The sequence below is a fragment of the Hyunsoonleella ulvae genome (genome assembly GCF_016827605.1).
In the GTDB taxonomy this organism is placed as follows: domain Bacteria; phylum Bacteroidota; class Bacteroidia; order Flavobacteriales; family Flavobacteriaceae; genus Jejuia; species Jejuia ulvae.
Map to the genome: position 1 here is coordinate 1 of NZ_JAEPJQ010000009.1, position 57,671 is coordinate 57,671.

Consider the following 57,671-nt stretch of genomic DNA (forward strand, 5'->3'; position numbering starts at 1 on the left):
AGAAGTTAAGCCCATTAGCGCCGATGGTACTACACTTGTGGAAGAGTAGGTCGCCGCCTTTTTTGAAAGCACTTATCATGGTTATGGTAGGTGCTTTTTTTTGCTCGAACTTTACTTTAAAGTTTTCAATATTATTATCTTCAAGTTTTTAAAACGTAAAGTAGTTCATGATAGAGAATAGGGAGCTAGAATTGGCGTGGGAATTTGTAAACAACACCAACCGTTCTATTTTTTTAACGGGTAAGGCTGGCACTGGTAAAACCACGTTTTTGCATCGATTAAAGATGCATAGTTTAAAGCGTTTAGTGGTAGTAGCCCCTACGGGTGTGGCTGCTATTAATGCTAAGGGAGTAACAATACATTCGTTTTTTCAGATGCCTTTCGGTCCTATTTTACCTGATACTAACTTGAGTGCGGGAAAGGGCTTTAATAGAAAATTTAGCAAAACTAAAATCAATATTATCAAGAGCATGGATCTTTTGATAATTGATGAGATTAGTATGGTGCGTGCCGATTTACTGGATGGGATTGATCGCACGTTGCGCCGTTTTAGAAACCGTAATAAGGTGTTTGGCGGGGTACAGGTATTAATGATTGGTGATTTACAACAACTATCTCCTGTAATTAAAGAAAATGAGTGGGAGTTGTTAAAGCATGTATATCCCAACGGGTTCTTTTTTAGTAGTTTAGCTTTTAAGCAATGCCATGCCATTACTATTGAATTGAAGCACATTTATAGGCAAGAAAATCCTAAGTTTATTGACATATTAAATGCCATTAGGAACAATAGATTAACTGATGTTGCCGCTGCGGAATTAAATAAACGGTTTATACCCGATTTTACGCCAGAGCCTAATACGGGCTATATCAGTTTAACCACACATAACAACAAAGCTGAGGCTACAAATAATAATGAACTCGCAAAATTAACTACTAAACCGCATACCTACACCGCCGAAGTGGATGGCAAATTCCCTGAATACGCGTATCCCAATGCTGTAAAGTTAGAGCTAAAAGTAGGGGCACAGGTTATGTTTGTTAAGAATGATAGTGATCCTGCAAAACGTTATTTTAATGGTAAAATTGGCAAGGTAATTTTATTAGATAGAGACGAGGTGGTGGTACATTGCCCTGAAGATGATTTTAATATTAATGTTACGCCAGAAACTTGGGATAATATTAATTATTCGGTAGATGCAGATACCAAAGCTATTACCGAAGAGAAGATTGGTAGTTATACCCAAATGCCATTACGTTTGGCCTGGAGTATTACCATACATAAAAGTCAAGGTTTAACTTTTGAAAAGGCGATTATTGATGCTGCTGGAGCTTTTGCACATGGGCAAACGTATGTGGCTCTGAGCAGGTGTAAATCGTTAGAAGGCTTGGTGTTAAAGAGTAAAATACATTCTAACCAGATTATTAGTGATGAGAATGTAAGATCGTTTAATGCGCATGCTGAACAACATGCACCTGATGAACAGGTATTGGCAGATTCGCAAAAGCAGTTTCAGTTAGATGTAATTGCTGAAATTTTTGAATTTTACGGGTTTCTATATCCATTGAATCGTATTTTGGATGTGTACTATAAAAATAGGACGGTAATAGAAGGTAATGTAGAAGCTACGTTTCTACCTATTAAAGATTGTATTACTGGCTTTTTAAAAGTAGCTAATGGATTTAATGCACAGCTACAACAACTTGCTGAAACTGAAGCTGTGGTGGAGGCTAGTACTTTAATTCAAGAACGTTTTAAAAAGGCGATTGGGTATTTTAAAACCGAAACCGAAGTTAAAATTTTAGAGCCTCTAAAAAGGTTTGCTTTTACAACGGATAATCAAGCCATAGGTAGTGATATTACTAAACAATTAGATGCTTTTGAGGATTTGCTCACAGTAAAACTATTCTATTTTAAAGGTTTGGTAGTGGGGTTTAGTACTGAGCGATTTTTGGAGTTACGGGCTAAGTCTGTATTTTCTGGAAAAGAGAAACCTAAAAAAACACGAAAAGCTATTGTTGAAGGCACTAGTAATGTCGTATTGTTTGAAAAACTACGTTTGCTTAGAAATGATATTGCTAATGATTTAGGATTGGTACATTTTCAAATTTTTACACAGAAGGCATTGTACGCGATGTGCGAAACGTTACCTACCAATAAAAAAGCCTTATTACAAGTAAATGGTATGGGGAAAACTCGTGTTGAAAAATACGGTAATGATATTTTAAAGGTAATTCGCGCGTATTGTGATGAAAATGATATTGAAACTTCTGTGGATACTGATATTTTTGAACCTCCTAAACCCAAACGTAAAAAGGGAGATACAAAACGTGAATCCCTAGCCTTGTTTCAATCTGGGAAGTCAGTCGCCGAAATTGCTGATACTAGAGAGTTGAATACAAATACTATTATTGGGCATTTGGCAAGTTTTATGTCTTCAGGAGAAGTGAAGATTACAGATTTAATATCTGAACTACATTATCAAGAATTGAAAGTGTTAATACCTCAGACTACTTTTGAGAATTTATCAGATTTAAAACACCAGCTAGATGATAAATATAGTTATGGGGAGTTACGTTTGGTGGTTGATGCGTTGGGTAGTAGTTAGTCGTTAGTAGGTAGTCATTAGTTCTAGTTTTACCAATACCCCAAAATCCAAATTCCAAATTCCAAAACCTAACACCTAATACCTAACACCCAAAACCCAAACCCCAAACCCCAAACCCCAAGACCCAACATCCAACTCCTAATACCTAAAACCCTATTAATTTTATGTAAGGATTTGTAAGAGATTGGACTAAAACGACGTCTTGTTTGAAATTCAAAATATTTAGTTAAATTAGTGTCCATGAACTTAATTATCCAATCCACGCTTAAAACACTTCGCAAATCCCAAATTTTACTAGATAATTTATCCAACGCTCAGCTGAGTGATGCTTCGGTTTCCCCTTACTATTCTAGTATTGGATGTCACATCAGACATATTTTAGATTTTTATGATTGTATTTTTAATGCTGAAGAAGGTAAAGTTGATTTAACAGCTAGAAGTAGAAATAAAGCTGTAGAATGTGATTGTGGGTGTGCTGCAGATTACTTAACTCATATTATTGATAAATTAAATACTGCTACATTTAATATTGATGATGTTGTTTTAGTTACTGATGATTTAGGGTTAGGAAAAACAGAAATACCTTATACTTATGGTGCTTTGTTAGCACAGGCTAATAGCCATACCATTCATCACTATGCCATTATTAATTATATTTTTGATAGTTTAGGTATTGAGATTAATGATGATGAGTTTGGCTATAATCCAACGACACCTAAGGAGATTTCTACAGAATAATTTTATAGTGTCTAGATTGCGCTTTAGCTAAAAGCGTGCGTATACATTATTACTTCTTTTTAAACATACTATTCATAATAGTACGTATGCCTTTAAATAACATTACAACAGCTAAAGCAGAAATTGCACAACCTACTATAAGCAAAGGATAATGCAATTTATCATCGGGTTTGCTAAATGCAAAGCTTAATAATATTGGCCCCATAAATAAACTTAGCAAAGCAAAAACAAGAGTTTTTATACCTTTAAATAATACTTGTTTATCTGTTCTATTTTCTTCCATTGTTATACTGTTTTATGGCGTTGCGTACACTTTTATGTTGGTTTAGCAAATGTAAAGCTTCTTCCTCAGATACATGTATTTCTTTCATTATCATTTTTGTACCTCGATCAACGAGTTTATTATTGCTCAATTGCATATCTACCATTTTATTGCCTTTTACATGTCCTAGTTGAATCATAGTAGATGTGGTTATCATATTCAACACTAATTTTTGAGCAGTTCCAGCTTTCATTCTAGAGCTACCTGTAACAAATTCAGGACCAACAATCACTTCTATAGGATATTTAGCAGTTAATGATAAAGGACTATTATGGTTACATGTAATACATCCTGTAATGATGTTGTTTTCGTTACATTGCTCTAAAGCAGATATAACGTAGGGTGTAGTACCAGAAGCTGCTATCCCGACAACTACATCTTTAGAGCTTGTGTTATGCTCCTGTAAATCTTTCCAACCTTGCGTTGTAGAATCCTCAGCAAATTCTATAGCTTTTCTTATGGCTGAATCTCCACCAGCGATTAAACCAACAACTAATTCATGTGGTACGCCAAAAGTTGGAGGACATTCAGAGGCATCAACAATACCCAATCTGCCGCTTGTTCCAGCTCCCATATAAAATAAGCGCCCCCCATTTTTTAATTTTGAAACTATTTCGTGAACTAAAGTTTCAATTTGAGGTAATGCATTTTCAACTGCAAGTGGAACGGTCTTATCTTCTGCATTAATGTTTTTTAATAGTTCTGCTACACTCATCTTCTCCAGATGATCGTGGTTGGAATCTTGTTCTGTGGTTTTAATGAAACTCATACTTCAAAAGTATGAATAAATCAACGTTTAATCATAAAGAATATCTTCAACCTCTATTTTTTTGTCATTAATAAAATCATATAAAGTTAGTCGCCTAAGTATGTAATAATCCTGCCAAAACTTTTGAAGTGAGTTGAGATATTCTACAGATGCTTCGTCTTTTTCCTGAAGCGCAATATTTAAATCAGTAATTGTAATCTTACCAAGTATATATCTTTTTTTAGAAATATCATATCGTTTTTGTGCTACTTCTTTAGCTTTTTCAGCCGTCAATAAAAATTCTCTTTGGTTAGACCAGTTTAGTACATGCAAATAGATCTCTTGCTCAAATTCCTGTTGGTCTTGGTCAATATTAGTTTTGGTTAAATCTAAATCAGCTTGTGCCATTTTTATACGCGATTTGGAAACACCCCAATCAAATATTGGAATACCCAAAGAAACCGTTACATTTTGCTGTCTATTAAAGTTGTTAAATAGGTTATTAAAATCATTACCGTTGTTGGAAATTCCAAAATTGGCATTTACTCTTACATTTAACCTATTGTTCCCTTTTTGAAAAGCTACTTGTTTTTCAGCTTCTAATCGTTTTCTTCTAAATTCGATAACGGCTTTTCTGTTTTGTTGCGCTTCTTCCAGAGCTTTATCTATTTCAACATTAAAAAGAGGTAATTCTTCAGGAACCAATAACTCTATATTTTCATTATTTAAACCTAAATATCTAGATAAATTTTGAGAGGTTCTTTTTAATTCAATTTCATTTGTAGTAACATCGTTTCTGGAGTTTAAGAGTGTAAGTTCCATTTGCAACAAGTCATTCTCAGCAATTTTTCCTATTCTAAACCTACCTTTAGCAATTTGATAGAGCGTGTCTTGGTTTGATAGATTTGTCTCAGCAATTTCTAATTGTTTTTGTGCTCTTAGCAATTGAAAATAGCGTCTTGATGTACTTACCGAAATCTGCTCCATATTTTCGATAAATTCTCTTTTGGATTCTTCATAAACTAAAGGTTCAATTTTCTTATCCCATTTAAAAGGATTAAACAATAATGAATTTTGAAAGTAGTTTACAGTAAAAGGAATAACGGAATATCCTATATTATCATCGAGTCCAAACAATTCAACACGTTCTAAATTAGTGTTAATTGAAAGTGTCCCTCCTGTATAAGGTATACTTTGCGAGATGGACAATCCACCTTCAACACGAAGTTGATTTTGATTTACAAAAATATCCTGCCCAGCATCATTTGTAATTCTTTGTACTTGATTTCGATAATCTGGCAAAGTAGCTTGAAGCCTTAATTCTGGTAAAAACCTAGCTTTATAATTTCTAAATCGCCAATAATTACGCTGATTTTGATTAAGATTTATTTTGTAATCGGGAGATTTTTGTTGTGCTATATCTATAGCTTCGCTTAAAGTTATTTTTTTTGATTGTGAAAACAGAAGCAAAGGAAAAATAACAACAATTAAATTAAAATAGATTGTGTGTTTCAAAAGATGAGATTTATGATTGATGACTATTTTGATTTTTTATTCTGATCGCAATGCTTCAATAGGCCTTTTATTTGCCGCAGATTTAGCAGGAAATATTCCAAATACTAATCCAATTATTACTGCAATAACAAATGAGATTAATATTGAATTTATTGATAAAATGGTTTCTATGCCAGAGGCAATTTCTATAATATAAGCACCCAAAACTCCCACAATTATTCCAATAATACCTCCACCAACACTTATTAAAACAGATTCTGATAAAAATTGTAGAATAACATCTTCTTCTGTTGCACCAATAGCGCGCATGATACCAATTTCTTTAGTGCGTTCTAAAACAGATGCCAACATAATATTCATAATCCCAATACCACCTATTAATAAGGATATACCTGCTATAATACTAAGTACTATGTTGAATATTTGTTTAGTTTTCTGCTGTTGTTTTAATAGTTGAATAGGAATCGTGATTTCAAAATCCAATACGTCATTATGTCTTCTTTTGAGCATTCTGCTTATAACTTCAGCAGTAGCTTTCAATTCATTAGAGTTGGATACTTGTATAGTGAGTTTATCTATTTGGTGGTAATTACCCCTTGGTATTCTTTTTTTAGGTCCGTCTGGTTTCCTGCTGCTGGCTGAAAGATTATCTGTTATAATTTTTCGGTCTCGATAGCGGACTAAAAATGTTTTTATGGGAATATAAATGTCCTGATTTAGATCTCTTATTCCTAAATTTTCTTGTGCCTTATCAGAAATTAGTTTTTCTTCTATCACACCTACTACTTGTAACCAAACATCTTTTACTTTTATGTGTTTGCCCAAAGCACTTTGGCCAGTAAATAATTTTTTTTCTACTTTTCTTCCAATGATGCATACAGGTAAAGCATTGTTACCTTGGTATTCTGAAAAGAACTTTCCTTTCTCTATTGCTATATTGGCAACATCAAAAAAAGTAGACTTAACCCCAACAAGCTTTACAGAGTTTTGTTTCCCATTATTAATAACGTAGGTGTTCATTATTATTTCTGGGCTAACATTTTTAACGGTTGGGATAAGTTTGGCAATTTTATTGGCATCTATTATATCGAGCCCTTTAGAGAATTTTTTGGATTCGCTTTTTTCGCTATTTTCTTCCTCTGTGTTATCCTCAGGATCTTTTTCGTCTGGAATAGGAGTAATAACAATATTGTTAACACCAACTAGTTCTAATTGAGATAAAATTTCTTTTTCTGCACCATTTCCAATAGCTAGCATTGTAATAACCGCGGCAACACCAAAAATAATTCCAAGAGCCGTTAAAAAGGTTCTAAATTTATTGGTCTCAATTGCATGTATAGCCTCAGTGAAATTAGACTTTAGTTTTTCTAAAAGTATTTTGTCTATCATTACTATTGTAATAGAGTTATACTTTTATCTTCAGTATCTTGTGGTTTACTTAAAAAAACAGTTTCATTCTCTTTCAATCCGTTTTTAATAATTACCATATCGTTGTTGGACATGCCTAGCTCAATCTGTTTTTTTTCTATAGAGTATCCAGATTTCACATAGGCAAAACTGATTGAATCCTTACTGAAAACAGCTTCTAAAGGCATCATTAGTACATTGTCTTCCTCATGCGTAAGTATTTTATTTGATGTGGTCATTCCTGGCCTTATATTTTCGTTGGTTTCATTCAATTTAATTAGTACCTGAAATAATTTTACATCAGAACCTCTTTTGTTTTCTCCCACATTAGCAACATCAGTAACAATTCCTGAGAGTTCTATTTCTGGAAATGCATCTAAGCCAACAACAACGGGTAGCCCTTTTTTTATTTTTCTAATATCTACTTCATTACTATAGGTTTTAGACTCCATTTTGTTTAGATCTGGTAAGCTGGCTATAGCAGGTTCCCATGGAGATATCGTAGAGCCTACCTTCTTTTTATTGCCTCCCCAATCTTTAACATAGGTTACCATACCAGCCTCTTCGGAATAAATGGTAAATTCTTTTTGTAAGTTGGTTAGTTCTTCAATTTTCTTTTTAATTTTTGACACCTCGGTACCTACTTGTACCATTTTCGCAACAGCTTTTCTTTTTTTTATGGAGTAGTCTTCTTTTCTTTCTCTAAGGTCTCTCTTGTTTTTTTCTATTTTTATTTCTAGCTGCCTTATTGTAGCTGGTGGCTCATAGATAGATTGACTTAGTTCTAGCTCATTCTCTTCAATACTGAACAATAAATCTTTTATTTTGTTTCTCTCTTCTTTTAAAGTTAATGTAGTATCAAGCTGTTGTTGTGTATATTGAGATTGGGCTTTTTCTAGATTTAACATGGCATCGTTTATTTTGCCATTTACCTCTGAAGCATCGAGTTTACCTATGTATCCACCTTTTTTAACAACAGTACCTTCAGCAACCAAATCTTGAATTTTAATTTGGTAAATATTAAATCTTCTGGCATTCATAGGGCCATTGATTTTTTTAGAACTTGTGGATTGTGCTTCTCCAGAAATAATAACTTCATTGACAAATTTACCTTTCATAACCTTTGTAGTTACTGGTGAATTTTCATCGTTATCACTACCCAAAAGGGCGTAAGCAATAATTAGGGTAAGGATTATAGCTCCAACTATAATCAGTCTTTTTTTAGACATGTTTTGTTTGGTTTTTTGATGGATGATTGTTCAAATGTAACTATTAAAATAAATAAAAATCTTAAGGAGTAGTTAAATTCTTATAGGTACAATATAAGCAACGTAACATTTAACTTAAAATTATATTTTAAGCTACCTATTTGAATAGTTGTGTTTTATGAATAAAAAAAGCTCCTGAAAAAGGAGCTTTTTAAAAATTATGATTTTGTGATACTATTTATTTAATGATAGCATTAAATGTAGTACTAGGTCTCATTATAGCATCGGCAACATCAGTTGGTTCATAATAACCTCCTAAGTCTGTCGGTTCCCCTTGAATGTCTATTAATTCTTTTACAATAGTATCTTCATTATCAGATAGAGATTTAGCTATAGAGGCAAATTCTGCTTTTAGTTCAGCATCATTGTCTTGGTTTGCTAATTCCTGTGCCCAATACATGGCCAGGTAAAAATGACTTCCTCTATTATCTAATTCATTAACTTTTCTGGAAGGTCCTTTTTTGTTTTCCAAAAGTTGTTCTGTAGCATTATCTAAAGCTTCTCCTAGAATCTTCGCTTTTGCATTATCATTTACTTCAGCATAATGTTCCAGAGATACCGCTAAAGCTAAAAACTCACCTAAAGAATCCCAACGTAAGTGATTTTCTTCAAGTAATTGTTGTACATGTTTAGGAGCAGATCCACCAGCACCAGTTTCAAATAAACCACCACCATTCATCAATGGTACAATAGATAACATTTTAGCACTTGTACCAACTTCTAAAATTGGGAACAAATCTGTTAAATAATCACGTAATACGTTTCCAGAAACAGAAATGGTATCTTGTCCTGCTTTTAACCTTTCGCAGGTAAACAAAGTGGCATCAACAGGTGATAATATTCTTAAATCCAGACCATCTGTATTATGGTCTTTAAGATAAGTGTTTACTTTTTTAATCAGTTCAGCATCATGAGCTCTATTTTCATCCAACCAAAATACGGCTGGTGTTTGTGACGCTTTAGCTCTTGTAACAGCTAATTTAACCCAGTCTTGGATAGGTGCATCTTTAGTTTGGCACATTCTCCAGATGTCACCTTCCTCTACATCATGCTGTATTAATACATTTCCAGAAGCATCAATTACTTTAACAACTCCACTAGAAGCGATTTCAAAAGTTTTGTCATGACTTCCATATTCTTCGGCTTTTTGAGCCATTAAACCTACATTTGGCACGGTTCCCATTGTAGTAGGATCAAAAGCACCATTCTTTTTACAAAAATCTATGGTTGCAGCATATACACCAGCATAGCTACTATCAGGAATTACAGCTTTGGTTTCTTGTAATTCTCCATCAGCATTCCACATTTTCCCTGAAGTGCGAATCATTGCTGGCATAGAAGCATCTATGATAACATCACTCGGTACATGTAAATTGGTAATTCCTTTATCGGAATTTACCATGGCTATTCCTGGGCCTTTTTTGTAAGTTGCGGCAATGTCAGCTTCAATTTCTGCACGTTTATCTTCTGGTAATTCTTGAATGCGTTCTAGTAAATTTCCGAGACCAGAATTAACATTTACACTAAGTTCTTCTATAATAGCACCATGTTTTGCAAAAACCTCTTTAAAAAATACTTTTACGGCGTGTCCAAAAATAATTGGGTCGCTAACTTTCATCATAGTACCTTTCATATGTAATGAAAACAGGATACCTTTATTTCTAGCATCTTCAACCTGCTCTTCAAAAAAGCTAATTAGTGCTTTTTTGCGCATTAAAGTAGCGTCTATAATCTCTCCTTTTAGCAAAGGAAAACTATTTTTTAGTATAGTAGCATTACCATTACCATCCGTATGTTCTATAGTAATAGTTGTAGCATCATTAAGTGTTACTGATTTTTCGTTATTGGCAAAATCATTATCACTCATGGTTGCTACATGCGTTTTAGAATCACTTGTCCATTCTCCCATGGAATGCGGATTCTTTTTAGCGTAATTTTTTACTGCTTTTGGTGCACGTCTATCACTATTTCCTTCTCGTAAAACTGGATTTACCGCACTACCTTTAATTTTATCATAACGAGCTTTAATATCCTTTTCTGTATCGTTTTCAGGATCGTTAGGATAATCTGGAATATTGAAGCCTTTAGCCTGTAATTCTTTTATAGCCGCTTTAAGTTGCGGAATTGAAGCACTAATATTGGGTAGCTTTATAATATTAGTTTCGGGTTTTTTAGCCATATCACCAAGTATAGCCAAGTCATCGGAAACCTGCTGATCTTTGTTTAAAAAATCAGGAAAAACAGCTAAAATTCTCGCGGCTAAAGAAATATCCCGGGTTTCTATTTCGATACCAGAAGATTTTACAAATGCCTTAACAATAGGTAATAAAGAACGTGTTGCTAGGGCTGGAGCCTCATCAGTTTTAGTATAAATAATTTTAGACATGTGCGTCGTAGTTTTTTTGTAATTGTAAAACTAAAAACAGTAGAAAATAGACGATTCGTTTTTAGCGACTGCGAATATACAAAAATTGGGATTTATTAAGGAAGCATATTTAAATGAAAAGATTGCTGTTATTACACATTTAAGATTATTTTAATAAAATCTTTGTAGAATACGAATTTCTTAAGAATTATAGCTGGATAGTACTAAAAAAACAAAAGCCATATCATCATAGAATTTAATCTAAATTATGACATGGCTTTTTGAAATAACCTCACAAGATCTACATTCGGGTAATATTACCAGAAACAGTTTATGGGGTAAACCTTAAACTTTTCAATTCAAGCTTAGCTACTTCAATGAAACATTTGTTGTGATTTTCAAAATGTATTGACCTATCGCAAAATGTTTCAGAGGGTTGTTTTTCTCTTTTTGTATGGCTTTATAACTACACTGTGTGCATTTATACAAGCCAAACCTCACTTTTTCAAAACATTTTAAGTTTTTGCTTTAGCTTTTAGTAGTTTTTTATTCTAGCAATTTACATTGAGTTGAATATTGCACCACTTCACGGTTTTATCATTTTAAGTGAGAATACTTAAAAATTTAAAACCTCGAAAAACAACAATATGTAAAGAACGTTACTTTAACAGAATTAAGTAAAAGCTTTTGAGCTTATTACTTACCCTGTCACTAAATTAAGCAAAACTATTTTGGTTTCAAACTTTATAATTAATTATATATCAACTGGTTATAAACCATAGTTGTTAACTTTTGTTAATAAAAAAAGCCTTGGATTGTAATCCAAGGCTTTTACACTTATTCTTAAGGAAGTATTATCTTCTCTCTTCTTTAATTCTAGCTTTCTTACCAGTAAGCCCTCTAAAGTAGAAAATACGTGCGCGTCTTACTTTACCACGTTTGTTAATTTCAATTTTCTGTAAAGCAGGTAAGTTTACTGGGAAAATACGTTCTACACCAATAGAACCAGACATTTTTCTAATGGTAAATGTCTCAGAAGTTCCAGAACCTCTTCTTTGTATTACTACACCTCTAAAAAACTGGGTTCTTGTTTTGTTCCCCTCTTTAATTTCGTAGTAAACGGTTATTGTATCACCAGCACTAAACTCTGGTAAGTCTTTTTTTGTTACAAATTCGTCTTGAACAAATTTTACTAAAGATTCCATTTCTTTTTAATTAAAAATAGTTGATTCGAAACAACATTCACGATTCTCGCCAGAGGTTAACCCGAAATTGGCTGCAAATATAATTAATAATTAACAATGCACAATTAATAATTTATTTTTTATTTGGGTGTTACCCTAGCGGGTCGGGCTTTCACTACTCGCTCTCTTCGAGGAGCTCAAACATGCCGTTCAATCCCTAACACGGGGGTGTTTGCTGGCTTTGGTTTTAGCGCTTTATTGTTTTGCTTTTTTGGGAGGTTCGTTTGACCAGTTTGATATAACCGTCAGCTACGGGTTTATATGCGTTTATTTTCGGTTTAGTACTGGCGTTAGCAATTCCGAGTGGATTCGGACGTAGTCGAATCCGCCGTAATTGCTGTTATATTTTGTTGTGCAACGTATTTTTTCATTCCATTATTTTTTGGATAATCATACTATCAATTACAAAAGGTAAAAGCACTGTTCCTATTACCACAATTAGAGTCGGAATTATATCAACTCTCTTTTCGGGATATTGATTGATTTCAGATTCACGTTTAAAAATCCAATAATATGGAATTCGGATTATCTTATATAGTATTATGAAAATCAGCGTCATTTGAGAGCCAAAATAGACAAGTGATTTATTAGCATTTGCAAAATAATATTCATAAACAATCCCTAAAATCAAAATAGCTATTGAAATCAACAAATATTTCAGAAATACCTTTTTTCTTTTCAGCTTTTGTTGGTCAAAAATCAGAAGCCAAAGAAATGGAATAAAGAGGAGGAAATAAATTACTTTTTCAATGTTCATTTCTAATTATGATTCTGTTTTTCATATGTTGCACAACGTGGTCACGGATATTCGCCGTTACTTTAATGGCTTATATCCGCCGGTAAAAGAAGTTAGAAGAAATTTTTTGCAAAGTCAAGTAAAAGCGTACTTATAATTATTAATATTTAGCAGCCTTCCCTTTAGCTAGTGATTCCTTTATGAAATCTCTTAAATCATCATTGGCTTGTATTAAATCCTCGTGACGTAAATACATCATATGGCCGCTTCTATAGCCTCTAAAAGTAAAGCGGTCTTTTAGTTTTCCGCTAGGGTCTACTTGCCACATGGTATACTTTGCTGCAAAGTAAGTAGTAGCGCCATCATAATAGCCCGATTGTATCAGCACCTTTAAGTAAGGATTTTGTGCCATAGCTTGTCTTAATCCATCACGAACATTATCATTGCGTCTATCCCAGGGATGCACATCACCAAACATGTTGTATTTTACATCAGTCTTAAAGTTTAAATGCTCGCGTAAGTAATAATTAATAGCAGGGGTAAACGAATGATTCCAAGACATTAACTCAGGGCTGTAATCTGGACGGGAACCAGCTTCTGTTTTATCAAGTCCCAAATATCTGGAGTCTAGACGGCCAATAGTTTGTCCAGTTTTGTGCCTCAACAGGTCTTTCCAGAAAAAACTGGTAGGTACATCTAGGTTATTTTGTAGAATTGATGTTTTGCTCAATCCCGTATAATATGCCATTTTTTCTGCTACGTTTTGTTTTTCACTTTCATTAACAAAACCTCCTTTAGCCAATGTTGGCATCAAGGTGTTTATGGCAAAGTCTTCTGCTTCGGGTAAAATATCTAATAAGTCTTTTTGCTGTAGTGCATTAGGTAGTACTTTATGGTACCATGCCGCTGCGGTAAAATAGGGTAAATTAAGCGAAGAATATACTGGTTGATTTGTGTTGTATAGTTTATAATCGGCTGGACTTACCATAATTACACCATTTAAATACATCCATTGCTCATCTTGTAATGCTTTTGCGAGCCCCATTACACGGGTGCCACCATAACTTTCTCCTATAATATACTTTGGCGATTCCCATCGGCTTTTTCGTGTTACAAACGTATTAATCCATTCTGCTAGGTATTTAATATCAGCATTAATGCCAAAAAATATATCTCGTTTTGGTAGCTTGCCCTCCTTGTCTTCTACCATTCTGGAGTAGCCGGTATTTACTGGATTAACATAAACGATATCTGCCACATCTAAAATAGAATTAGGATTGTCTTGTACACCATAGGGCTGTACAGGAAACCCCTCATCATCAATCTTTAAAACTTTTGGGCTTGTATAACCAATATGCATCCATACTGAAGCAGAACCAGGCCCTCCATTAAAAGAGATGAGCAATGGTCGTTTATTAACCTCCTTAATATTTGTACGTTGATAATATGTATAAAAGAGTGTAGCAATTGCCATTCCCTTATCATTCCATACAGGTTGGGTTCCTGCAGTAGCCTTGTAGGTTATAGATTGTCCTTTTATGGTTGTGGAATGGTTGGTAACTACCATAGTGTCTACAGGAATCATTCTTTTTTGGGCAAGCCCCAAAAGAGAGCTACTTATTAAAAAAATACAAAGAAGTTTTTTCATAATACTATTTAAGTTTTGTTTAAAGGTAATGAAATCTATGGTTAAAAATTTTCAAAAACACCAAGTCCAAACAATGCAAAATCGTATTTCACAGGGTCTTTAGCATCCAATGTTCTTAGGTTTTTATCTAATTCAGCCAGTGCTTTTCCATCATTTTGTTTACGTTTTAATAAACCTAATTTTCTGGCAACATTTCCTGAATGTACATCCAGCGGACATGATAATTGACTAGGGGAGAGGCTATTCCAAATTCCAAAATCTACACCAGCATTATCTTGCCTTACCATCCATCGTAAAAACATATTAATACGTTTTGCTGCAGAGTTTTTTAAAGGATCGCTTACGTGTTTTTCAGTACGTTTTAAATGGTTTATTTCAAAAAATGTAGCCTTAAATTTTGAAATAGCGTTTTGCAAGGAATTTATTTCAGCATATTTAGAAAATAATGTTTCTAGTCCATCGTGGTTATGATAAATGTGGTGTAATGATTTTATGAATTGAATACAGTCGTCCCCGTTAAATGTTCGATGTACAAAAGGTTGGATTTTTTCTAGATCACTGTTTTCGTAGTTGCTTATAAAATTATGTGGCGCATTGTCTAGTAAATCCATTAAACGTTTTGCATTGTTAATGATGCTTTTGCGGTTGCCCCAGGCGATGGTAGCCGTTAAAAAACCGCTAATTTCTATATCTTCTTTTTTAGAAAACCGATGTGGTATTTGTATGGGGTCGCTTTCAATAAAAGAAACGTTATTGTATTGGTTGGTTTTAGTATCTAAAAAGTCTTTTAATTCTGCCTTAGGTAGTTTTTTCATATAAATTTCGTAGTTCAGCAAAAATACTTGTAATTAGCTAAATAAAATGCAGACTTAACGTTTAAATAACTAAAATGTATTGATGCTAAACAAAAAATATATTTTACCTATTATTGTGTTTTCACAATTTTGTTGCACGTCGCTGTGGTTTGCGGGTAATGCTATTATAAATGACCTAATATCTAATTTTAATTTAGAAGCTTCAGCATTAGCACATTTAACCTCTGCAGTTCAATTTGGATTTATTACAGGTACTTTTGTATTTGCTATTTTAACCATTGCTGATAGGTTCTCGCCATCAAAAGTATTTTTTGTTTGTGCTGTTATTGCTGCATCTTTAAATGTTTTAACCATATTAGAAACTAATACTTTACAACGTTTGTTTTTTATCCGGTTGGGTACAGGATTTTTCTTAGCAGGTATTTATCCTGTAGGTATGAAGATTGCTTCAGATTATTTTAAGGACGGTCTAGGTAAATCGTTAGGATTTTTAGTAGGGGCTTTGGTGTTAGGTACCGCATTTCCACACTTTTTGAATTTTTACAGCCAAAGTATATCGTGGAAGGTTATTGTGTACTTTACATCTGGTATTGCATTAATCGGTGGGTGTGCCATTGTGTTTTTTGTGGGTGATGGTCCCTACAAAACTAAGCTTGAAAAATTTGATATTAGTTTATTTTACAGTGTGTTTAAGATTAAAAATTTTAGAACTGCTGCTTTTGGGTATTTTGGGCACATGTGGGAGCTTTATGCTTTTTGGGCGTTTATACCCGTAATTTTACATGGGTATTTAAGACTTCATGACAATGTACAATTTAATGTGTCATTATACAGTTTTATTATTATTGCCTCAGGAGCTATAAGTTGTGTACTATCAGGGTATTTATCTCAAAGGTTTACACCTAAAAAAGTGGCAACTTTAGCTTTGTCTCTTTCTTTTTTATGCTGTTTGTTGTCGCCTTTGTTTTTCGTTTTAAATACTAAAATCCTCTTTTTTGGTTTCCTTATACTCTGGGGTATGGCTGTTATAGCCGATTCTCCATTGTTTTCAACTTTAGTGGCTCAGAATGTGCCGAGTAAGGCTAAAGGTACAGCTTTAACTATTGTAAATTCCATAGGTTTTGCTATTACAATACTTAGTATTCAGTTATTGAACATACTTCAAAATCATATAGCATCTAAATATCTTTTTTTAGTTTTGGCTATTGGTCCAGCACTAGGGTTACTGGGTTTATATAGATCGTATGTTAGGTTATAATGGTAAGAAATAAACCAGTTTTTTTACAAAACCTGCAGTACATCGATAAAATACCTTCTAAAATACATTTTATTCTTTTAAAATTCAATATTTAAAATTTCAAAGCGTTATTTTGTTTATAAATAACAAGTCTATTATGAGAAAATTTATAATTCCTATTCTTGCGATTTTTTTAATGAATTGTGAAGAAGAAGAAAATCTGAGGAATGCAGATCCTGATGTGGCGATAGAAGCCTTAACCGAATATGCAATTGTCAGCAAAATTTATCAAGATGTTGGTAATAACAGTGGAGATGCTATTTTAGAATCTGAAAATTCTTCAACAACATCAAAGACAATAAATAGTAAAAATGATGAGCCTATTATTACTGTAGAGCCTTTAGATTTTACAACTTTCCCTAAAACTATAACTATTGATTATCAATCTGGTGTGTTATGTAAAGATGGTATTACCAGAAAGGGAATTGCTACCATTGTTTCTAGCAATTGGTATGGAGAGACGGGTAGTACGCATGTTACTACGTTTAACAATTATTATCACAATGAGTTTAAGGTTGAAGGTACACATTCGGTAAAAAATTTAGGAAAAAATAGTGATGATAATTTAGAGTTTAGTGTAGTTATTGAAAACGGAAAAGTTACAGCAAGTAATGGTGCTAGTATCAATTATACTGAAAACTCCACTAGAACTTGGATTGCTGGAGCTGATACTCGTTTAAATATTTGGGATGACGAATACTTATTGGATGGTACTCAATCTGGAGTGAGTTCTAAAGATGTTGAATACATGTTAACTGTTGAAGAGCCTCTGCATTTTGTATTACTTCCTAGAAGTATAAAATCTGGAATTTTAGATGTAGATGTTGCATCTATTCAGGATATAAAACTTAATTATGGAGACAATACAATAACCATATTGGGGAAAACATATCCGTTTGGTAATTAATTACCGAAGGGTTTGTGTTTAGTTGAAATGTTAGGTATTGGTAATGTTTCCATCCACCATTACCAATTTTCTATCTGCCATATCAGCTAATTCTTCATTATGGGTAACAATTACAAAGGTTTGTCCCAACTCGTCTCGTAATTTAAAAAATAGCTTATGAAGGTGTTCTGCAGATTCACTGTCCAGATTGCCAGAAGGTTCATCTGCAAAAATTAAATCGGGTTTATTAATTAAAGCCCTCGCTACAGCAACACGTTGTTGTTCGCCTCCTGATAATTCATTGGGTTTATGGTTGTATCGATGTGATAATCCTAAAAAGTCTAGTAATTCCTTAGCACGGGTTTCAGCGTCATTTTTTTTAGTTCCCTTAATAAAAGCGGGCAAGCATACATTTTCTAAAGCGGTAAATTCTGGTAAAAGTTGATGAAACTGAAAAATAAAGCCAATATGCTCGTTCCTAAATTTTGCAAGTGCTCTGTCATTTAATCCTTTTACTTCAATAGTATTGATTTGTAGATTGAAATCTTGAGTTTTAGAAGCTCTATCCAACGTGCCTAAAATTTGTAATAAGGTAGTTTTTCCTGCTCCTGAAGCACCTACAATGGAGACAATCTCCCCTTTTTTTACGTCAATGTTTACACCTTTTAATACATGTAAATCATCATAATACTTATGTATGTTTTTTGCTTTTATCATTTAGAAGTAAATAACAGGCGTGAATTTACCATTTTAGAATGTGTTGCACAATTTTGTTTTATGTCTTTTATGATTTTAATCGCAGATGCTATACATTGCATTAGCAGAGCTATACCAAATAGTTAAAAAAATGAAATGTTTAATGGTTTTTTGAAATTGATTGGAAGTAGTTTTGGTATGTTTCTTGCTTTCAATATATCAAAATAGTTGTTGAATGAACAAATACAAAAAATTAGCACTTAGTATTCTTTTTGATGCTATGGGATATGTTTCATTTCTTATTCCAGGCATTGGGGAATTTACAGATGTAATTTGGGCTCCCATTGCGGCTTACTTAATGACAAAACTCTATAAAGGGAAAACTGGTAAAATAGCTGCTGCTGTTGCCTTTTTAGAAGAAATGGCTCCAGGTTTAGACGTTATGCCAACGTTTACTTTAATGTGGTTGTATACTTATGTGATTAAAGGTAAAGAGACCATTATAGAGGTGTAAACTGAAATATATTAATTGCCCACAGGGATTTGTACAGTAAGGGTGGTGCCTTGTTTTAGTTTTGAGTCTACATGGAACACCCCACCTAGTTTGTTTACTCTTGAGGCTATATTTTTTAGTCCAATGCCTGTACTTTCATTAGTTGCTGTGTTGAAGCCAGATCCGTTATCTGTAATTGTCATACAAACTTCCCCTAATTTATATGCGAAATTAATGTTTACTAAACTGGCTTTGGCATGTTTCATAATGTTATGCATTGCTTCCTGTAACACCCTAAATAAATTAATTTTTATTTGATCGTTTATTTCAGGCCACTCTATATAGTTTTCTTGGTGGATTTGGCAATTTATATCGTAGATTTTATTTTGTTCATCGAGATAAATATTTAACAATGTTATGAAATCTTTGTTATCGTCTAGTTTGGAGTTTCTAAGACCGTGGGACAGATCCCTTATGTCTTTTTCTGCGTTTTGTATTTTTTTGAGGTAAAAATTATAGCTATCCCTAACATCCTCTGTTTCTTCAAGAGAAAGAAATTCTATACCCAGTCTAGAACCCACAAGTTTATTGATAACACCATCGTGGAGCTCTTCAGAGATCCTAAAGCGCTCTTGTAATATACCTTCCTCAATTTTAGACTGTTGGCGTAACATGAGCCGGTAAATCTCTTCATTTATTTGCTGTTGCTCTTTTTCTAACTCTAGCTTTTCGTTTTTTGTTATTTGTATTCTAACTATGCCCACCAGCACGATGATGAGAATAATTATTAAAGCAATAACAACGATTAAGATATTTTGAACAGCTAACTTTTTATTTTCATCTATATATTCATTTGTTTCAAATTTAATTCTGGCAAATTTATCTCTAGTATTTCTTTCAACGTCTAAAAGGCTATCGTTTAATTTAATATGCTCGTAAAGGTATTCTTTACCTTTCCCTCCAGATTCTAGCTTTGATAGCATAAGTAGAGCCCTAGAAACTTCATTATAATTTTTTATTTGTTTTCCTATTACATAGGAACGTTTGGCAAGTATTTTAGCAGAGTCTGCTTTGTTAATTGAAGCATAAAACTCTGATATATCATTACCAGAAGCTGCAATCATGTAAGAAACATTGAGACTATCAGCAAGCTGATAAGCTTTACTAAACAATTGAGAGATACTTTTTTTATCATAGTTTTTGGATAAAAATTTATTGTAAGCTAGATTGTTTAGTACAGCTATATATGATAAAGGATCATTGTTCAATAGATTTTTACTATTGTAAATGCTTTTTTCATATAATAATTCATTGTAGATAGAAATTGCAGATACATAATCTTGTTTTTCTTTGTAAACTTCTGCTAGGTTAATTTTTATATCAAGGTAATTGGAATCTTTTAGATTGTAATTATTTTTTACCTGTATAATTTTTTTAGGGTCTCTTACTTTTTTGTTTATTTTTAATGCTTTTTGATAATATTCTACAGCTTTATCAAAATCTTTTAGAGCTCCTGAATTCAGAGCTAAAATAGCATATAGATTAGTTGTTAGTTGCGAATTTACGATATCATCTTTAGGTAATTTTTGTAAAATATTTGACGCACTCAATAGGTTGGAAATACTACTAGAATAATCGCACTTAAAGTATTGTAAAGAAGCCAAACTAATTAATACATCAGATAGTTTTTTTGTATCATTTATTTTTCTGAGAGTTTTAATACTCCTGTGGAGGAATATATATGAACTATCAATTTCTCTATCTTCAATATAATAGCTCCATCCAATTAGGTGTTGACAGTATCCAATAGAGGTTGAGTCGTTTAATTTTTTAGCCATCTTTAAGGTTTTATGGCTAATGTTTCTTCCAGCCTTGAGACTATCACTGTTAAAATATAATACGGCTAAATTTTGGTTTGATAGTAAAATAGTAGAATCGACCTTAGTTTTCTCTGAAATCCCACTAGCAGTTTTAGCATAAAAAAGTCTAGTTTTGGAATCTAAATTTTTATTATTGGATTGCTTTCGTAATTCTTGAATACTATCAAGTGTTTTTAAGAATTCATGGTTTTGTGCATTAGTGTTACACAGTTTAAAAAGACAGATAATAAAAAGATAATACTTTTTTAGCACTATAAAATGATATGGTTATGGATTTGCAATTTAACATTTTATCAAAAAAGTTGGGTTTTAAAAATGAAATACAAAAAAATCCCCTTCAACTAAGAAAGGGATTTTTATTATTATAAAATAAGGTTATACTTATTGAATTTCAGCATTAAATGAGATATCAATATCTGTATCATCTCCTGCTGCTGTACCAAAACCAGTACTATCATCAACACTTGGAGACTCATGATGTAATTCAATTGAAATGCTACCTGTTCCAGCAGCACCAGCAGTCCAAACAGTTTTTACACCTAGTTTGTTGTTGTCTGTTCTGGTTTCATCATCAGCTGCTCTCATCATTGTAAAATCTAAATTTGTAGCATAAACAAAAAAGTGAGCATCTATTGCAGCTTGGTCTGCTAAGATATCTTCATCAAGAAAATCTTCATCTTCATTAAATAATCCAATTTCAGCATCATAAGTTCCATTTGCGGCAAATTCGCCTACAACAGTTTTTTCATTGTCATCAACTTCTTCATCTCCGTTTGTATCATCCCAAGTTAATACAACAGTATCATTAGCATCGGCTTGGTTTGTGAAAGTGAGTACTATTCTTGTTATTGCCTCTTCTTCCTCAACTGGTTCTAGTGTGTCGTCATCATTGTCACATGATGCTAGCATAGCTATTGCCATTACTGCCATAGCATAAAATTTAATTGTTTTCATAGTTTTGGAGTTTAAAAAATTAATTTTCATAGTTATTGTGTTTAAAATTTATTATTAATAATTCAATTGTAATTGTAGTCTAAAATTTCTTCCCAAATCGTCGGCAAAAAATCGTAAACGGTTTAAATAATTTCTGTAGTTTGTATTAAAAATATTATCGACACTAAACCTAATATTTAAACTAGATTGTTTGAATACTGGTAGTGTTATTTCACTTTGAAAATGCATTAAATGATACCCAGGAGGAGGACTAAGGTCTACATCGATATCATCCTCATTGGCAATAGGTACGGTATAATTAAATTCATAAGGAAATTCATTTTGCTCAAATGCCCATTCTGAGTTTAAACTAGCGGAAAATCTATGCCAATTTTTATTGGAGTATGTAATGCCATTTAAGGTGGTAAATGGAGGGATGTCAATTAATGGCAAATCTGCTATCTTATCATAAGCTTTAATAAAAGATGATTTGTGGTTTACATTCCATTGCGCAGCTATTTGATAGTTTAAATTCACATCAATACCAAAAAACCAAGCATCTGTCTGTATATATTCCCATATAGGAAATGGCCCTCGAATTAAAGGAACGATGCCTAGTGGACTAGGAACTATGTATATAAAATTATTGATTTGATTATAATAAGATTCTAACTGAAAATTCAGCTTTGAGCTCGTATAACCATAAGTCCCAGAAATCCGGTTAGAACGCTCACTGTCTATGCGAAGGTCTCCTATTTCTATTCTTGCAGCTGAATGGTGTAAGCCATCACTAAACAATTCAGAAGGGTTTGGCGCTCTACTAGAGCGTGTATAATTTCCCAAAAGGTAATTATTAGCATTGAAATTATACTTAACACCCAAGGCACCAGAAATATTATGGTAATCAAAAGTTGGATCAGTAAGTACCTGATTTCTTAAAACTTCAATTACTAGCTCAGGAAATTCGGTGTCGTACCCACGGTCTTCCCATGCAGATGCTCTGTAGAATTTTTTTGCATCTAATCTACTAAAGTCATATCGTAAACCTGCATCTAATATAAAACGATCATTAAGCTTCCATTCTGTAGTTATATAGCCTCCAAAATCGTATTTATCATAGTCTGGTATCAATCGTCGCACTCCTGTATCAGGGTTTGCAAAATTATTTTGATGTCTGGCCAAAACCCCAAAGTTATATTTGCGGTCTAGGTTTTTATCTATTTTGGCATTCGCTGATATGGTATGCGTTTGCAACTTTAAATCTATTGCTGGTTTTGTACTCCTACCTCCTCGACGGATATCAAATTCAAAACGATGATTGTTTTGGTAGTCGTATTGCACATCTACTTTACCAAAGTTCTTAAATCGTTTGTAATAGGAAGCCTTAAAAAGATGGTGCGTTACCTCTTGTTTGGGTTGACTAATATTGTAACTAAAGTCTTCCACAAACAGCGGCCTTGCTGCATTAATAGAGTTAGCTAAGCTTTTTATACTACCAATATGTGCAGATCTTAAAATTCCGATTTCATTACCCAAATAACTATAATATGCTTCAAATCCCGATTGAAACTTGTTTTTTCCAAACCTAGCTGAGAATCCCTTGGAATCCAATCCTGTATTGGTTAGGTTGTAATCAGCTGCTTTAAAATCCCCATTTCTTTTGTAAGATCCTTGTGCTTGTGCAAACCAACCAGATTCATAATTTTTATTTATGGTTGATGATATATTATAACCTCTTCCATTGGTTTGACCTCCTAAAATTGTACGCCCATAAAGTGTATCTTTTCTTATCGCCCTACTGGGGTTTATTACCACAACACCTCCTATAGCATCGCCTCCATAAGCTAGAGCGCCAGACCCTTTTATCACAGATATTTGGTTAGCACTATTTATATCAATATTGGGAGCATGCTCAATACCCCATTCCTGGTCTTGTAAACGCACACCGTTATTCAAAATCATTACCCTACTACTGTGCATACCATTAATAATAGGTTTTACAATGGTGTTTCCAGTATTTATTGAGGATACCCCAGGTACTTCTTTTAAGGCATCTCCTAAGCTTAAATTTGAATATTTAGTTAGGGTTTCAGACTTAATTACGGTTTCTTGCCCTGTAACTGTACTCCTTGCAATGCCATTAGATGTCACGGCAACTTCATCTAGCTCCTCGGTATGATGTTCCATCAATATCTTTTGAAATGAATCTCCAACGATATCTATTTCTACACGTTTGGTTTCGCATCCAACATGGGATATTACCAGTATTAGTTTCCCATCACATATTTTTTTGAGGGAAAATTTTCCATTTATATCCGCTACATTGTAATTGTTATCGGTTTCATTAAATACCGTGGCTCCAGACATAGGAGTACCGTCGTGAAAGTCTATAACCTCACCTATAAAAGTGTATGTACAATTTTGAGTGTGGACGGTGCTAAATGCACACAACACCACAATCAATAAATTGATTTTCATTGTGCTATATATTATTGTATTGTTTTAGTTTAAATCGAAGAATTAAACTAGGGTAGGAGGCCCACGTAAGGAAAAAGATAAGACACTATGATTGTGAAAGTAATGATATTCTAGAGAAGGAATATCGAAATTATTGCTGTAACAAAAATCTATGTTAAAATGGATAGATTTTATATCATACTGCTGAAAGTTATATTTGTAAAGGGGACAATCTACTTCACATTCATGAAAATTGTCATTATCTCTCATTTCACAAAGCGTGTGTTCATGAGGCTCAAAGCTATGCACAAGTTTTACAAATGTTGGCGCAAATAAAGTAACCACAACTAACGCAGCTATTATTCTAAAGGCAATATGTGTGCTTTGTGCTTTCAATTACTCCATAAATTGTTTAAACCCAAGTCGACTGAGCATCTTTTTTTCAAAATTCCAGAAAAATTTAAACTGGCCAAATACCCAACCAATAGCCACAAGTAATATTTGATAGAATATGAAACCAATTAATATGTACAGCACCCAATACGCCAAGGTTGGTAGGTTGTCTTTGTTAATTCCCAGTAACTTTATTATTGGTTTGCTTACAAATACTGATGAAGACCCAGTAATTGCAAAAACTAGAAATATACTTATCATTTCCCAACGATACTTAACGTCCCATTTCTTTTCTAGTTTTTCGAAAATAAAAAGTGTTAATTTGAAGAGTGCAAAAAAGATTAAAATACTTAAAGCGATGTTTAAGAATAAGGACTGTTTTTCAATAAAGAGAGAAGACAATCTAAAAGCAGAAAAGGCAAGACCTATAATCCCTAAAACAAGAAAAATAAGTTGCCAATTACTTTGAATCTCCCAAAGTTGCTTTAATTTCTTCACTGTTGCAATTTAGTTGCAAAAATATCAAAATTAAATGAGTCTTAATAAGCTTAAAGTGTTTTTTTAATGTATCAGAGAAATGAAGTTTTAGATTAAGAATAGTGTCATGGCGTATATCCTTAATTTAAGGGTTAGGATAAAACGATTACTAAACTGCATAAATTATACACTAGATGCGAGGGACAAATGGCCCTAATCTTTGATTGTATTTTAATTGAAAATAAATTAAGTAGTTGTATAACATGTAATTTACTTCGTATCCATAATCTATATCTTGTTGATAATCTATTTGAAGTTCATATAATTGAGGATTAAAACGTTGTGGTTGCATTACACGTTGATTCCATTCAATAACATATATTCTATTCCGGTTTTCCATGTATTGTTGAGAATAGAACCCTCTTTGTCTTGCATTTGCTGCCAACCAAAAATTAAATCCAGGATCGATGATGATGATTTCATATTCTAACTCATCATTGGCAATTCGTACGGTATCATTTTGGGTAGTTGCTATTTGTTTTTCATCCTTTTTTGAAATAGGCTTTTTTGAAGTGTTACAATTAAAAAAGAAAACACTTGCAATTAAGAGTAAGAGGTAAATACTATTTTTCATGGTTCATTTATTTTACATTACAAAACTATATCTTGACTACATAATTAAAAAACATAAATGAGTGAGTGTAGTGTTTCGTTTAGCGAACTGTTTTTTATATTATCTTACTCATGTTTAAAACCCAGAAGTTGCATTGCTTTTATTATAGTTTTTATAACTTTTTTTCAATCGATTTGTTACCTACACTTGTTGTGGAATCCAGTTTTTTCTTTTGGATTCTTGCCTTACTGAAACAAGTTCAGCACATGTCACAGGAATGAGAACATATAGAGCTGAAAAAGAATTTCATCCTTTCATTCAAAACTATAGATTTCAAATCCATAGTGGTTTATCTAAAAGTACAAAAATCATTCCGTAACATTTAATGGTTTACCATTAGTGACTAATAAAAAATGCCAAATCGAAGGATTTGGCATTTTAAGAATATCTTCAAGTAATATTTATTTTCCAAAAAGGCCACCAAGTAAACCTCCAAGTCCACCACTTGATTTTTTATTACCTCCTAATAACATACCTGCAACATCATCAACAACACTACCATCTCCATCAGCATCTAATATAGATTCCAAAAAGCTTTGTTCTTGTTTAGCAGAACTACCACCTAGTAATCCTCCAAGCATATCTCCTAAACCGTTAGCAGAGCTTACATTATTTTGTCGTGTTTGTTTTCCTAGCATACCCATTAATAGTGGTGCAGCAACTTTTAGGATGTTTCCAACGGAACCTGCATCAAGTCCAGATTTTTGACCTATAACTTGTTCTACACCTTGTCTTTTGGCGCCTAAAACATGTCCAAGGATTTTATCCCCATCAGTTTTTACGTCTTCATCTACACCACCACTAAATAAACCGCCTAGGTTATCTAATATGCTACCGTCATGCTTTCCGCTAAGCGCACCCATTAAACCTTCTGCACCTTGAGGTGTTGAAGCATTACGCTGCATAGCTTTCATTAATACTGGTAATGCCATTGTAAGTACGCTACTTGTTTTATCTTGATTGGTTCCTGTTGACCCTGAGACACCGCTAATGATTGTTTTTCCTAAGTCACTGTTTAATAAATCTAAAATTCCAGACATGTTACTATGTTTTTTTAATTAATAATGTATTATCTAAATTAGAGAGCTTAATGTACAAAAAAAGCCCTAACTGTTATAGTTAGGACTCAATTTTTATAATTTGGTCACATTTGAGGATAATTATCCCAAAATACTAATAATTTGTGATGCTAACTCTGTGCCAATTCTATCTTGAGCTTCATTAGTTGCTGCCCCTGTATGTGGCGTTAATGATAATGCAGAGTTCATTAATAATTGAATTTCTGGCTTTGGCTCTTTTTCAAAAACGTCCAAAGCAGCTCTGGCTACTTTTCCACTTTCAATAGCTTTTACTAATGCTACTTCGTTTACCACTCCTCCACGCGCTGCATTTGCTAGAATTACACCATCTTTCATGATGTTAAACTCTGCTTCATCTATTACGTAATCTTTTTGAGCAGGCACATGTAGTGTAATGAAATCAGATTGTTTTAAAACCTCTTCTTTAGAAATAGTTTCAATATCGAAATTTACTTTCTGTCCATCGAAAAACTCTAATTCTAAATTGGCTTTTTCTAAGAAAGGGTCAAAAGCCACGACTTTCATTCCTGCACCTAAAGCTACTTTTGCAGTTGCTTGGCCAATACGACCAAAACCAAGTACACCTAAAGTTTTACCTTTTAATTCTGTTCCTTTTGCATAAGCTTTCTTTAAACCTTTAAAGTTGCTGTCGCCTTCAAGTGGCATTTCTCTATTGGAATTATGAAGAAAGCGTGCTAACCCATATAAATGACCAAAAACTAATTCTGCAACTGAATGTGATGAAGCAGCTGGTGTGTTGATTACATGAAGTCCTTTTTCTCTGGCATATCCCACATCTATATTGTCCATGCCAACACCACCACGACCAATAATCTTAATCCCAGGACATGCATCGATTAAATCTTTGCGTACTGTTGTGGCACTGCGTACTAAAAGTACAGCAATATCTTTTTCGTTGATGTAGTTTATTAACTGTTCTTGAGCTACGGTAGTTGTGCTTACGTTATATCCTGCTTTTTCTAAAGCATCAATTCCGCTTTGTGAAATACCGTCGTTTGCTAATACGTTCATTTTTAGTTTTTTTAGTCATTCCTACGAAGCAGGAATCTTTTTAAGTTTTTGTTTATTTTGAGTAAGTACTGAAAACTATTACTACTTACTGTACACTTATTTTAAGCTTTACTTTCTAATTCACTCATTACTTCTACCAATACTTTTACACTATCTATAGGTAAGGCATTGTACATAGATGCTCTGTAACCACCAACACTTCTATGTCCGTTTACGGCACTAACGCCAGCTTCTTTCAACATCGTATCAAACGTTTCCTTTAAATTTTCATTTTCTAATGTAAATGTGGCATTCATGAAAGATCGGTCTCCTTTTGCAGCAAACCCTTTAAACAATGGGTTTAAGTCTATTTCAGAATACATTAAGCGTGCTTTCTTTTCGTTTTCCTTTTCTATAGCAGCTATTCCGCCTTGCTCTTTTAACCATTCTAAAGTTAACATAGAAGTGTACACAGCGAAAACAGGTGGTGTGTTAAACATACTGCCTTTATCGATATGTACTTTATAATCCATCATTGATGGAATTTTACGAGATACTTTTCCTAAAACATCTTCTTTAACCACCACTAGAGTTGTTCCAGCTGGGCCCATATTTTTTTGAGCTCCTGCATAAATGATATCGAATTTAGAAAAATCAATAACTCTTGAAAAAATATCACTACTCATATCGCAAACCATTGGCACTGGTGAGTTTGGAAACTCTTTCATTTGCGTACCATATATGGTGTTGTTTGAGGTACAGTGAAAATAATCGTAGTCCTCAGGAATCTCGTAACCTTTTGGTATGTAGTTGTAATTGGCATCTTTAGAGGAGCCAACTTCATATATATCATCGTAAATTTTAGCTTCTTTAATTGCTTTTGCAGCCCAAGAACCAGAGTTTAAATATCCCGCTCTTTTTTCTAAAAGGTTAAGTGCCACCATTAAAAATTGGGTGCTTGCTCCACCTTGCAGAAATAACGCTTTGTAACCTTTGCCTTCAAGACCTAAAAGTTCTAAAGCTAAAGCTCTAGCGTTTTCCATAATATCAACAAAAGCCTTGCTTCTATGGGATATCTCTATTAAAGATAATCCGCTTCCATCTAAATCTACTAGGGCTTGTGAGGCTTTTAATAATACTTCTGGGGGTAAAATACTTGGTCCTGCGCTAAAGTTGTGTTTTTTCATCTTTATTGTGTGGTGAAATTTAAAGATGCAAAGTTGATAATTAATTCAATATTTTTCACTAAAAAATCAATAATTTTTTCGTCAAATCGATAATAAAAATTTAACAGAATCTACACTATCCGCATAATCCCAAAGTTGTGGCTTTTGGGTTGCTCCAAAGGGCACTTCATTTTTAATAATTCCTTTAGCAACTATACATTGTATTTGGTCTTGATCTTGGATTAGTTTTGCTTTTATACTTTCAGCGGTATCATAATATTCATAAAACACAGTAGCTATTGGTGATGCATAGTTTTTGTCTTCTTTTATCATGAAGAAACCGTTTTCTAGCATATCAAATTCACTCATTAGATACACTGCTTTGTTGTAATCGTAATTATTGGCATATTTTGCCTTTTCTATAATGGGATGCCAGTGGTACATGGCTTCAAAAAAGGGATTGAAATCATAACCATTTGGCACAAAAAGTTTAGATACATTTCTACACCCCAAACCATAGTATCTAAAAATATCCTCTGAGAGGTTTTTTAAGTCCTCGTTAGATTCATTTCCTGTTAAAACTGCTACTGAATTTCTATTGTTTCTTATAATAGATGGTTTGTCTTTAAAATAATATTCAAAGTAGCGTGCCGTATTATTGCTACCAGTGGCAATTACAGCATCAAAATTTTCAAGTTTCTTTTCAGTAAAATTTATGTATCCTTTAAACTCTGGAGCAACATATTCTAAATACTTGGCTAAAAACGGCAACAAATGTTTGTCGTTAGAAGACTGTTTAACCAAAACCTTATGTCCTGTAATAAGCACCGCTAAAAAATCATGAAACCCTACTAGTGGAATGTTTCCTGCCATTATTACAGCAACTGTTTTAGGGGTTAATCCTGATATTTTATAGGGTTGCAACCATTTGGTAAGTTGCTCTAGTGTTAAAGCTGTAGCCCAAGAGTTTAGGGCATAACGCAAGTTTTCAGTGGTAAACCATCCATTGTGTTCTTCGGCTAATTTTAATTGGTGTTTAAAACCGTCAAAGAATAGATCGTTATGTTCAACTTTATTGTCTTTTTGGATGTTTGCGTTAGAAAATTGCCGTATAAAATCTCCTAATTTTACAAAAGCGTTAATTCTATCTTGTAATTGCATCCTTAATTTGGTTATGAATGGTTTTGGCTTTATTTTTGCGACTGCAAATTTAATGAAACTCATATAGAGTTCTTGAATTTTAAAAAATAAAAATTACTATGGCAATTATAATAACAGACGAATGTATAAACTGTGGTGCTTGCGAGCCTGAGTGCCCCAACACAGCAATATACGAAGGTGCCGACGATTGGCGCTATAAAGATGGTACCAGTTTAGAGGGAAAAGTAGTACTTACTGACGGTAGAGAAGTAGATGCAGATGAAGCCCAAGAGCCTGTAAGTGATGAATTATATTACATTGTACCAGATAAGTGTACGGAATGTAAAGGGTTTCATGATGAGCCACAATGTGCGGCGGTATGTCCTGTAGATTGTTGTGTACCTGATGAAGATGTTGTAGAAACAGAAGAGGAATTGTTGGCAAAACAACGTTTTATGCATCCTGATGGGTAGTAGATATATAGACAGTAAAATATATTAAAATCCCGAGCGTAAGCTTGGGATTTTTTATGCCAATAGAAAAGTCCCAATTATCTAATACAATGTAATTGGGACTTTAACATTTGAATATGTAGCATCTGTTTAAAACCGTATTGACGGTAGTTCTTCTGCCAATTCCTTTAGAGCGTTTTTGTTTTCTGTTGCTTTATCTTTTTTTAATGTAGATGCTTGTGATTTGTTTAAAGGCGATATGGATTTATCTTCTCCAAAAAAGTTAAGAGAAGGCATTTCCTCATATAAATCTCTGTAAAACTGTTGTCCAATAGTGTTTTTGTGTTTTTGTGAGGTTGTTATGTCTAACACGTCTGTTTCACTGTAATATTTATAATCGCCATTAAAATCTAAAGACGGCAATTCTTTTAAAGTTTCTGCATAAAAGTTACTGTTATCTAATGCAGTGTTTTCTTGTGCATTAATGGTAGTGGTGCTCCAAAAAATCGCAATTATTGCAAATAATCTAATTATCTTTCTCATAATTTAAATATTGTTACTTATTTATATCTAAAATTACGAAATATTCATTTATAATTTATAGAAAACGCATTAATACTTTTTATGAATACGATAATGGATTGTTATGGTTTTAAGTGAAAGCTTGGGGTTTTTGTTTATAAATCATTGAAAATTATTTATTGGTATATATAGTTTTAAATGTTAGAAAAGCTAATTTTGATAATTAAGCGGGAAGTTTTTATAAAACTTAGTGGTATTGTCACTTTTCAAAACAGTGTAGTTGAAGATTTATGCAAAATATATTTTTTATTAAAATAGTTTTCTTGACATCAATTCTTTCCATATGCGAGACACATGCCCAAGTCGAACCTAACTTTAATTATCAAGTTTTAACAAGGGTAGGACATTTAAGCAAAGACAAAGAATTAGATTCTATTGTAGTAAAACAAGATACTGTAAATGAATTTAAACCTTATAAATTAGAGATTTATATTAATAAAAAAAAGTCTAGAAAAGCACTAGTGGTATCAACTGATAAAGCTATTGCTCCTGAACACTTTCGGGGAGTTGATGGTTTAGATGGAAAAAAAAGTTTTTCAGACATAAGAATAAAAAATCGTATTTTCACAATAGTTCATAACTATGAAAATCAGGTGCAGGAGCATTCATTCAGTTTGGAAGGTAGTCGATTTAAATTGATTAAGTATTATTCTATCAAGTTAGAGGAGAAGGGGAAAATTATTTATGAAACAATAAACTTTAACACACTTATTAGAAGGACTAAGACTATTAATAGTTCTGACAATCAGGTGCTTGATAGGGAATACAAATTAAGTACGGGTTCGAAGTACTTAAAAGATTTGAATATGGTACCCGAAACTTACCAATAAGAATAATATAAAGTCAGCACGAGCTATCAAAAGAATAAGTATACACAAAACCTCATTCTCCACTTTCAAACGCCTTCATCTCCAAAGAAGGTTCTAAAACCCCTTCGTTATCCCAAATAGTTTTTTGGTAAGTGCTTAGTTTGGTAACGGGTGTTTTTTCAACTTGCCGTTCTGCCTGAAAATCTAAGAATGTTATTTTTTTAGTTGTAGTGATTAGCAATTCTTCTTTAGTCTTGTTGTTACCTTCTAGCGTAAAATCAAAAGCTACTTTATGGCGTTCGCTACTATTTTCTATAAATTTTAAAGGTCGGCTTACATAAAAATAGCTACCAGAAATGCGTTTAATATATTTTGGGTGGTAGAGACTAGTGCTGTCTTTTTCAAAAATTAAAGTGCCTTCGCTCACATTTTCAATGTATTTTACACCCAATAATAGCTTAAGGTTAAATTTTTGTCCGCGTCTGTTTTTGTAATAACTATAATCTATTTGGGTTATAGCATAGGTCTCATCTGCCACATAAAGTTTACCCGTATATTTTGCTTTTCCTTTTTTGGGGATAAATGCAATTACATAGGTAAGTTCTCCATTATTGTAGCCTACATCCTCAATATTGTATTTGTATAAATTATTATCTAATATCTTGTTTAAAAAAGAAGCATCGTAAAACTGGGTGTGTTTTAATAGTGATTTTGTGTCGTTATTTAAATAGGAAACTTTGTATTCATTTTTATCATCGTCTTTAAAATTACTATCATTTAGGGCTAAAGAGTCTTCAATTTTAAAGAGTCCAGTTTTTAATTTATATGTTTTTGTGGTGTCTAAATAGGTAAGAATAATATTTTGCATTTTCTCCTGAACGTTATCTATGGAGAAATTGTTTTTGGCATCCAATAGTTCTGTAGCTTTTACAACCTTTAGTTTAATACTGTCCCTATCTAAAGTAAATACTACGCCTTTAAAGTCAGCAAACTGTACCATATTGCTTTGTTTTATTTGGTTACCCAAAGCCGTTAAGCTATTGTTTACGCTTTCTAATTGTTGCTTCTTAACGTTTGATGCTTTATCGATTTCAAACTCTAAACTTTTAAAATCAACACGATCTGTAGTGCGTTTAAAAATATGGTATTGCTGTAGTTTAAAGTTGTAATTATCAGTAAGTTTAGCCTTAACCTTTGCAATAATAACATATGCATTTGGGGCTTTTGTGCTAATAAATACTTCATCTAATTGGTTAATGGCTTCTGCGAGTTCAATTACATAATTAAGCGCTTTAATCTCTTTAATGGTAAGTGTTTTATTCTCATAACCCATACAAGAAATGGTAATGGGGTTTGTGTCATTTTTAGAAGAAATGGTAAAAAAGCCTTCGTCGTTAGAAATAACACCAGCATATTCCCCAGTTTTAATATTAGCATAGGGAATGGGGTGTTTTGTATGCTTATCAAGAAGCTTTACAGTTACGTTTTGTGATGTAAGCGTTGCGCAGTAGCATACAAAAAGAATAAAAAAAATGGATTTCATTTTGATGTGATGATTGATGTGTTTTTTATAAAACGATGCAAGTTAGGTATTGTTACAGCATAACATATAAGCAGAAAACCTATTTAACGTTTAATTATAACAAAGCAGGTTGTTTTTATTAAATATTCTTAAAGTTTTAAGATGAAAAATTTCTTATTTATTGTCTACATTTGCACTCGCTAAATATTCTTGTCTCACAGGAATTACAAAATAAAATTAGTTATGAAAGCAGGTATCGTAGGCTTACCCAATGTTGGAAAATCCACTTTATTTAATTGTTTGTCTAATGCCAAGGCGCAAAGTGCAAACTTTCCATTTTGTACTATAGAACCTAATATAGGTGTGGTAAATGTACCGGACCCTAGATTAGAAAAATTAGAAAGCTTGGTAAATCCAGAAAAAGTAATTCCTGCTACAGTAGAGATTGTAGATATTGCTGGATTGGTAAAAGGCGCAAGTAAAGGGGAAGGATTAGGAAATCAGTTTTTAGCGAATATTAGAGAGACTGATGCTATTTTGCATGTTTTGCGTTGTTTTGATAACGATAATATTGTACATGTAGATGGTAGTGTAGACCCTATAAGAGACAAGGAAACCATTGATATGGAGCTGCAATTAAAAGATCTAGAAACTGCAGAGAAGAAATTGGATAAAGTAAAGCGAGCCGCTAAAACAGGAAACAAAGAAGCGCAGGCCGAAGAAGCTATTTTATTAAAAATAAAGGAAGGTTTAGGGGCAGGAACTTCGGTAAGGGCTCTGGAATTTAGTGATGAAGATTATCTGGACTATGTAAAGCCACTACAATTTATAACCGATAAACCTGTGATGTATGTGTGTAATGTAGATGAAGGGGCTGCCGTTTCTGGGAATGATTATGTAGAACAGGTAAGAGAAACTGTTAAGGACGAAAATGCTGAGGTTTTAGTTTTAGCAGTAGGTACTGAAGCTGATATTAATGAGTTGGACGATTACGAAGAGCGTCAATTATTTTTACAAGATATTGGTTTAGAAGAACCTGGATCAGCAAAATTAATTCGTGGCGCTTACAAGTTATTAAATCAACAAACCTATTTTACTGCGGGTGTTAAAGAAGTACGTGCTTGGACTGTAGATATTGGTGCTACTGCACCTCAAGCTGCTGGAGTTATACATACCGATTTTGAAAAAGGATTTATACGTGCAGAAGTTATTGCCTACGATGATTATGTATCCTACGGAAGTGAAGCAAAAGTAAAAGAAGCTGGTAAGATGCGAGTGGAGGGAAAAAACTACATTGTTAAGGATGGGGATATAATGCATTTCTTATTTAATGTTTAATTTTTTTGTGTAATGTGTATTTTTGACTAATATTGTAAGGTTTTATTTATAGGCCAAAATTTAATACAAATATTGTCAAATGCCTTCAATAGAGATTAAAACTCACATAAATTGTGATATTCAAACCTGCTTTGATCTAGCTAGGAGCATTGATATCCATAAAAAATCTCTACAGCATACAAGCGAAATACCAATATCAGGTAAAACTACAGGCCTTATAGAGCTTGGGGAATGGGTAAGTTGGGAGGCTAAACACTTAGGCTTTGTACAACATTTAACTTCAAAAATAATCGAATTTGATAAGCCAAATTTCTTTGTTGGCGAAATGGTATTTGGTGCTTTTAAATCCCTTAGGCATGAGCATTTTTTTAGAAAGTTTAATGAGGGTACATTAATGATTGATAGGCTTTATTTTGAATCTCCACACGGACTTTTAGGACACTTAGCTAATGTGCTATTTTTAAAGCGGTATATGTCTAAACTTCTGAAAACCAGAAATAAAATTTTAAAAAGAGAAGCAGAAAGTATGTGTGAAAAGAATTTAGCCTCTAAAGCGTCTTCTAAAAACAAAGAGGTAGTATTTTAATCACTTAACTTTTTCTATCTGGTCTGGTTTATTGTTGCGCAGGTGTTGGATATCGTAATTCACTAAATTAATGCCTTAGGGCTGTAAACCATATTTATACTTTCGTACCATGTACAAGAATAAAACATTTTGGTATGGTATATCTGTTGGTATTTTAGGTATCGTATTGTTTTCATCAAAGGCAGTAATGGTAAAGCTAGCTTATCAACATAACGTCGATACTATTAGTATACTATTACTTCGTATGTTATTCTCTTTTCCGTTTTATGTTGTTGTTGCATTTTTGGTTAAAAGCAAAAAGCATCAAGATAATGTGAGATTAAAGGATTATGCTTGGCTGGTGTTTTTCGGGTTTATAGGGTATTATTTAGCTAGTTATTTTGATTTTGTAGGGCTTATTTATATTAAGGCGAGTTTAGAGCGTATCATCCTATTTGTATACCCAACTTTGGTGCTGTTGCTTAACAAGGTTTTTTTAAAGAAAAAAATATCTAAAATTCAAAGTATTGCTGTGGCGTTGACATACTTAGGAATAGCTGTAGCTTTTTGGGATGAATTAAATATATCAGGGAAAGGAACGTTAACAGGAGGCTTTTTTGTTTTTTTAAGTGCTTTAACTTACGCCTCCTATTTAGTGGGAAGTGGTTGGTTGATACCAAAATTTGGAGTCATGAAATTTACAGCTTATGCTATGTTGGTGTCTTGTATTTGTGTGTTTGTGCATTATAGTATAACTAGTGAAACCGATTTGTGGGGTTTTTCATGGGAAGTATATGTAATAGGGTTTTTAATTGCCATTTTTGCAACGGTAATCCCTTCGTTTCTGGTATCAGAGTCTATTAAAATAATTAGCTCATCTAATTTTGCCATTGCAGCTGGTATAGGGCCGATTTCCACCATAATTTTGGCCGCAATCTTTCTAGGAGAAACGCTCACTGTTTTTCAACTATTTGGTACTTTGGTAGTTATAGTTGGTATACTGTGGATGTCTGTTAAAAAGTCTAATTCTACCTAAAGAAACGTTCTCAACAAAATTTCAATTTTATTGTTAATTACTTTGTTTGGCAGTGGTTTTATATTTTGATATGTTGTACTATATTAGCGTGCTATCACAACATTGTACCCTAATTTATGGCAGAACAAACAAAATACACTGAGGATAATATACGTTCGTTAGACTGGAAAGAGCATATTAGAATGCGACCAGGAATGTATATTGGGAAACTTGGTGATGGGTCTTCTCCAGATGATGGTATTTACATTCTTTTAAAAGAGGTTTTAGATAACTCTATTGACGAATTTGTGATGGGGGCAGGTAAAACCATCGAGATTTCTATTCAGGGTAGTAAGGTTATTGTTCGTGATTACGGTAGAGGTATTCCTTTGGGAAAGGTGGTCGATGTAGTTTCTAAAATGAATACTGGTGGTAAGTACGATTCAAAAGCATTTAAAAAATCGGTAGGATTAAATGGTGTTGGTACCAAGGCTGTAAATGCACTTTCTAATTATTTTAGGGTAGAGTCTACACGAGATGGTAAATCGGCTTCAGCAGAGTTTGAACAAGGGAACCTAACCAATCAAGAATTATTAGACGACACCAGCCGAAGAAAGGGAACCAAGGTATCCTTTATTCCAGATGAATCCATTTTTAAAAACTACAAGTTCCGCAGTGAGTATGTGGTTAAAATGCTAAAGAATTATGTGTATCTCAACCCTGGATTAACCATAGTTTTTAATGGTGAAAAATATTATAGTGAAAACGGACTTAAAGATTTATTGGCTGAAAAGATTAATGAATCAGATTTATTGTATCCAATTATCCACTTGAGAGGCGACGACATAGAAATTGCTTTAACCCATAGTAAAACCCAATATAGTGAAGAGTACAACAGTTTTGTAAACGGACAAAACACAACCCAGGGCGGTACACATTTAAATGCCTTTAGGGAAGCCGTTGTAAAAACAGTAAGGGAGTTTTATGGTAAAAACTATGATGCTTCAGATGTTAGAAAATCTATAGTTAGCGCTATAGCTATAAAAGTGATGGAGCCTGTTTTTGAAAGTCAAACCAAAACAAAGTTGGGTTCTACAGAAATGGGAGGGGATTACCCTACGGTAAGAACTTATATTAACGATTTTGTAAAAACCAATCTCGATAACTTTTTTCATAAAAACCCAGATACAGCAGAGAAATTACAACGTAAAATTCTTCAGGCAGAACGGGAGCGTAAAGAATTATCAGGCATAAGAAAGCTAGCAAGAGATAGAGCAAAAAAAGCCAGTCTTCACAATAAAAAACTTAGGGATTGCCGTGTACATTTTGGAGACACCAAAAATGAAAGGAATCTTGAGACAACACTGTTTATAACTGAGGGGGATTCAGCATCTGGTAGTATCACAAAATCTAGAGATGTGAATACACAAGCAGTTTTTAGTCTTAAAGGAAAGCCTCTAAACTCCTACGGATTAAGTAAAAAGATAGTATACGAGAATGAAGAGTTTAATTTGCTACAAGCCGCACTAAACATAGAAGAGTCCCTCGAAGATTTGCGTTACAATAATGTTGTAATAGCAACAGATGCCGATGTGGATGGTATGCATATAAGGCTATTGTTAATTACATTTTTCTTGCAGTTTTTTCCAGAAGTCATTAAAGAAGGGCATTTGTATATTTTGCAAACCCCTTTGTTTAGGGTTAGAAATAAAAAGGAAACCATTTATTGTTATTCAGAAGAAGAACGCATAGCAGCCATTGAAAAATTAAAACCCAAACCAGAAATTACCAGATTTAAGGGGTTGGGAGAGATTTCGCCTGACGAGTTTAAGCATTTTATTGGAGACGACATACGTTTAGATCCCGTAATGTTAGATGATAATATGTCTATCGAAGAATTGTTATCATTCTACATGGGTAAAAATACACCAACGCGCCAGGAGTTTATTATTGATAACTTAAAGGTAGAGCTTGATTTAATTGAGGAAAAATAAGAGATGTATTCCTGAATTTTAGGAAGTATTATATATGATTGAAGAAGAAAACGACGACCTTACAAACGGACAAAACGACGAGCCTCAAGAAACCATAACCCGGGTTACGGGGATGTACAAAGATTGGTTTTTAGACTATGCTTCTTATGTTATTCTAGAACGCGCAGTACCAGCTATTGAAGATGGTTTTAAGCCTGTGCAACGGCGTATTATGCATTCCATGAAAGATTTGGATGATGGGCGTTATAACAAAGTAGCGAACATTGTTGGGCATACCATGCAGTATCACCCACATGGCGATGCCAGTATTGCCGATGCCATGGTGCAAATAGGGCAGAAAGACTTGTTAATTGATACCCAAGGAAACTGGGGTAATATATTAACAGGCGATAGCGCAGCTGCCTCACGTTACATAGAAGCACGTTTATCTAAGTTTGCTTTAGATGTTGTTTACAATCCTAAAATTACCGAATGGCAGGCAAGTTATGATGGGCGTAGAAAAGAGCCCGTGAATTTACCAGTAATGTTTCCTTTGTTGTTAGCTCAGGGAGGAGAAGGTATCGCGGTTGGATTATCTACAAAAATATTACCACATAATTTTATAGAACTTATTGAGGCTTCGGTAAAACATTTGCAAGGTAAGCGTTTTACCATTGTACCAGACTTCCCTACAGGTGGCATTGCAGATTTTTCTAACTATAATGATGGCAATAGAGGAGGTAAAGTTAGGGTTAGGGCTAAGATTTCTCAATTAGATAAAAATACATTAGTAATTACAGAATTGCCTTTTGGCACAACAACGTCATCTTTAATTGATTCTATTTTAAAAGCGAATGATAAAGGGAAAATCAAAGTAAAAAAGATTGAAGATAATACTGCGGCTGAAGTTGAAATATTAGTGCATTTACCATCAGGTTTATCTCCAGATAAAACCATTGATGCGCTTTATGCATTTACAAGTTGTGAGTCATCCATTTCGCCTTTGGGTTGTGTTATAGAAGACAACAAACCTTTATTTATTGGGGTTTCTGAAATGTTGAGACGTTCTACGGATAATACAGTACAGCTTCTAAAACAAGAACTTGAAATTAAACTGGGTGAACTGGAGGAACAATGGCATTTTGCATCTCTAGAACGTATTTTTATTGAAAACAGAATTTACCGAGATATAGAAGAGGAGGAAACTTGGGAAGGTGTTATCTCTGCCATAGATAAAGGATTGCAACCACATATAAAGCATCTAAAACGAGCGGTTACAGAGGATGATATTGTACGATTAACGGAAATCCGAATTAAACGTATTTCTAAATTTGATATAGATAAAGCACAACAAAAGATAGATGCCTTAGAAGCACAAATCGCTGAGGTAAAACATCATTTAGAGCATTTGATAGAGTATGCTATTGCTTACTTCCAAAGGCTTAAAAAAGAATATGGAGAGGGTAGGGAGCGCAAAACAGAAATAAGAACTTTTGATGATGTAGATGCTACCAAAGTAGTAATTAGAAATACCAAACTTTATGTGAATCGTGAAGAGGGCTTCGTTGGGACTTCCTTACGTAGAAATGAATATGTATGCGATTGTAGTGATATAGATGATATTATCGTTTTTACCAAAGAAGGTAAAATGATGGTTACCAAAGTTGACTCTAAGACGTTTGTTGGTAAAGATATCCTACATGTAGCAGTATTCAAGAAGAAAGATAAACGCACAATTTACAATATGATTTATAGAGATGGTAGAAAAGGGCCGTCTTATATTAAGCGTTTTGCAGTTACTAGCATTACTAGAGATAGGGAATATGATTTAACGAATGGGAATAAAGGATCGGTAGTGCTTTATTTTTCAGCAAATCCTAATGGGGAAGCTGAAATTGTTTCTATCAACTTACGACAAGCAGGAAGCATTAAAAAGCTAAAATGGGATATTGATTTTGCAGATATTTTAATTAAGGGACGTGCTTCTAAAGGTAATTTAGTAACTAAGTACCCTGTAAAACGTGTAGAGCTTAAGGAAAAAGGTGTTTCTACCTTGAAACCACGTAAGATATGGTTTGACGAAACAGTACAACGCATAAATGTTGATGGTAGAGGCGAACTCATAGGAGAATTTAGAGGCGAAGATAAATTGTTAATTATCAGTCAGTCAGGTATGGTTAAAACTGTTACGCCAGAGGTAACTATGCACTTTGATAGTGACATGATTGTGTTAGAAAAGTGGGTGCCTAAAAAACCAATTTCAGCAATTTATTATAATGGTGAAAAGGAATTATATTATGTAAAGCGCTTTTTAATAGAGCATGAAGGTAGGGATGAGTCGTTTATTTCAGATCATCCAGATTCTTTATTAGAGATTGTTTCCACAGATTGGAAACCTATGGCTGAGGTTGTTTTTGCTAAAGAACGTGGGAAAGATAGAAGGGAGAATTTTGAGGTAAACTTAGAGGAGTTTATTGATGTAAAGGGCATTTCTGCCCAAGGGAATCAATTAACCAAATATAAGGTTAATCAAATTAACTTATTGGATTCATTGCCTTATGAAGCTCCAGAAGAAGTACATGCAGACGATTTAGAAGTTGTAGGCGAAAAAGAATTGCCAGCTAAACCTGATGAAAGTGAAAATAGTAATGCAGAAGATTCTAATGATGAAATTGATGATGAAGGACAGATTACTTTGTTTTAGAAATATCTGCAATTTTTCTGTATTAGCTTGATCTATATGCGTTAATATCCAATCACTTTACATTATACTGTAAAAATGATTTAAAATAGGTTTATTATATCCTCCGAAGAAAATAAGTCTATTAGATTGTTTAAGAATTCCTCGTAATCTTTCAATTCTTGCTTTGCAATAAACTCGTTAGCCCTATGGGCTTGTTGTATTGATCCAGGTCCGCAAATAATGCTTTGTAAACCTGCTAGGTTATACTGTCCAGCTTCAGAGGCATAGGCCACCGTACCAATATTTGTATTGGAATTGATTTTTGACATTAACTTTACTATATCACTATCTGCTTTACTATCAAACGGTACAACCGGCGGATGAATTTCTTCTGTTTCAATGTTAAAATCTGGAAATGTAGATTTTAGTTCATACATTCGGTTTTCACAATGGGATTTAAAATCTTTTATGACATCTTCTAAATTATCATCTGGAATCATTCTGGCATCCCATGAGAAATAAGCTTTGTCTGCAATAACATTAGGGGCAATACCGCCGTGAATAATACCAGTGTGTAATGAGGAATATGGAGGGGAAAAACGCCTGTCTGTATGACCATTTTTAACAAACATATTCATTTTAGCTTCTAGCCAAAGCACCAGTCTAGCTGCCTCATGTATAGCACTTACTTCTTGTTTTATTCTGCTACTATGGCCAGCAGAACCATTTACTTTGGTGGTATACAAACAGATGCCTTTATGTCCAATAATAGGCTGGAGTAGTGATGGCTCCCCTATAATGGCATATTTAGGTGTTTCAGAGTAATAGCTTTTAAGATGTGCAATTAACTCTGGTGCTGATAAACACCCAACTTCCTCATCATAAGAGAATGCAAAATAAATAGGCTTTTTTAATTTTGCTCTGGTAAAATTAGGTAGTAGGCTTAGGCAACATGCCAAAAAACCTTTCATATCACATGTGCCTCTCCCATACAGATTTCCGTCATTCTTATCTGTGAGTGTAAATGGATTGGTATTCCAATCTTGCCCCTCAACTGGAACCACATCAGTATGTCCAGATAAAACTATGCCTCCGTCTACAGCGGGTCCAATACGACAATGTAAAGACGCTTTAGTGCCTTCTTTATTGGGAACTAGAGTACAAGAAATATCAAAACTTTCAATATAATCTTTAATCCAATGGATAATGGATAAGTTACTGTCTCCTCCCAAAACTGGAAAAGAAACGAGTTTAGCTAATATATCTTCAGTGGTCATATTGTATGTGTTTCTATTGCCTCAACTATTTTTGAGATATCGTGCTTATAGTCAAACCAAATAATATCTTCATTTTTTCTAAACCAGGTTAGTTGTCGTTTAGCAAATCGTCTTGTGTTTTTTTTAATTTCTGATATAGCAAAATCTAATGTCCATTCATTATCAAAATATTTAAACAACTCTTTATAACCTACGGTGTTTAAGGCATTTAAATATCTATGTTTAACTAAAGATTTAACTTCATCTAATAAGCCTTCATTTATCATTATATCCACACGTTGATTAATGCGTGAGTAAATAATTTCCCGTTCTGCTGTTAAACCAATATTTATGACCTTAAATGGCCTTTCCCTCTTTTGTTTGTTTAGGTAAGAAGAATAGGGGTTCCCAGTACCTATACTTATTTCTAAAGCGCGAATTACACGATGTGGATTATCTATAGCTATGGATGCATAGCTTTTTTTGTCTAGTTGTTTTAACTGAAGTTGTAGGGATTCTAACCCTTTTTCCTTTAATTGTTTGTTTAGGGTTTCCCTAATAGAAATATCTACTTTTGGAAAATCATCTAATCCCTTTGTGACTGCATCAACATACAAGCCAGAGCCACCAACCATAATAACAGTATCATTTTTTTTAAACAGGTGCTCAAGACATGTCATAGCGTCTATCTCGAATGCGCCAACATTGTAAGTGTCTTTTATAGATTTATGATGAATAAAATGATGTGTTGCAGCTGCTAATTCTTTTGTGGAGGGTGCAGCTGTTCCTATTTGCATTTCTTTGTAAAATTGGCGGGAATCGGCAGAGATTATTTCCGTATTAAAATGCTGCGCCAGCTTAATACTTAAAGCTGTTTTACCAATAGCTGTGGGACCAACAATGGATATGAGATATTTAGGTTTTATTTCTATTGAACAGCGATTTAAAAATGAAATGTAAAGGTACTACCTAAAATAAATTACTCCAAACTATGGATTTGAAAATGATTTTGGCTGATTCTTGCGCAAGGGATTGAACGGCATGTTGGAGCTCCCGACCTAAGGAGGAGCGACTAGTGAAAGCCCGACCCTTGTGGTTGCGCCCAAAAATTAAATATGTAATTTTTCTCCACAGTTATAGCAATATTCTGCACCATCCCTGTGGTCTTCAGCCAGACAGTTTTCGCAGGATTGGGAGTTTAAACGTACGAGTGGTGTTTGTGTATTGTCTTTCTTTTTGCCTAGGGCTGTATATTCTGCTGATACTATTCCAGTGGGAACTGCTATTATGCCATAACCTAAAATCATGATAAGAGCTGCTATAAACTGACCTAGCGGCGTAACTGGAGCAATATCACCAAAACCAACTGTGGTTAGGGTAACTATACACCAATACACACTTACGGGAATACTTGTAAAACCACTTTCTTCTCCTTCTATGAGATACATTAAGGTGCCAAAAATGATACATAAAATAAGCACGGCAAAAAGAAATACAGAGATTTTTGCACGACTTGATTTTATTGCTGAGGCTAATAAATTTGAAGCACCTAAATAACGTGCTAGCTTTAATATTCTAAAAATGCGTAATAATCTAAGTGCTCTTAGGGCAGCTAGGGCATGAATACCACCAAATAGGAGCGAAATATATTTTGGAATTGTGGATAGAAAATCTATTATACCATAAAAGCTAAAAATATATTTGTAAGGCTTTTTTACAGTAAGTATTCGAGCTATATATTCTATGGTAAATAAGATAGTAATAACCCATTCTGCAATGTTTAAAAAGCTATGGTATTTTTCGTCAAAGCTTTTAATGCTTTCTAACATTACAAAAATAATACTGGCTATTATTGCTATGAATAGAATAACATCAAAAACTTTTCCTGCTCTGGTATCAGCTTCATAAATGATATCATGAAGTTTATGTCTCCAGCTATTTTCAGGTTTGGTTTTACTCATATTACCAAAAATACTAAAGTTTTATGATTTCTTTTTTAGTACGATTAAGGAGTTGGTTTGGATATTTACAACTTGGTTCATTAATTCTTTTAAATAAGGATAGTAATCTGGCACATATATAGCTTTACTGAAACTTAAGCTAAATACCAAGTTTATAGTATTGCCAACTACATTTACAGCATAGTTTAAGTTACCTGTTTTGTTAGGTAAAGCTAATCTGGTGTTTTTAGGTAGTTCGGCAACTTGATAAACATCCCCTAAGTCTAAATTAAGCATATAAACATAACTGTCTTTATATCCAAAATCTATAGGATAAGTACGCTCTTGTAATTTAAATGGGTTTTCTTTAAAGTATGTAAATATAAAAGGGTTTAAATAAATGGTTTCCGAGATGTCTTCGGTTTCATAATCGATACTGTAAGTTTCAGAAAATTGAGGGCTGGTTCTTGTTGAATTCTTTATGCTATAATTAGAAACTATGATATCTTCATTTCTGTCTTCTAGTCTATCAATATAACTATCTGGGTTAGGGAAATACGATTTTCTGGAGCTTAAAGCATGATATCCTGTAGTTCTTGTATTAACAGAACCTGAAAGCTTTTCTGTATCATCAAAATGAAGTTTGAGGCTGTAAAGTGTTGATGATTTATCTTTGGGTTTGATATCAATCCATGTGCTCCCTTTTTTAAAATCAACTAGTCTCCCATACTGATTGAGGCATCTAAATGGTATTTCTCCAAAGGATAAAAACTTATCAGTTGCATCCAATAAATAAGTTTTATCATCTATAGTTGCTTGAACAATAAGGTAGTTAAAATCTGTAATTACTGGATATATTTTTGTGGCAAATCCATTGCCACGTGTGGATAGAAATACTGGCTTTACTGCAATGCCACTTTCTTTGAGTAGATTATGCAATAAAATATTAATAGATCCAACATTACCAGATTTGTTTTTTAAAATATTTCTAATTGAAACGTCTTTGAAAATATGAAAAGACTCATCCCAAGTATAGTTGGTTTGCATGTATTTATAAATGCCTTTTGCTTTTTCTAAGAGGTTAGTTTCATTCTGCAAATCTAAAGGCAACACTTCTTCAATATTGATAGATTTTTTTAATTGCTTTCCAATGTCCTTTTCTGTTCTTAATTCTTTGTCTACATCACTCCAGGTTTTCGTATAATTTACAACTCTACCATCCATTCCTTTAAAGGTTTCTAGCTCATAGTCTATTCTTGCAAGGTAATTGTCTTTTACTGTCATGTAATCTTCTTCAATGAATGCAGGGATGTCTTTCATTACATATTTCGCAATGCTACAGTCTGCACTGGCGCCGCTATACATTTCCAAGCATTTTTTCTCTACACTTATATCATTGGTTGCTAGTGATTTGCCACCAGTGAGTTTAATGTGGTAGAGCCAATTAGCAGGGATACTTGCATTATATTCACTATACTTTTTTGGGATGTCGTCTTGAAACTCCCAGCCATGGTATTTCTGCATGTATGGAGAGCTTAGTTTATAGCTATATGTAATTACAGCGCCTTCTTGAATATTGGGAAGAGTGAATTTAACTATCGTAAAATTTTCGTTATACTCTTCTCTATAAATATCCTCTGGTTTTAATTTTGTTGTTTTTACATCGCCATTTTCAAGTGTGTAGGTAGCTCCAAAAATATCATCTACTTTTTCATAATCATTGTTGTTACCTCTATATAAATAGATGGAAACATTAGCATTATCAAAACCTTCTTTGTTGAAAATTTTAATCTTACGTTTAATGTGGGTTCTTAAATCATAATCATTTCTATCAACATGACTTTTTCCGTATTCATAAAGTACTAGAGCGTTTGCAGTAGAATCTTTTTCATAAATATTTAACTTTAAATCACTTAAAGAGACTCTGTATGCAGGTGCTTTATCTGATGATTGTGAATGAGTAAAAAAACTTATGCAGAAAATTATAACAAGGAGTGAATACTTCATTTTTTAAAAAATAATTTGTTTGATTTTTTTATTACGCCTTAGGTAACTCTGGATAATATGTTGTGTATGTCTGTTATTTTGCATTGGGGTAATGATAGATTCTAGTATTTCCAAATTATTAATTTGATAGTTTAAATTAAAGAATCCAAGTCCTTGAAATACACCATTTTTAATAAGAATTGCACTTCTTTCGTCTACATCTCGCCCTTTATCTATAATAACCATATTTTTATTACTGTACCTATTTTTATCAATTAAAGTATTTACACGTTTGTTGTAATCCTCAGCCGACTCTTTGTTGACGCATGCACCATTGCAAACTTTTACCTCGTAATTAAAACAGCTAGATTTTGTTTTGTAAAGTCCTGTTAATTTTTGGCATAGGCTATATTCTTCAACAGATTTACTCATAAAACTTTTGGCACTTTGTCTGTTGCTAAATGTGGTTATAGGTTTTTTTCTAGCGTCTGCTTTATCAATTTTTAGATTAATGTAATTGTTTTCGTCTACAAAACTATAAAGCGCATGTGTAAAAATGGTACGTCTTAAAGCTCTATTTAATATGGGTTTATTGCGTTTTATTTCTTCACTTTCTTTTAGTAAAGCCACCAGTTCACTTCCAGTAGCTTCATAAGTTACTGCTGCTACTAAAGTTTGGATTTTTTTTGATTTGGGATTGGTATTTGTAAAGTGTTGGTTAATACGTTTTTTAATGTTATTGCTTTTACCAATATAGATGATTTCTCCGTCGTCTTTATGGATATAATATACTCCGGTTATAGAGGGTAATTTGGCAATGATATCTAGGTGTCTTGGCTCTAGTTGACGTTTGGGGTTAAGCCTAACAGCATCTTGTATAATCTTCTTTTCTGAATCTTTATCCAGCAACATTTTAAAAAGCTTTACTGTGGCTTGTGCATCTCCTGAAGCACGATGCCTATCAGCTACTGGTATACCAAGGGAACGCACTAATTTCCCTAAACTGTAAGATGTTTGTCCAGGAATTAAATATTTGGAAAGTTCTACCGTACAGAGTGATTTGCGCTCAAATTCAAAACCTAACCTTCTAAACTCGGTACACAAAATTCGGTAGTCAAACTGTGCATTGTGCGCAACTATAATACAATCTTCCGTGATTTCAACAATGCGTTTGGCAACCTCATAAAATTTTGGTGCATTGCGTAACATATTGTTGTTGATACCTGTTAGGTTTACCACAAAAGGTTGGATGTCCCGCTCTGGATTTACAAGACTAATAAACTGGTCAACAACTTCATGACCATCAAATTTATAGATAGCTATTTCTGTAATACCCTCTTCATTGTACTTGCCACCTGTAGTTTCTATGTCTAATACTGCGTAGATTTGTTAAAAGTTAAAAGTTAAAAGTTAAAAGTTAAAAGTATAATTTTTGTTTATTAGACGCTATAATTTCTTGAGCCAAAAATACTACTACCAACGCGAATCATGTTACTTCCGCATGCAATAGCTAGTTTGTAATCTCCACTCATGCCCATGCTTATGGTTTGTGGCTTAAAGTTAAAGGTTTCGAGAGGTTTTAAATTATCAAAAGTAGTTTTTAAACTATCAAACTCTTGTTTTATCTGAACTTTATCACTTGTAAAAGTAGCCATTCCCATGACACCAGTAACCTTAATGTTTTTTAATTCTAAAAATTCTTGGGAAGATAATATTTTTGAAACCTCATTTGTTGACATACCAAATTTAGAATCTTCTTTGGCAATCTTAATTTGAAACAGGCAATCTATAATTCTATTATGTTTTTTGGCTTGCTTGTTAATCTCTTTTAATAGCTTAAAGTTGTCTACGCCATGTATTAAATTTACAAAACTAGCCATGTATTTTACTTTGTTGCGCTGTAAATGCCCTATCATATGCCACTCTACATCCTTAGGCATTAGCTCATACTTTTCTACCATTTCTTGGACTTTGTTCTCACCAAAAACACGTTGTCCTGAATTATAGGCCTCCATTAGGGCATTAACGGGTTTGGTTTTTGAAACTGCTACTAGCGTAACCTGTTCTGGTAGTGTGGATTTTATTAGTTTTAGATTTTGCGCTATATTCATATTGCAAATGTAATACTACCTATAGTCTAAATCAAATAAGTGATACCATGTTATTTTAAAAACTGGGCAGAAACGTTCTCAGCTTTTTTACTTTTGGAATAATCGTAAAATCCTTCTCCAGATTTTACACCTAATTTACCCGCACTAACCATATTGACTAACAATGGACATGGTGCATATTTAGGGTTTTTAAATCCATCATACATTACATTTAGAATAGAAAGACATACATCTAAGCCAATAAAATCTGCCAATTGTAGTGGTCCCATAGGATGCGCCATCCCTAATTTCATAACTGTATCTATTTCGGATACACCGGCAACACCAGTATATAGCGTTTCAATGGATTCATTGAGCATTGGCATCAAAATACGGTTAGCTACAAATCCAGGATAGTCGTTAACTTCAACAGGAATTTTATTTAGAGTTTTAGAAAGTTCCATGATGGTGTTTGTAGTAACATCACTAGTGTTATAGCCTTTTATGATCTCAACAAGTTTCATTATAGGAACTGGGTTCATAAAATGCATCCCGATTACACGCTCTGGTTTTGAGGTAACTGCAGCTATTTGGGTAATTGAAATAGATGAGGTATTAGTTGCTAAGATTGTATTACCAGCGCATGCTGCGTCTAAATCTCTAAAAATCTGTAATTTTAAATTAAGATTTTCAGTGGCAGCTTCTACAACTAATTCTGTATTGGAAACGCCCTCTTTAATACTTGTAAAACAAGTAATGTTTTTTAAGGTTTTATCTTTTTCTTGAGAGGAAATTTTTTCCTTTGCAATCATACGGTCTAGATTATGGGTAATGATCTGTAGGCCTTTATCCAGAGCGGTTTTACTGATATCAATCAAATTAACTTTAAATCCGTTTTGGGCAAAAACATGGGCAATACCGTTTCCCATAGTTCCAGCACCTATTACAGCGATATGTTTCATATTATTTTCATTAGAGTTTTAATTTCACTCTAAGCATTGCCGTAAGAGTGAAATCACTACCTCATGGGAGGTTAGAAGGGGCTTTTAAAACTGATTTATAATCATATTTGCAACCCTTAAAGCTTCTGTGCCATCATGCAATGTTACAACTGGTGTGGTGTCGTTGTTAATAGCATCAGCAAAGGTTTCCAACTCCATTAAAATAGAATTTACATCAGGAATTTTAGGGTTATCAAAATAAATTTGTTTTTTTATACCTTCAGCATTTTGTAAGATCATATCAAAATCACCTGGGTTTTGTGGAGCATCTTTCATTTTAACTACTTCACATTTTTTTTCTAAAAAGTCCACTGAAATATAAGCGTCTTTTTGAAAAAATCTCCCTTTACGCATTTTCTTTAAGGATATCCTACTTGCTGTTAAATTCGCGACACAACCATTTTTAAATTCTATACGCGCATTGGCTATATCTGGTGTATCACTAATTACAGCAACACCACTTGCCGATATATGTTTTACTTCAGATTTTACTATACTCAAAATGATATCGATATCATGTATCATTAAATCCAATACCACTGGTACATCTGTTCCGCGAGGGTTGAACTCTGCCAAACGATGTGTTTCTATAAACATAGGTGTTTTAATATCGTCTTTAACCGCCAGAAATGCAGGGTTAAAACGTTCTACATGACCTACTTGTCCCTTTACTTTATGAAGTGCTACTAAGGCTCTAATGTCTTCGGCTTCGGCAACCGTATTTGTAATAGGTTTTTCAATAAAAATATGTTTGCCTTTGGTTATGGACTTTATGGCACATTCGTGGTGTGAAAGTGTGGGAGTTACTATATCTACAACGTCTACAGCGTCAATTAAATCGTCTAAGGAATCAAATAGAGTATATCCAAATTCATCGGCAACTTTTTGCGCAGTTGCGGTATCGGCATCGTAAAAACCAACTAGGTCGTATTTGTTGGATTGTTTTAAAAGTCTTAAATGAATTTTCCCCAGATGACCAGCACCTAAAACACCAGCTTTTAGCATAATTTTATCTTTGTATTGAAGCTTTTTTTAGTTTTTATTTACATTGAAAAACCATAGATTTTTCACACTTTAAAGATACTAAATTTAAATTCTGATAAAATTGTTTTTCGCTTAAAAATGTTTGTGTAATTACAAAAATAACTCCTAGCCGTATTGCGGCTAGGTTTCAATTGAAATTGTCATTTCCGAGACGTCGGAAATCTAAATAAAATGATTTCTATCATTCTAAAAGCTTAACGCTATAAATCTCTATTTTCTTTGGTAGTTCTTTTGAAGAAATTCTTTTATTTTAGCATGATTAACCTCCCAAGAATTGAAAGACACATTTAAACACCAAGGCATGCGCCAGCAATTGGTTAGCACAGTAAAAGCTAAAGGAATACAGAACGAAAAGGTATTGGAAGCTATTGGAAAAATACCAAGGCATTTATTTATGGACTCTGGGTTTTTAGACCATGCTTATCAAGATAAAGCATTTCCTATTGCTGCAGACCAAACGATTTCTCAACCTTACACAGTAGCATTTCAAACAGAATTATTACAAGTGGTTGCAGGAGATAAAATATTAGAGATAGGTACAGGAAGTGGTTACCAAACTGCGGTGTTGTGTTTATTGGGGGCTAAGGTGTATAGTATAGAGCGCCAACAAGAGCTTTTTAAAAAAACAAGCAAGTTTCTACCAAAATTAGGTTACAGGGCTAAAAAGTTAATTTTTGGAGATGGGTATAAAGGCTTACCTGAAGAAGCACCTTTTGATAGTATTATTGTAACAGCAGGAGCACCATTTGTTCCAAAACCGTTATTAAGTCAGTTAAAAGAGGACGGCGGGCGTTTAGTTATTCCTGTTGGAGACGATGTACAAGTTATGACGCTTTTTATTAGAAAAGGTCCAAAGGAATTTGAAAAGCATGAGTTGGGCGAATTTCGTTTTGTGCCTTTATTGGAGGATAGGAATTGATAATTTAGTTGTTAGTTGTTAGTTGTTAGTTGTTAGTTGTTAGTTGTTAGTTGTTAGTTGTTAGTTGTTAGTTGTTAGTGGTTGTGACTAGATGTATTCTTTTCAAAAATTCCAAATAATTCATTACTCATTCTAGGAGGAATGGAATTGTAGCATTTTTCAAAAGTTTTAATATTGAAATAAGGCTTAAAATAATTTAAGTATTCTTCTTTAGAACCACCAAACGGACGCTTTTCCATATCTTCAGTCAAAGGGAAATTAAACCAGAGACCAACTAATTTTCCGTTAGACTTTAATAGGTTGAACATTTTTTCTGCATAGGCTTTTCTCGTTTCAGGAAGAGGAGGAAATGAACAGAAAAATGTTTGTTCCAGAATTAAATCGTATTTGTTTTTATGCTCGAAAAAGTTACCATGTACTATTTTGTTAGAAGGGAAATTTGGAACTCTTTTTTGAAATGCTTCAAGTGGTGCTTTAGCAATATCTAAAATATAAACGTTTTTAAATCCATTTTTAAAAAGGTATTCAGCTTCATAGGCATTGCCTGCTCCTGGAATTAAAATGTTTAATTTTTTATTTTCAAGTTGATCTATGTATGCTTTTAATGGCGTAGAGGGCATTCCTATGTCCCAACCAGTGTTTTGTTCTTTGTAGCGTTTAGACCAGTAGTTTTCTATAGAATTTTTATTGTCTCTTTGCATAGTAAAATTTCAAGATGGTTTGTCATCCTGATCTTGTTTCAGGATCTTATAACTAATTAAATTTATCTTCCATTGCCTATGCCAGTTTTTCAATTGTTTTTCTCTTTTAATGGCATCGTTTATAAACTGAAATTCTTCAAAATATACTAGTCGTTTTAATTTATATTTAGCAGAAAAAGAATTTCCTTCTCCTGCGATATGTCTTTTCATTATATCGTCTAAACCTCCGGTTACTCCAATGTATAAAGTGCTATTAGGTCGGTTGGTTAGTATGTAAACCCAATAATTATGATAAGCACGTTTAGCCATTATTTTGATACTGGAGTATTGAGATGCTGAAATAAATTCAGCATGACAAGACACAAGTTACTTTTCAAAAATCTTTGTTTCTAAACCATCAATGCTTTTGGTATTTTTTTCTTTCCAATAATTTTCAATCCGTTCTTTGCCTTGTTTTTCTGCCCAAGCATTTAGTTGTTGACGCTCTTCTTTAAAATCCATAAACGGCACTGCAAACCCACAAGAGGTTTGTACGCTTTCAACTTTCATCTCTACAATTTGTCTCGTTCCTGGTATTTCTGGGAAATGGTTCTTGTTATTTTGAAATTCAGCATCCCTTTCGTGATATACCTTGGCACTTCCATATAGCCTAAGAATAAGTGGCTTAGCTTCAAAAGAACAAAACATTATGGTCATTCTGTTATTTTCTAATATATGTGCAGCAGTTTCATTGCCACTACCAGTTAGATTTAACCAAAGTACAGTATTTTTATCTGTAACTTTAAAACTATCGGCTAATCCTTTTGGCGATAAATTTATTCTACCATCTGCTGCTGCAGTAGCTACAAAAAATATATGTTGTGCTTCAATGAATGTTTGAAGTTTTGATGTGATTTCAGTAAAAAATTTTGCCATGTATTTTTATTTTTCAAACTGATTATTAGAATGTTTCAAGTCCGTTAACAACAGGTAAAGTAAGCTTTGTTTTATCTAAATCTATAGTTAATTCTGTACCAGGTTCTGGGTGGAGCGTATACTCTTTATCACTTGAAAAAATCATCAAACCAATTTGTTGTCCAGCTTTTATAATTTGGTCATCTGGCTGTAAATCAAAACTAACGGAGTAAAATTTACCGGGTTTTAAAGGTTTGCTTTTGGTCAACGATTTATAGTTTTGGGGATCTGCCCACCCGCGTGTGATAATATTATCTGTTAGTTTAGTACCTCTGCCATTATTCCATGGTAAAGAGACTAACCAAACGGATAGATTTACAGCTGGTTTACTACTAGACAGCGTTACTGTAATTTTTGGTACGCCTGATATATGAACATCTTTGCTAAGCTTAGGCGTAACATAAAGTAACCTGTGTGTTGTTATTTCTGCTTTTGCCAATGTGTTGCCACTAAAAGAATAATTATCAATTAAGGTTTCTGTATGTTGCAGCTCAGGAGTTGTTAGTGTTAAACCTCCAGCTTTTGGAGCCCCTGAAGTAAGATGTAGTGTTACGTTTTTAGATTTTGGGTTTGGGTAATCTGCATAAGGAGTTGGGTTTTTTACATTATCATTTTCACGAACAATGAATGCTTTGTTTGGTTCATTTTCAATGCCGTTATCAATACCATGTAAGTAATGTGTAAACCATTTGTTCATCATAGATATGGGAGGAGGGCCTCCATGTCCGTATTGATGGTAATAAATAGCAGTTTCCAATCCCATTTCCTTAGCCTTTTTATATATTCTGTAACTATGTTCTGGCATCACATTCCAATCGTTAAACCCGTGAGACATTAACATGGCGGCTTTCATGGGAGCCATATCATTTAAATAATCTCTTCCAGCCCAAAAATCGTTGTAATCTCCAGTAATCCTGTCCATACCGTTTTTCATTTCGGTATCTCTTACTCTTTTATTGTTTGAGGCGCGTTTTGCTTCATCGCCACTATGGATATAATCGTATAATACATCAATGTCTTCACCAAGATAACCGCCTGGAGAACGTACTAAACCATTACTTCTATAATAATGATAATAGGAAGTGTTTGGTGCTACAGGGATTATAACTTCTAATCCGTCAACTCCAGTAGTTGCAGCAGCAAGCGGTATAGTACCGTTATAGGATGTTCCTGTCATACCCACTTTGCCAGTACTCCAAAAGGCTTTCGCTTCTTCATTACCATAAGGTTCTGTGTAACCTTTAGCACGACCATTTAGCCAGTCGATTACCGCTTTAGGTGCCAAAGATTCGTTATCGCCACCAACTGTTGGGGAACCCTGAGATAGCCCTGTACCGGGAGATGAGGAATGTACAACAATATAACCTCTTGGCACCCAGGTTTTAATTTGTGAATTTGATATTATTGGGCGTTTGCCAAGGCGTGTTACTTCAGGGTGTACACGTTCGGGTCCCATTTCTCCCAATTCATGTTTTACATCCCAAAATACACCATCTATATCAGGTGCAACGCCTGCATAATATGGACTCGACTCATAAATTACGGGTAGTTTTAAACCTTCGGTATCGGTTTGGTAGGGACGTGTTACATCTACATGCATTCTATCTAGTTTGCCATCGCCGTCAGAATCAAATTCTGTTTCAACAAATACATCATGTCTAATCCATTGTTCAGGTGTATTAAAAGCTTCAACTATTTGAGCTTCTCCATCTTTGAAAACTGGTTTTGATTCTTGAGCTATTACTGTATAAGCTAGAATAAAAGCCAATACACTAAAACTGTATCTTGATAAATTTTTCATATTACTTCTTTATTGGAAGGTATTTTTTAGGAATTAAATTGTCTTCAGTTTCTTGAGCCCAAAAAATGTTTGCAATCCACCAACGGTTTTCATCGTTTATAAGCTGAATGCTATTTATACCACGCATAAAGGGTTCCTTGTCATCTTTACTATGATAGCATTCGTAAGTGCTAAACACATGGGCTATATTTCCAAAGGTATTTACTTTTCTATTGATTTCTTTTTCAATAAAACCATTCATTTTTAACCACTTTTTAGAATTGTTAATGTAATCTTGAGGGGTTAAATACTTGGCTTTATATACATCATCCTGATTCATGCCAGTAGGAATTAATTTTGCCCCCGGATAGAACAAAAATTTAAATTGTTTCCAATTGCGTTCTTCTTCCTTTTCAGCAGAAATAACTTGGTAAAGTGTTTTTATGGTTTTATCAAGTGTGCGTACTTTAGAACTGTCTATTACAAATTCTTTTTTTTCAGATGTTTTCTGTGCTTGTATTGCAATTGTAAAACAGCACAATGAAACTACTATTAATACTTTTTTCATCTTTTAGTCTATATGAAATACGATGCAAAATAATGAATTACTTACCCACAAAAGGTTAACGCCATCATAAAATTATTGTACTAAAAAGTTCTTGTGGATTCAGATAAGGTAAATTCGTAATGATAGTGTAGTAATGTTGAATTTAATGCATTAAAATGGTAAATGCTTACTTGTATATTTTTTTAATTCTATCAAGGTTACGCTTATTGTCACGATCTTTTATGGTTTCACGTTTATCGTATAGTTTTTTTCCTCGGGCTAGGGCAATATCGAGTTTAGCTAAGCCTTTATCATTAATAAATAAACGTAATGGTATAATGGTGAGCCCAGAGTTTTTAACTTCTTTTTCTAGTTTTTTTAGCTCACGCTTATTTAAAAGTAGTTTTCTTGTAGCTTTAGGTTTATGGTTATAGTAGTTGCCAAAGGCATACTCTTCAACAGTCATGTTTACTACAAAAAGTTCTCCACGCTCATTAAACTCACAGAAACTTTCTGCAATAGAAGCCTTGCCACTTCTTATAGATTTTATTTCGGTACCGGTTAACACAATGCCAGCAGTATATTTATCCAATATCTCATATTGAAAACGTGCTTTTCTATTCAGTATGTTTACCGTTTTTTGCATGGGAGCAAAACTACATAAATTCCCGTAAAGCAAGCCCGTTAATGTATTACTTTATATTATAAACCTCTAAATCAGGGTAAGGGTTGAGATGTAAAAAACGTTAAATAAAGACTAATCGTTTTTTTAATCCATGTAAATGCTAGTATTTTAGCATAATAGCGTTTATTTAATATGAAGAGATTTTTACAAGTAATTGTTTTGGCTACAATTGTGTCATCCTGTGCAAGTATTAAAAAGCACAACGTACAGATTACCAAATTACATGCGGTTGATGATTTAAAAGAAGATGTAGATAAATTGTATCATCAATTAAAAAAGCATCATCCAAAGTTATATCAATACACACCAAAAGACATCATGGAATTTAAATTTGATAGCTTAAAAACATCTATCAAAATACCCATGAACTCTCGTGATTTTTATAAAAAACTAGCTCCAGTTTTAACTAATGTTAGGCAAGGACATGTATCCATCCGTCCACAAGGGAAGCAGTTTACAAGAAAAGAACGTAAGGTTTTAAAAGAGAAGAAATTTGAGTTTTACGATTTGGATTTTGATTACAGAGATAGCAAGCTTTATGTTAAACGTACTATTGGTAAAGATTCAACTTTTGTCGGAGCAGAAGTTTTAAATATAGCAGGAGAATCTGCACCAGAATTAGTTGAAACGTATAAAACACGTTTTGCTTCAGATGGATTTAATACCACACTTTTTGATAGGTTTGTAAGCAAAGGTTTTAAGGCTTTTTATGTAAGGGATAAAGGGTTTTTAGATAGCTTGAAAGTGACGTTTAAAACCAAAGATTCTACCTTTTCTAAGGTATTTAAGCGTGTACCAAAAAAGAAAAAGAAAAATACAGATTCTACATCGACGCAAAAAGATAGTATCAAAGTACCTAAACCTAAAAAGCTCACTAAGCAGGAAAAGGATAGTTTAAAAGCAGCTGCTAAAAAAAGAAAAGCATTCAATAAAAAACATGGGTACATTGCAAGAACAAAGGAGTATACCAGAAATTTTAAGTTTATTGGAGAAGATAGCACTGTTGCTTACATGAAAATACGAGGATTTTCAAATGGGAATTACAAGAAGTTTTACGAGGAGAGTTTTAAAAAAATAGATTCAGCTAGGGCAAAACACTTCATTTTAGATTTGCGTGATAATGGTGGCGGGCGTATTGCAGAAATAGAGCGTTTATATTCTTACTTAACCGATAAGGAATTTCAATTTATTACAGAAAGTGAAGTAAATAGTAGACTTCCTGTTTTAAAATCAATAATGAGTAATACTACGCCAACGGGGCTTAAGGTACTATCTGGTGTATTCTCTCCTATTTTAATTGTACAGAACCTACTTAGGGTAAAAAAGAAAGATGATAAATTGTATTATAAATTTAAATATGCTAAACCAGAAGAACCCAACCCATTAAACTTTAAAGGAAAAGTATATGTGTTAATTAATGGTAATTCATTTTCTGCCTCTTCCATAATTTCAACAAATTTACATGCTACAAAACGAGCTACTTTTGTAGGAGAGGAAACAGGTGGGGCATATAATGGTACCGTAGCAGGGTTTTACAAACTCTACGAATTACCCAACTCTAAATTGATTGCTAGAATTGGGTTAATGCAAATTGAAGCGCCTTATAAACAGAATCCCGATGGTTATGGCATAAAACCAGATATTGAAATCTTACCTACAGTTGAAGATGTGCAACAGCAGAAAGATCCTGAATTGGATTGGATACTTCAAGATATAGAAAAAAATAGGTAGATAGTAACTGTCATTGTGTTTTTGTTAAAATATGAGATGAAAATTTAACGTATCGTATTTCTACTTTGATAACACCTTTTTTTTATGGTGTAAATGTAAAACATT

The 57,671-nt window shown here is 33.5% G+C and carries 51 protein-coding genes; 14 read left to right on the forward strand and 37 right to left on the reverse strand.

Annotation, left to right across the window (positions count from 1 at the left end; translation table 11 throughout):
* Positions 1-167: 167 nt before the first annotated feature.
* Positions 168-2,606 (forward strand): helix-turn-helix domain-containing protein, encoded by a 2,439-nt coding sequence (locus JS605_RS16585; RefSeq protein WP_203258853.1) that lies wholly within the window; start codon positions 168-170, stop codon positions 2,604-2,606.
* Positions 2,607-2,846: 240 nt separating this feature from the next.
* Complete coding sequence (locus tag JS605_RS16590; protein ID WP_203258854.1) at positions 2,847-3,344, forward strand: DinB family protein; 498 nt, start codon at positions 2,847-2,849, stop codon at positions 3,342-3,344.
* A gap of 49 nt (positions 3,345-3,393) precedes the next feature.
* On the opposite strand, the gene JS605_RS16595 is transcribed toward JS605_RS16590, so the two are convergent.
* From JS605_RS16595 to JS605_RS16640, 10 genes are all read right to left on the reverse strand, one after another.
* Positions 3,394-3,627 carry a DUF6095 family protein gene (locus JS605_RS16595; RefSeq protein WP_203258855.1) on the reverse strand — a complete coding sequence of 78 codons (234 nt, stop codon included), beginning with the start codon at positions 3,625-3,627 and terminating at the stop codon, positions 3,394-3,396.
* Positions 3,614-4,435 (reverse strand): N-acetylmuramic acid 6-phosphate etherase, encoded by an 822-nt coding sequence (murQ, locus tag JS605_RS16600; protein ID WP_203258856.1) that lies wholly within the window; start codon positions 4,433-4,435, stop codon positions 3,614-3,616. The genes JS605_RS16595 and murQ overlap by 14 nt, the downstream gene beginning before the upstream one ends.
* Before the next feature lie 27 nt (positions 4,436-4,462).
* The gene (locus JS605_RS16605; protein ID WP_239000391.1) at positions 4,463-5,929 is read right to left on the reverse strand and encodes a TolC family protein; all 1,467 of its coding nucleotides are present in this window, start codon (positions 5,927-5,929) and stop codon (positions 4,463-4,465) included.
* Between the two features lie 36 nt (positions 5,930-5,965).
* On the reverse strand, positions 5,966-7,318 hold the full coding sequence (locus JS605_RS16610) for an ABC transporter permease (RefSeq protein ID WP_203258857.1): 1,353 nt from the start codon (positions 7,316-7,318) through the stop codon (positions 5,966-5,968).
* Between the two features lie 2 nt (positions 7,319-7,320).
* Complete coding sequence (locus tag JS605_RS16615; RefSeq protein WP_203258858.1) at positions 7,321-8,565, reverse strand: efflux RND transporter periplasmic adaptor subunit; 1,245 nt, start codon at positions 8,563-8,565, stop codon at positions 7,321-7,323.
* 217 nt (positions 8,566-8,782) lie between these two features.
* Entirely contained in the window at positions 8,783-10,990 is a 2,208-nt protein-coding gene (locus JS605_RS16620) for an NADP-dependent isocitrate dehydrogenase (protein WP_203258859.1), read from the reverse strand.
* Positions 10,991-11,823: 833 nt separating this feature from the next.
* Positions 11,824-12,174, reverse strand: a complete 351-nt coding sequence (rplS, locus tag JS605_RS16625) for a 50S ribosomal protein L19 (protein WP_203258860.1) — start codon at positions 12,172-12,174, stop codon at positions 11,824-11,826.
* A 406-nt stretch (positions 12,175-12,580) separates the two neighbouring features.
* Positions 12,581-12,970 (reverse strand): hypothetical protein, encoded by a 390-nt coding sequence (locus JS605_RS16630; protein ID WP_203258861.1) that lies wholly within the window; start codon positions 12,968-12,970, stop codon positions 12,581-12,583.
* A 139-nt stretch (positions 12,971-13,109) separates the two neighbouring features.
* Positions 13,110-14,597, reverse strand: coding sequence for a S10 family peptidase (locus JS605_RS16635; protein WP_203258862.1), 1,488 nt, complete (start codon positions 14,595-14,597; stop codon positions 13,110-13,112).
* Between the two features lie 41 nt (positions 14,598-14,638).
* Complete coding sequence (locus tag JS605_RS16640; RefSeq protein WP_203258863.1) at positions 14,639-15,412, reverse strand: TIGR02757 family protein; 774 nt, start codon at positions 15,410-15,412, stop codon at positions 14,639-14,641.
* Between the two features lie 82 nt (positions 15,413-15,494).
* On the opposite strand from JS605_RS16640, the gene JS605_RS16645 reads away from it, so the two are divergent.
* Positions 15,495-16,670 (forward strand): MFS transporter, encoded by a 1,176-nt coding sequence (locus JS605_RS16645; protein WP_203258864.1) that lies wholly within the window; start codon positions 15,495-15,497, stop codon positions 16,668-16,670.
* A 136-nt stretch (positions 16,671-16,806) separates the two neighbouring features.
* Positions 16,807-17,616 (forward strand): hypothetical protein, encoded by an 810-nt coding sequence (locus JS605_RS16650; protein ID WP_203258865.1) that lies wholly within the window; start codon positions 16,807-16,809, stop codon positions 17,614-17,616.
* Between the two features lie 30 nt (positions 17,617-17,646).
* On the opposite strand, the gene JS605_RS16655 is transcribed toward JS605_RS16650, so the two are convergent.
* Positions 17,647-18,312 carry an ABC transporter ATP-binding protein gene (locus JS605_RS16655; protein ID WP_203258866.1) on the reverse strand — a complete coding sequence of 222 codons (666 nt, stop codon included), beginning with the start codon at positions 18,310-18,312 and terminating at the stop codon, positions 17,647-17,649.
* Between the two features lie 214 nt (positions 18,313-18,526).
* Here JS605_RS16655 and JS605_RS16660 point away from each other — a divergent pair, with 214 nt between their 5' ends.
* Positions 18,527-18,805 carry a hypothetical protein gene (locus tag JS605_RS16660; RefSeq protein WP_203258867.1) on the forward strand — a complete coding sequence of 93 codons (279 nt, stop codon included), beginning with the start codon at positions 18,527-18,529 and terminating at the stop codon, positions 18,803-18,805.
* An 11-nt stretch (positions 18,806-18,816) separates the two neighbouring features.
* Here the strand turns inward: JS605_RS16660 and JS605_RS16665 are convergent, their stop codons facing one another.
* The 10 genes from JS605_RS16665 to JS605_RS16710 form a co-directional block, all read right to left on the reverse strand.
* A complete protein-coding gene (locus tag JS605_RS16665) occupies positions 18,817-20,622 on the reverse strand; it encodes a tetratricopeptide repeat-containing sensor histidine kinase (protein ID WP_203258868.1) in 1,806 nt (601 codons plus the stop codon).
* 423 nt (positions 20,623-21,045) lie between these two features.
* A complete protein-coding gene (locus tag JS605_RS16670; RefSeq protein ID WP_203258869.1) occupies positions 21,046-21,618 on the reverse strand; it encodes a hypothetical protein in 573 nt (190 codons plus the stop codon).
* Between the two features lie 54 nt (positions 21,619-21,672).
* Positions 21,673-24,075 (reverse strand): TonB-dependent receptor, encoded by a 2,403-nt coding sequence (locus tag JS605_RS16675; RefSeq protein ID WP_203258870.1) that lies wholly within the window; start codon positions 24,073-24,075, stop codon positions 21,673-21,675.
* A 42-nt stretch (positions 24,076-24,117) separates the two neighbouring features.
* Positions 24,118-24,450 (reverse strand): hypothetical protein, encoded by a 333-nt coding sequence (locus tag JS605_RS16680; RefSeq protein WP_203258871.1) that lies wholly within the window; start codon positions 24,448-24,450, stop codon positions 24,118-24,120.
* Positions 24,451-24,945, reverse strand: coding sequence for a DUF6787 family protein (locus JS605_RS16685; RefSeq protein ID WP_203258872.1), 495 nt, complete (start codon positions 24,943-24,945; stop codon positions 24,451-24,453).
* Between the two features lie 169 nt (positions 24,946-25,114).
* On the reverse strand, positions 25,115-25,558 hold the full coding sequence (locus JS605_RS16690) for a DUF6146 family protein (RefSeq protein ID WP_203258873.1): 444 nt from the start codon (positions 25,556-25,558) through the stop codon (positions 25,115-25,117).
* A 440-nt stretch (positions 25,559-25,998) separates the two neighbouring features.
* Entirely contained in the window at positions 25,999-26,637 is a 639-nt protein-coding gene (locus tag JS605_RS16695; RefSeq protein ID WP_203258874.1) for a DUF937 domain-containing protein, read from the reverse strand.
* 120 nt (positions 26,638-26,757) lie between these two features.
* Positions 26,758-27,708 (reverse strand): D-2-hydroxyacid dehydrogenase, encoded by a 951-nt coding sequence (locus JS605_RS16700; RefSeq protein ID WP_203258875.1) that lies wholly within the window; start codon positions 27,706-27,708, stop codon positions 26,758-26,760.
* Positions 27,709-27,809: 101 nt separating this feature from the next.
* Positions 27,810-28,874, reverse strand: a complete 1,065-nt coding sequence (gene serC / locus JS605_RS16705; RefSeq protein ID WP_203258876.1) for a 3-phosphoserine/phosphohydroxythreonine transaminase — start codon at positions 28,872-28,874, stop codon at positions 27,810-27,812.
* 81 nt (positions 28,875-28,955) lie between these two features.
* On the reverse strand, positions 28,956-30,014 hold the full coding sequence (locus JS605_RS16710; protein WP_203258934.1) for an acyl-CoA reductase: 1,059 nt from the start codon (positions 30,012-30,014) through the stop codon (positions 28,956-28,958).
* 98 nt (positions 30,015-30,112) lie between these two features.
* On the opposite strand from JS605_RS16710, the gene JS605_RS16715 reads away from it, so the two are divergent.
* A complete protein-coding gene (locus JS605_RS16715; RefSeq protein WP_130965429.1) occupies positions 30,113-30,466 on the forward strand; it encodes a 4Fe-4S dicluster domain-containing protein in 354 nt (117 codons plus the stop codon).
* Between the two features lie 129 nt (positions 30,467-30,595).
* Here JS605_RS16715 and JS605_RS16720 read toward each other — a convergent pair whose 3' ends face one another.
* Positions 30,596-30,988 (reverse strand): hypothetical protein, encoded by a 393-nt coding sequence (locus tag JS605_RS16720; RefSeq protein WP_203258877.1) that lies wholly within the window; start codon positions 30,986-30,988, stop codon positions 30,596-30,598.
* Between the two features lie 302 nt (positions 30,989-31,290).
* Here JS605_RS16720 and JS605_RS16725 point away from each other — a divergent pair, with 302 nt between their 5' ends.
* Positions 31,291-31,857, forward strand: coding sequence for a hypothetical protein (locus JS605_RS16725; RefSeq protein WP_203258878.1), 567 nt, complete (start codon positions 31,291-31,293; stop codon positions 31,855-31,857).
* A gap of 52 nt (positions 31,858-31,909) precedes the next feature.
* On the opposite strand, the gene JS605_RS16730 is transcribed toward JS605_RS16725, so the two are convergent.
* Positions 31,910-33,379 carry a carboxypeptidase-like regulatory domain-containing protein gene (locus JS605_RS16730; protein WP_203258879.1) on the reverse strand — a complete coding sequence of 490 codons (1,470 nt, stop codon included), beginning with the start codon at positions 33,377-33,379 and terminating at the stop codon, positions 31,910-31,912.
* Between the two features lie 222 nt (positions 33,380-33,601).
* Between JS605_RS16730 and ychF the strand changes: the two genes are divergently transcribed.
* The 5 genes from ychF (at position 33,602) to JS605_RS16755 (ending at position 40,953) form a co-directional block, all read left to right on the forward strand.
* A complete protein-coding gene (gene ychF, locus JS605_RS16735) occupies positions 33,602-34,696 on the forward strand; it encodes a redox-regulated ATPase YchF (protein WP_203258880.1) in 1,095 nt (364 codons plus the stop codon).
* Positions 34,697-34,775: 79 nt separating this feature from the next.
* On the forward strand, positions 34,776-35,282 hold the full coding sequence (locus tag JS605_RS16740; protein WP_203258881.1) for an SRPBCC family protein: 507 nt from the start codon (positions 34,776-34,778) through the stop codon (positions 35,280-35,282).
* 109 nt (positions 35,283-35,391) lie between these two features.
* The gene (locus tag JS605_RS16745) at positions 35,392-36,297 is read left to right on the forward strand and encodes a DMT family transporter (protein ID WP_203258882.1); all 906 of its coding nucleotides are present in this window, start codon (positions 35,392-35,394) and stop codon (positions 36,295-36,297) included.
* Between the two features lie 116 nt (positions 36,298-36,413).
* Positions 36,414-38,270, forward strand: a complete 1,857-nt coding sequence (locus tag JS605_RS16750) for a DNA topoisomerase IV subunit B (protein WP_203258883.1) — start codon at positions 36,414-36,416, stop codon at positions 38,268-38,270.
* A 34-nt stretch (positions 38,271-38,304) separates the two neighbouring features.
* Positions 38,305-40,953, forward strand: coding sequence for a DNA gyrase/topoisomerase IV subunit A (locus JS605_RS16755; protein WP_203258884.1), 2,649 nt, complete (start codon positions 38,305-38,307; stop codon positions 40,951-40,953).
* 80 nt (positions 40,954-41,033) lie between these two features.
* On the opposite strand, the gene argE is transcribed toward JS605_RS16755, so the two are convergent.
* The 8 genes from argE to JS605_RS16795 all read right to left on the reverse strand — a co-directional run bounded on the left by argE (position 41,034) and on the right by JS605_RS16795 (position 50,210).
* On the reverse strand, positions 41,034-42,209 hold the full coding sequence (argE, locus tag JS605_RS16760) for an acetylornithine deacetylase (RefSeq protein WP_203258885.1): 1,176 nt from the start codon (positions 42,207-42,209) through the stop codon (positions 41,034-41,036).
* On the reverse strand, positions 42,206-43,114 hold the full coding sequence (gene miaA, locus JS605_RS16765) for a tRNA (adenosine(37)-N6)-dimethylallyltransferase MiaA (protein ID WP_203258935.1): 909 nt from the start codon (positions 43,112-43,114) through the stop codon (positions 42,206-42,208). Before miaA ends, argE begins: the two co-directional genes overlap by 4 nt.
* Positions 43,115-43,297: 183 nt before the next feature.
* A complete protein-coding gene (locus JS605_RS16770; RefSeq protein ID WP_203258886.1) occupies positions 43,298-44,149 on the reverse strand; it encodes an ion transporter in 852 nt (283 codons plus the stop codon).
* A gap of 21 nt (positions 44,150-44,170) precedes the next feature.
* Positions 44,171-46,135: a DUF3857 domain-containing protein gene (locus JS605_RS16775; protein WP_203258887.1), complete on the reverse strand. Its 1,965-nt coding sequence runs from the start codon at positions 46,133-46,135 to the stop codon at positions 44,171-44,173.
* 3 nt (positions 46,136-46,138) lie between these two features.
* A complete protein-coding gene (locus tag JS605_RS16780; RefSeq protein ID WP_203258936.1) occupies positions 46,139-47,500 on the reverse strand; it encodes an exonuclease domain-containing protein in 1,362 nt (453 codons plus the stop codon).
* Positions 47,501-47,553: 53 nt separating this feature from the next.
* Positions 47,554-48,225 carry a YggS family pyridoxal phosphate-dependent enzyme gene (locus JS605_RS16785; RefSeq protein ID WP_203258888.1) on the reverse strand — a complete coding sequence of 224 codons (672 nt, stop codon included), beginning with the start codon at positions 48,223-48,225 and terminating at the stop codon, positions 47,554-47,556.
* A 50-nt stretch (positions 48,226-48,275) separates the two neighbouring features.
* Positions 48,276-49,166, reverse strand: a complete 891-nt coding sequence (locus tag JS605_RS16790) for a 3-hydroxyacyl-CoA dehydrogenase family protein (protein WP_203258889.1) — start codon at positions 49,164-49,166, stop codon at positions 48,276-48,278.
* A gap of 84 nt (positions 49,167-49,250) precedes the next feature.
* Positions 49,251-50,210: a Gfo/Idh/MocA family protein gene (locus tag JS605_RS16795; protein ID WP_203258890.1), complete on the reverse strand. Its 960-nt coding sequence runs from the start codon at positions 50,208-50,210 to the stop codon at positions 49,251-49,253.
* Between the two features lie 313 nt (positions 50,211-50,523).
* On the opposite strand from JS605_RS16795, the gene JS605_RS16800 reads away from it, so the two are divergent.
* Positions 50,524-51,168 carry a protein-L-isoaspartate(D-aspartate) O-methyltransferase gene (locus JS605_RS16800; RefSeq protein ID WP_203258891.1) on the forward strand — a complete coding sequence of 215 codons (645 nt, stop codon included), beginning with the start codon at positions 50,524-50,526 and terminating at the stop codon, positions 51,166-51,168.
* A 74-nt stretch (positions 51,169-51,242) separates the two neighbouring features.
* On the opposite strand, the gene JS605_RS16805 is transcribed toward JS605_RS16800, so the two are convergent.
* From JS605_RS16805 to smpB, 6 genes are all read right to left on the reverse strand, one after another.
* Positions 51,243-51,869, reverse strand: a complete 627-nt coding sequence (locus JS605_RS16805; protein WP_203258892.1) for a methyltransferase domain-containing protein — start codon at positions 51,867-51,869, stop codon at positions 51,243-51,245.
* Positions 51,870-51,878: 9 nt separating this feature from the next.
* Entirely contained in the window at positions 51,879-52,232 is a 354-nt protein-coding gene (locus tag JS605_RS16810; RefSeq protein ID WP_317194163.1) for a GIY-YIG nuclease family protein, read from the reverse strand.
* A 3-nt stretch (positions 52,233-52,235) separates the two neighbouring features.
* Complete coding sequence (locus JS605_RS16815; RefSeq protein WP_203258893.1) at positions 52,236-52,784, reverse strand: pyridoxamine 5'-phosphate oxidase family protein; 549 nt, start codon at positions 52,782-52,784, stop codon at positions 52,236-52,238.
* A 25-nt stretch (positions 52,785-52,809) separates the two neighbouring features.
* The gene (locus JS605_RS16820) at positions 52,810-54,624 is read right to left on the reverse strand and encodes a Xaa-Pro dipeptidyl-peptidase (protein ID WP_203258894.1); all 1,815 of its coding nucleotides are present in this window, start codon (positions 54,622-54,624) and stop codon (positions 52,810-52,812) included.
* 1 nt (position 54,625) lies between these two features.
* Positions 54,626-55,171, reverse strand: coding sequence for a hypothetical protein (locus tag JS605_RS16825; RefSeq protein WP_203258895.1), 546 nt, complete (start codon positions 55,169-55,171; stop codon positions 54,626-54,628).
* A 166-nt stretch (positions 55,172-55,337) separates the two neighbouring features.
* Positions 55,338-55,796 (reverse strand): SsrA-binding protein SmpB, encoded by a 459-nt coding sequence (gene smpB, locus JS605_RS16830; RefSeq protein ID WP_130935728.1) that lies wholly within the window; start codon positions 55,794-55,796, stop codon positions 55,338-55,340.
* 171 nt (positions 55,797-55,967) lie between these two features.
* On the opposite strand from smpB, the gene JS605_RS16835 reads away from it, so the two are divergent.
* On the forward strand, positions 55,968-57,566 hold the full coding sequence (locus JS605_RS16835) for a S41 family peptidase (protein WP_203258896.1): 1,599 nt from the start codon (positions 55,968-55,970) through the stop codon (positions 57,564-57,566).
* The last annotated feature ends 105 nt before the right edge of the window (positions 57,567-57,671 follow it).

What these genes read in the sequence shown, in the direction of transcription:
- JS605_RS16805 (WP_203258892.1), bottom strand. Translation starts at nt 51,869, where the DNA reads ATGCAAAGAGACAATAAAAATTCTATAGAAAACTACTGGTCTAAACGC.
- serC (WP_203258876.1), bottom strand. Translation starts at nt 28,874, where the DNA reads ATGAAAAAACACAACTTTAGCGCAGGACCAAGTATTTTACCCCCAGAA.
- JS605_RS16750 (WP_203258883.1), top strand. Translation starts at nt 36,414, where the DNA reads ATGGCAGAACAAACAAAATACACTGAGGATAATATACGTTCGTTAGAC.
- JS605_RS16820 (WP_203258894.1), bottom strand. Translation starts at nt 54,624, where the DNA reads ATGAAAAATTTATCAAGATACAGTTTTAGTGTATTGGCTTTTATTCTA.
- JS605_RS16795 (WP_203258890.1), bottom strand. Translation starts at nt 50,210, where the DNA reads ATGCTAAAAGCTGGTGTTTTAGGTGCTGGTCATCTGGGGAAAATTCAT.
- JS605_RS16730 (WP_203258879.1), bottom strand. Translation starts at nt 33,379, where the DNA reads ATGAAATCCATTTTTTTTATTCTTTTTGTATGCTACTGCGCAACGCTT.
- JS605_RS16695 (WP_203258874.1), bottom strand. Translation starts at nt 26,637, where the DNA reads ATGTCTGGAATTTTAGATTTATTAAACAGTGACTTAGGAAAAACAATC.
- rplS (WP_203258860.1), bottom strand. Translation starts at nt 12,174, where the DNA reads ATGGAATCTTTAGTAAAATTTGTTCAAGACGAATTTGTAACAAAAAAA.
- JS605_RS16740 (WP_203258881.1), top strand. Translation starts at nt 34,776, where the DNA reads ATGCCTTCAATAGAGATTAAAACTCACATAAATTGTGATATTCAAACC.
- JS605_RS16585 (WP_203258853.1), top strand. Translation starts at nt 168, where the DNA reads ATGATAGAGAATAGGGAGCTAGAATTGGCGTGGGAATTTGTAAACAAC.
- JS605_RS16835 (WP_203258896.1), top strand. Translation starts at nt 55,968, where the DNA reads ATGAAGAGATTTTTACAAGTAATTGTTTTGGCTACAATTGTGTCATCC.
- JS605_RS16665 (WP_203258868.1), bottom strand. Translation starts at nt 20,622, where the DNA reads ATGGCTAAAAAATTAAACGACTCAACCTCTATTGGATACTGTCAACAC.
- JS605_RS16770 (WP_203258886.1), bottom strand. Translation starts at nt 44,149, where the DNA reads ATGAGTAAAACCAAACCTGAAAATAGCTGGAGACATAAACTTCATGAT.
- JS605_RS16825 (WP_203258895.1), bottom strand. Translation starts at nt 55,171, where the DNA reads ATGAAAAAAGTATTAATAGTAGTTTCATTGTGCTGTTTTACAATTGCA.
- JS605_RS16640 (WP_203258863.1), bottom strand. Translation starts at nt 15,412, where the DNA reads ATGAAAAAACTACCTAAGGCAGAATTAAAAGACTTTTTAGATACTAAA.
- JS605_RS16650 (WP_203258865.1), top strand. Translation starts at nt 16,807, where the DNA reads ATGAGAAAATTTATAATTCCTATTCTTGCGATTTTTTTAATGAATTGT.
- JS605_RS16745 (WP_203258882.1), top strand. Translation starts at nt 35,392, where the DNA reads ATGTACAAGAATAAAACATTTTGGTATGGTATATCTGTTGGTATTTTA.
- JS605_RS16700 (WP_203258875.1), bottom strand. Translation starts at nt 27,708, where the DNA reads ATGAACGTATTAGCAAACGACGGTATTTCACAAAGCGGAATTGATGCT.
- JS605_RS16785 (WP_203258888.1), bottom strand. Translation starts at nt 48,225, where the DNA reads ATGAATATAGCGCAAAATCTAAAACTAATAAAATCCACACTACCAGAA.
- JS605_RS16645 (WP_203258864.1), top strand. Translation starts at nt 15,495, where the DNA reads ATGCTAAACAAAAAATATATTTTACCTATTATTGTGTTTTCACAATTT.
- murQ (WP_203258856.1), bottom strand. Translation starts at nt 4,435, where the DNA reads ATGAGTTTCATTAAAACCACAGAACAAGATTCCAACCACGATCATCTG.
- JS605_RS16595 (WP_203258855.1), bottom strand. Translation starts at nt 3,627, where the DNA reads ATGGAAGAAAATAGAACAGATAAACAAGTATTATTTAAAGGTATAAAA.
- JS605_RS16615 (WP_203258858.1), bottom strand. Translation starts at nt 8,565, where the DNA reads ATGTCTAAAAAAAGACTGATTATAGTTGGAGCTATAATCCTTACCCTA.
- JS605_RS16660 (WP_203258867.1), top strand. Translation starts at nt 18,527, where the DNA reads ATGAACAAATACAAAAAATTAGCACTTAGTATTCTTTTTGATGCTATG.
- JS605_RS16715 (WP_130965429.1), top strand. Translation starts at nt 30,113, where the DNA reads ATGGCAATTATAATAACAGACGAATGTATAAACTGTGGTGCTTGCGAG.
- JS605_RS16630 (WP_203258861.1), bottom strand. Translation starts at nt 12,970, where the DNA reads ATGAACATTGAAAAAGTAATTTATTTCCTCCTCTTTATTCCATTTCTT.
- JS605_RS16775 (WP_203258887.1), bottom strand. Translation starts at nt 46,135, where the DNA reads ATGAAGTATTCACTCCTTGTTATAATTTTCTGCATAAGTTTTTTTACT.
- JS605_RS16755 (WP_203258884.1), top strand. Translation starts at nt 38,305, where the DNA reads ATGATTGAAGAAGAAAACGACGACCTTACAAACGGACAAAACGACGAG.
- JS605_RS16620 (WP_203258859.1), bottom strand. Translation starts at nt 10,990, where the DNA reads ATGTCTAAAATTATTTATACTAAAACTGATGAGGCTCCAGCCCTAGCA.
- JS605_RS16590 (WP_203258854.1), top strand. Translation starts at nt 2,847, where the DNA reads ATGAACTTAATTATCCAATCCACGCTTAAAACACTTCGCAAATCCCAA.
- JS605_RS16610 (WP_203258857.1), bottom strand. Translation starts at nt 7,318, where the DNA reads ATGATAGACAAAATACTTTTAGAAAAACTAAAGTCTAATTTCACTGAG.
- JS605_RS16635 (WP_203258862.1), bottom strand. Translation starts at nt 14,597, where the DNA reads ATGAAAAAACTTCTTTGTATTTTTTTAATAAGTAGCTCTCTTTTGGGG.
- JS605_RS16655 (WP_203258866.1), bottom strand. Translation starts at nt 18,312, where the DNA reads ATGATAAAAGCAAAAAACATACATAAGTATTATGATGATTTACATGTA.
- ychF (WP_203258880.1), top strand. Translation starts at nt 33,602, where the DNA reads ATGAAAGCAGGTATCGTAGGCTTACCCAATGTTGGAAAATCCACTTTA.
- JS605_RS16815 (WP_203258893.1), bottom strand. Translation starts at nt 52,784, where the DNA reads ATGGCAAAATTTTTTACTGAAATCACATCAAAACTTCAAACATTCATT.
- JS605_RS16675 (WP_203258870.1), bottom strand. Translation starts at nt 24,075, where the DNA reads ATGAAAATCAATTTATTGATTGTGGTGTTGTGTGCATTTAGCACCGTC.
- JS605_RS16690 (WP_203258873.1), bottom strand. Translation starts at nt 25,558, where the DNA reads ATGAAAAATAGTATTTACCTCTTACTCTTAATTGCAAGTGTTTTCTTT.
- JS605_RS16720 (WP_203258877.1), bottom strand. Translation starts at nt 30,988, where the DNA reads ATGAGAAAGATAATTAGATTATTTGCAATAATTGCGATTTTTTGGAGC.
- JS605_RS16710 (WP_203258934.1), bottom strand. Translation starts at nt 30,014, where the DNA reads ATGCAATTACAAGATAGAATTAACGCTTTTGTAAAATTAGGAGATTTT.
- smpB (WP_130935728.1), bottom strand. Translation starts at nt 55,796, where the DNA reads ATGCAAAAAACGGTAAACATACTGAATAGAAAAGCACGTTTTCAATAT.
- JS605_RS16790 (WP_203258889.1), bottom strand. Translation starts at nt 49,166, where the DNA reads ATGAAACATATCGCTGTAATAGGTGCTGGAACTATGGGAAACGGTATT.
- argE (WP_203258885.1), bottom strand. Translation starts at nt 42,209, where the DNA reads ATGACCACTGAAGATATATTAGCTAAACTCGTTTCTTTTCCAGTTTTG.
- JS605_RS16670 (WP_203258869.1), bottom strand. Translation starts at nt 21,618, where the DNA reads ATGAAAACAATTAAATTTTATGCTATGGCAGTAATGGCAATAGCTATG.